Origin of the sequence: Paenibacillus algorifonticola (genome assembly GCF_000971975.1) — a bacterium.
In the GTDB taxonomy this organism is placed as follows: Bacteria; Bacillota; Bacilli; order Paenibacillales; family Paenibacillaceae; genus Pristimantibacillus; species Pristimantibacillus algorifonticola.
The window spans coordinates 57109-114779 of sequence record NZ_KQ040778.1 but is presented as its reverse complement, the minus strand read 5'-3'; the positions used below and the strand labels follow the sequence as shown (position 1 = coordinate 114779).

51 protein-coding genes and 2 pseudogenes (1 of these 53 running past the window's edge) are annotated in these 57671 nt (G+C 48.6%); 7 read left to right on the top strand and 46 right to left on the bottom strand.

What is annotated here, in order from left to right; translation table 11 throughout:
* Positions 1 to 1133: the 5' portion of an aminotransferase-like domain-containing protein gene (locus tag WH37_RS00550; protein ID WP_046228614.1), read on the bottom strand. 88 nt of this gene lie to the left of the window's left edge; the window shows 1133 of its 1221 coding nt (coding positions 1-1133); the start codon lies at positions 1131 to 1133; the stop codon falls past the left edge of the window.
* Positions 1134 to 1353: 220 nt separating this feature from the next.
* On the opposite strand from WH37_RS00550, the gene WH37_RS00545 reads away from it, so the two are divergent.
* On the top strand, positions 1354 to 2244 hold the full coding sequence (locus WH37_RS00545; RefSeq protein ID WP_046228613.1) for a LysR family transcriptional regulator: 891 nt from the start codon (positions 1354 to 1356) through the stop codon (positions 2242 to 2244).
* Positions 2245 to 2379: 135 nt separating this feature from the next.
* On the opposite strand, the gene fabF is transcribed toward WH37_RS00545, so the two are convergent.
* Positions 2380 to 3624 (bottom strand): beta-ketoacyl-ACP synthase II, encoded by a 1245-nt coding sequence (gene fabF, locus WH37_RS00540; RefSeq protein WP_046228779.1) that lies wholly within the window; start codon positions 3622 to 3624, stop codon positions 2380 to 2382.
* A gap of 149 nt (positions 3625 to 3773) precedes the next feature.
* On the opposite strand from fabF, the gene WH37_RS00535 reads away from it, so the two are divergent.
* Positions 3774 to 4622: a helix-turn-helix transcriptional regulator gene (locus WH37_RS00535; protein ID WP_046228612.1), complete on the top strand. Its 849-nt coding sequence runs from the start codon at positions 3774 to 3776 to the stop codon at positions 4620 to 4622.
* Between the two features lie 83 nt (positions 4623 to 4705).
* Here the strand turns inward: WH37_RS00535 and WH37_RS00530 are convergent, their stop codons facing one another.
* The 3 genes from WH37_RS00530 to WH37_RS00520 form a co-directional block, all read right to left on the bottom strand.
* Entirely contained in the window at positions 4706 to 5824 is a 1119-nt protein-coding gene (locus WH37_RS00530) for a response regulator (RefSeq protein WP_414811795.1), read from the bottom strand.
* Between the two features lie 88 nt (positions 5825 to 5912).
* Positions 5913 to 8978: an ATP-binding protein gene (locus WH37_RS00525; protein WP_331458006.1), complete on the bottom strand. Its 3066-nt coding sequence runs from the start codon at positions 8976 to 8978 to the stop codon at positions 5913 to 5915.
* Between the two features lie 169 nt (positions 8979 to 9147).
* Entirely contained in the window at positions 9148 to 9636 is a 489-nt protein-coding gene (locus WH37_RS00520) for a hypothetical protein (RefSeq protein WP_046228609.1), read from the bottom strand.
* Between the two features lie 577 nt (positions 9637 to 10213).
* On the opposite strand from WH37_RS00520, the pseudogene WH37_RS00515 reads away from it, so the two are divergent.
* Positions 10214 to 11472, top strand: a pseudogene (locus tag WH37_RS00515) (IS256 family transposase).
* A gap of 263 nt (positions 11473 to 11735) precedes the next feature.
* On the opposite strand, the gene WH37_RS00510 reads toward WH37_RS00515, so the two are convergent.
* The 38 genes and pseudogenes from WH37_RS00510 to WH37_RS00335 form a co-directional block, all read right to left on the bottom strand.
* On the bottom strand, positions 11736 to 12542 hold the full coding sequence (locus tag WH37_RS00510; protein ID WP_046228608.1) for an SMI1/KNR4 family protein: 807 nt from the start codon (positions 12540 to 12542) through the stop codon (positions 11736 to 11738).
* Positions 12520 to 12972 carry a hypothetical protein gene (locus tag WH37_RS00505; RefSeq protein ID WP_046228607.1) on the bottom strand — a complete coding sequence of 151 codons (453 nt, stop codon included), beginning with the start codon at positions 12970 to 12972 and terminating at the stop codon, positions 12520 to 12522. The genes WH37_RS00510 and WH37_RS00505 overlap by 23 nt, the downstream gene beginning before the upstream one ends.
* 159 nt (positions 12973 to 13131) lie before the next feature.
* A complete protein-coding gene (locus WH37_RS00500; protein WP_046228606.1) occupies positions 13132 to 14100 on the bottom strand; it encodes a suppressor of fused domain protein in 969 nt (322 codons plus the stop codon).
* Between the two features lie 53 nt (positions 14101 to 14153).
* Complete coding sequence (locus WH37_RS33205; RefSeq protein WP_052736727.1) at positions 14154 to 14648, bottom strand: RNA-binding protein; 495 nt, start codon at positions 14646 to 14648, stop codon at positions 14154 to 14156.
* Positions 14617 to 16434 carry a contractile injection system protein, VgrG/Pvc8 family gene (locus WH37_RS00495; RefSeq protein ID WP_052736726.1) on the bottom strand — a complete coding sequence of 606 codons (1818 nt, stop codon included), beginning with the start codon at positions 16432 to 16434 and terminating at the stop codon, positions 14617 to 14619. The genes WH37_RS33205 and WH37_RS00495 overlap by 32 nt, the downstream gene beginning before the upstream one ends.
* 33 nt (positions 16435 to 16467) lie before the next feature.
* A complete protein-coding gene (locus WH37_RS00490; protein ID WP_046228605.1) occupies positions 16468 to 16863 on the bottom strand; it encodes a DUF4280 domain-containing protein in 396 nt (131 codons plus the stop codon).
* A gap of 27 nt (positions 16864 to 16890) precedes the next feature.
* Entirely contained in the window at positions 16891 to 17415 is a 525-nt protein-coding gene (locus tag WH37_RS00485; protein ID WP_046228604.1) for a hypothetical protein, read from the bottom strand.
* Positions 17415 to 18113, bottom strand: a complete 699-nt coding sequence (locus WH37_RS00480) for a hypothetical protein (protein WP_052736724.1) — start codon at positions 18111 to 18113, stop codon at positions 17415 to 17417. Before WH37_RS00480 ends, WH37_RS00485 begins: the two co-directional genes overlap by 1 nt.
* Positions 18110 to 19480, bottom strand: a complete 1371-nt coding sequence (locus tag WH37_RS00475) for a contractile injection system protein, VgrG/Pvc8 family (RefSeq protein ID WP_046228603.1) — start codon at positions 19478 to 19480, stop codon at positions 18110 to 18112. The genes WH37_RS00480 and WH37_RS00475 overlap by 4 nt, the downstream gene beginning before the upstream one ends.
* Before the next feature lie 126 nt (positions 19481 to 19606).
* Positions 19607 to 20068 carry an SUKH-3 domain-containing protein gene (locus WH37_RS33200; protein WP_052736723.1) on the bottom strand — a complete coding sequence of 154 codons (462 nt, stop codon included), beginning with the start codon at positions 20066 to 20068 and terminating at the stop codon, positions 19607 to 19609.
* A gap of 37 nt (positions 20069 to 20105) precedes the next feature.
* Complete coding sequence (locus WH37_RS00465; protein WP_046228602.1) at positions 20106 to 20495, bottom strand: hypothetical protein; 390 nt, start codon at positions 20493 to 20495, stop codon at positions 20106 to 20108.
* Between the two features lie 416 nt (positions 20496 to 20911).
* Positions 20912 to 21376, bottom strand: coding sequence for an SMI1/KNR4 family protein (locus WH37_RS00460; RefSeq protein WP_046228601.1), 465 nt, complete (start codon positions 21374 to 21376; stop codon positions 20912 to 20914).
* 1 nt (position 21377) lies between these two features.
* Positions 21378 to 21587: a deaminase domain-containing protein gene (locus WH37_RS36920; RefSeq protein ID WP_074904714.1), complete on the bottom strand. Its 210-nt coding sequence runs from the start codon at positions 21585 to 21587 to the stop codon at positions 21378 to 21380.
* A gap of 313 nt (positions 21588 to 21900) precedes the next feature.
* A pseudogene (locus WH37_RS00455) lies at positions 21901 to 22326 on the bottom strand (transposase); the annotation flags it as partial.
* Complete coding sequence (locus WH37_RS36915) at positions 22292 to 22591, bottom strand: helix-turn-helix domain-containing protein (protein ID WP_269431254.1); 300 nt, start codon at positions 22589 to 22591, stop codon at positions 22292 to 22294. The pseudogene WH37_RS00455 and the gene WH37_RS36915, both read right to left, overlap by 35 nt.
* Before the next feature lie 716 nt (positions 22592 to 23307).
* The gene (locus tag WH37_RS00445; protein WP_046228599.1) at positions 23308 to 23751 is read right to left on the bottom strand and encodes an SMI1/KNR4 family protein; all 444 of its coding nucleotides are present in this window, start codon (positions 23749 to 23751) and stop codon (positions 23308 to 23310) included.
* Positions 23752 to 23774: 23 nt separating this feature from the next.
* Positions 23775 to 26534 carry a deaminase domain-containing protein gene (locus WH37_RS00440; protein ID WP_046228598.1) on the bottom strand — a complete coding sequence of 920 codons (2760 nt, stop codon included), beginning with the start codon at positions 26532 to 26534 and terminating at the stop codon, positions 23775 to 23777.
* A gap of 33 nt (positions 26535 to 26567) precedes the next feature.
* On the bottom strand, positions 26568 to 26963 hold the full coding sequence (locus tag WH37_RS00435) for a DUF4280 domain-containing protein (protein ID WP_046228597.1): 396 nt from the start codon (positions 26961 to 26963) through the stop codon (positions 26568 to 26570).
* Between the two features lie 124 nt (positions 26964 to 27087).
* Positions 27088 to 27564, bottom strand: a complete 477-nt coding sequence (locus WH37_RS00430) for a hypothetical protein (protein ID WP_046228596.1) — start codon at positions 27562 to 27564, stop codon at positions 27088 to 27090.
* Positions 27565 to 27740: 176 nt separating this feature from the next.
* Positions 27741 to 28535, bottom strand: a complete 795-nt coding sequence (gene imm47 / locus WH37_RS00425) for an Imm47 family immunity protein (RefSeq protein WP_046228595.1) — start codon at positions 28533 to 28535, stop codon at positions 27741 to 27743.
* 25 nt (positions 28536 to 28560) lie between these two features.
* Positions 28561 to 31335 (bottom strand): contractile injection system protein, VgrG/Pvc8 family, encoded by a 2775-nt coding sequence (locus WH37_RS00420; RefSeq protein ID WP_052736721.1) that lies wholly within the window; start codon positions 31333 to 31335, stop codon positions 28561 to 28563.
* A gap of 33 nt (positions 31336 to 31368) precedes the next feature.
* Entirely contained in the window at positions 31369 to 31764 is a 396-nt protein-coding gene (locus tag WH37_RS00415) for a DUF4280 domain-containing protein (RefSeq protein ID WP_046228594.1), read from the bottom strand.
* 124 nt (positions 31765 to 31888) lie between these two features.
* A complete protein-coding gene (locus WH37_RS00410; protein ID WP_046228593.1) occupies positions 31889 to 32413 on the bottom strand; it encodes a hypothetical protein in 525 nt (174 codons plus the stop codon).
* Positions 32413 to 33111 (bottom strand): hypothetical protein, encoded by a 699-nt coding sequence (locus tag WH37_RS00405; protein ID WP_052736719.1) that lies wholly within the window; start codon positions 33109 to 33111, stop codon positions 32413 to 32415. Before WH37_RS00405 ends, WH37_RS00410 begins: the two co-directional genes overlap by 1 nt.
* Complete coding sequence (locus tag WH37_RS00400; RefSeq protein ID WP_231594071.1) at positions 33108 to 35045, bottom strand: contractile injection system protein, VgrG/Pvc8 family; 1938 nt, start codon at positions 35043 to 35045, stop codon at positions 33108 to 33110. The genes WH37_RS00405 and WH37_RS00400 overlap by 4 nt, the downstream gene beginning before the upstream one ends.
* Positions 35042 to 35641, bottom strand: a complete 600-nt coding sequence (locus tag WH37_RS00395) for a hypothetical protein (protein WP_052736718.1) — start codon at positions 35639 to 35641, stop codon at positions 35042 to 35044. Before WH37_RS00395 ends, WH37_RS00400 begins: the two co-directional genes overlap by 4 nt.
* A gap of 104 nt (positions 35642 to 35745) precedes the next feature.
* Positions 35746 to 36327: an RDD family protein gene (locus tag WH37_RS00390; RefSeq protein WP_052736717.1), complete on the bottom strand. Its 582-nt coding sequence runs from the start codon at positions 36325 to 36327 to the stop codon at positions 35746 to 35748.
* A gap of 40 nt (positions 36328 to 36367) precedes the next feature.
* Positions 36368 to 37258 (bottom strand): hypothetical protein, encoded by an 891-nt coding sequence (locus tag WH37_RS00385; RefSeq protein ID WP_046228591.1) that lies wholly within the window; start codon positions 37256 to 37258, stop codon positions 36368 to 36370.
* Positions 37259 to 37331: 73 nt separating this feature from the next.
* Entirely contained in the window at positions 37332 to 40088 is a 2757-nt protein-coding gene (locus WH37_RS00380; RefSeq protein ID WP_046228771.1) for a molecular chaperone, read from the bottom strand.
* A gap of 765 nt (positions 40089 to 40853) precedes the next feature.
* Positions 40854 to 41549, bottom strand: coding sequence for a hypothetical protein (locus WH37_RS00375; RefSeq protein WP_046228590.1), 696 nt, complete (start codon positions 41547 to 41549; stop codon positions 40854 to 40856).
* Positions 41540 to 42832, bottom strand: coding sequence for a hypothetical protein (locus WH37_RS00370; protein ID WP_046228589.1), 1293 nt, complete (start codon positions 42830 to 42832; stop codon positions 41540 to 41542). The genes WH37_RS00375 and WH37_RS00370 overlap by 10 nt, the downstream gene beginning before the upstream one ends.
* A 49-nt stretch (positions 42833 to 42881) precedes the next feature.
* Entirely contained in the window at positions 42882 to 44759 is a 1878-nt protein-coding gene (locus WH37_RS00365) for a PP2C family protein-serine/threonine phosphatase (RefSeq protein ID WP_063837986.1), read from the bottom strand.
* Positions 44760 to 44792: 33 nt separating this feature from the next.
* The gene (locus WH37_RS00360) at positions 44793 to 45653 is read right to left on the bottom strand and encodes a PP2C family protein-serine/threonine phosphatase (protein WP_414811797.1); all 861 of its coding nucleotides are present in this window, start codon (positions 45651 to 45653) and stop codon (positions 44793 to 44795) included.
* A gap of 13 nt (positions 45654 to 45666) precedes the next feature.
* Positions 45667 to 46194 (bottom strand): FHA domain-containing protein, encoded by a 528-nt coding sequence (locus tag WH37_RS00355; RefSeq protein WP_046228588.1) that lies wholly within the window; start codon positions 46192 to 46194, stop codon positions 45667 to 45669.
* Positions 46195 to 46308: 114 nt separating this feature from the next.
* A complete protein-coding gene (locus WH37_RS00350) occupies positions 46309 to 46881 on the bottom strand; it encodes an FHA domain-containing protein (RefSeq protein WP_046228587.1) in 573 nt (190 codons plus the stop codon).
* A 39-nt stretch (positions 46882 to 46920) separates the two neighbouring features.
* Positions 46921 to 47382 (bottom strand): J domain-containing protein, encoded by a 462-nt coding sequence (locus WH37_RS00345; protein ID WP_046228586.1) that lies wholly within the window; start codon positions 47380 to 47382, stop codon positions 46921 to 46923.
* Between the two features lie 134 nt (positions 47383 to 47516).
* Positions 47517 to 47942, bottom strand: coding sequence for a hypothetical protein (locus tag WH37_RS00340; protein ID WP_046228585.1), 426 nt, complete (start codon positions 47940 to 47942; stop codon positions 47517 to 47519).
* 130 nt (positions 47943 to 48072) lie between these two features.
* Positions 48073 to 50241: a hypothetical protein gene (locus tag WH37_RS00335; RefSeq protein ID WP_046228584.1), complete on the bottom strand. Its 2169-nt coding sequence runs from the start codon at positions 50239 to 50241 to the stop codon at positions 48073 to 48075.
* Positions 50242 to 50684: 443 nt separating this feature from the next.
* Here WH37_RS00335 and WH37_RS00330 point away from each other — a divergent pair, with 443 nt between their 5' ends.
* Entirely contained in the window at positions 50685 to 52727 is a 2043-nt protein-coding gene (locus WH37_RS00330; protein WP_046228583.1) for a vWA domain-containing protein, read from the top strand.
* Between the two features lie 156 nt (positions 52728 to 52883).
* Here the strand turns inward: WH37_RS00330 and WH37_RS00325 are convergent, their stop codons facing one another.
* Together WH37_RS00325 and WH37_RS00320 are read right to left on the bottom strand one after the other, a co-directional pair.
* Positions 52884 to 53798 (bottom strand): serine/threonine protein kinase, encoded by a 915-nt coding sequence (locus tag WH37_RS00325; protein ID WP_046228582.1) that lies wholly within the window; start codon positions 53796 to 53798, stop codon positions 52884 to 52886.
* 197 nt (positions 53799 to 53995) lie between these two features.
* Positions 53996 to 54358, bottom strand: coding sequence for a HesB/IscA family protein (locus WH37_RS00320; RefSeq protein WP_046228581.1), 363 nt, complete (start codon positions 54356 to 54358; stop codon positions 53996 to 53998).
* Positions 54359 to 54703: 345 nt separating this feature from the next.
* Here WH37_RS00320 and mqnE point away from each other — a divergent pair, with 345 nt between their 5' ends.
* Together mqnE and WH37_RS00310 are read left to right on the top strand one after the other, a co-directional pair.
* Positions 54704 to 55807, top strand: coding sequence for an aminofutalosine synthase MqnE (mqnE, locus tag WH37_RS00315; protein ID WP_046228580.1), 1104 nt, complete (start codon positions 54704 to 54706; stop codon positions 55805 to 55807).
* Between the two features lie 125 nt (positions 55808 to 55932).
* Complete coding sequence (locus WH37_RS00310; RefSeq protein WP_046228579.1) at positions 55933 to 57000, top strand: NAD(P)/FAD-dependent oxidoreductase; 1068 nt, start codon at positions 55933 to 55935, stop codon at positions 56998 to 57000.
* On the opposite strand, the gene WH37_RS00305 is transcribed toward WH37_RS00310, so the two are convergent.
* Complete coding sequence (locus WH37_RS00305) at positions 56997 to 57269, bottom strand: YuzB family protein (RefSeq protein ID WP_046228578.1); 273 nt, start codon at positions 57267 to 57269, stop codon at positions 56997 to 56999. The genes WH37_RS00310 and WH37_RS00305 overlap by 4 nt on opposite strands.
* 85 nt (positions 57270 to 57354) lie before the next feature.
* Here WH37_RS00305 and WH37_RS00300 point away from each other — a divergent pair, with 85 nt between their 5' ends.
* Positions 57355 to 57600 (top strand): NifU family protein, encoded by a 246-nt coding sequence (locus WH37_RS00300; protein ID WP_046228577.1) that lies wholly within the window; start codon positions 57355 to 57357, stop codon positions 57598 to 57600.
* The last annotated feature ends 71 nt before the right edge of the window (positions 57601 to 57671 follow it).

Sequence of the window (57671 nt, the reverse complement as noted above, 5' to 3'; positions counted from 1 at the left end):
CAGTAGCTGAAGGATAATCTGGCGTAACGCTTCCCATCCTCCGGCGATAAATAAAACTGCTGGCCCTCAATAAAGCTCACCCCGTGCCCGGAGGCATACTTTACGAGCTCCCCGGTGTCTACCTCTTCCTTAAAGCGAAGCCAGACGAAAAAGCCGCCCTCGGGAACCGCATATTCCACTGCTCCTTGTAAATGCTTGTCCAGTGCTTTCAACATGCTGTCACGCTGCTCCCGGTAACGGCTAATGAGCTGCCCGATATGCGTTTCCAGCGAGTAGCTGCTCAATAAATTCCCGATAATCTGCTGGGTAAATGCGCTAGCCCGGCTTCCATGAAAGAAGGAGCCCAGCTTGACTGCGGTGTCCTGCGACGCGATTGCCCAGCCCAACCTTATGCTTGGAGCAATCGTCTTAGAGAACGTGCCCAAGTAAATCGTTCTTTGCGGGGCAAAGCTATAAATAGCAGGCAAATAGGCGGCTCCAAAATTCAGCTCCGAGTAGGCATCATCCTCCAGAATGAAGAAATCATAGGCCAGTGCCAGCTCGGCAAGCCGCTTACGGCGGAAGACGGATAAGCTGATTCCGCCCGGATTATGATAATTCGGGATGCAGTACAGCAGCTTCGGCAGCGGCAAATTTTCACGGACCGCATGCTCAAGCGCTTCCTCCACCAAATCGACTCTGAGGCCCTGCTCATCAATAGGAAACGAGGCAAGCACCGCTTCGCTGGTGCGAAATGTATTCAGAGCGCCGAAGAAGGTCGGGGCTTCTACCCAGACGTGATCCCCCGGCTCCAAAATAGCGCGGCAAGCAAAATCGATCGCCTGCCCTGAGCCGTAGGTGACGAGCACCTCCTGCGGAGTGACATGAATTCCCCGCAAGGCGGAGCGCTCGGCAATCCATTGTCGAACGACAGCCGGACCATCCGCACCCGAATATTGCAGCGCAGCGTGGCCTTGCGTCAGAATGGCATCGGATGCCGCCTGCTGGAGCGCATCATAGGGAAATGATGCCGATGCCGGAGAACCGTAGGATAACGGAACGACATCGGTTCGATTGGATGCTTGCGCCGCCCCCATCGGCGCCTGCTGCGGCACTCTTTTGGCAAAACGGAAAGGAGCTAGTTTGTCTCCCATAACTATTTTTCACAACCTCTCTAATGAAAGTCATGCTGCTGAATGGCTGCCAGTCTTGCGTTTTTCTGTTAACAGTTTTATACCTTATCGTAATTTTGTAATTTCCGATTGGATTGCAAGGATTTATTAATTGAAATGTTACACATTCCAAATTACAATGTAAAATATATAAAAACAATGTATCCATAACCTGAGCTTATGGCAGAAGAGGTGATCTGATATGCGTATTGAACAATTGAGATATTTAGTCGAGGTAGCGCATAGCAGTTCCATCACTTTAGCTGCGGAGAAGCTCCACTTGTCGCAGCCCAATATTAGCAACTCGATAGCCGCCTTGGAAAATGAGATCGGACTAGCGATTTTCACCCGTACCCGCTCTGGTACACGCCCGACTGCCGTCGGCAATAATCTGATCCAGATGGCTGAGGATATTTTATCGCGCTGGGATAACTTCACAGAGACGGCCAAGCTGAACAGCTCGCTTCTGAACGTTCGGCTTGTCATCGGGGCGACCTTCGGGGCTTGCACCAGCTTTTTGCCCAAGCTGCTGACCCATTACTCGGAGAAATATCCGCTTGTTGAACTGGAAATTACTGAAAGCCATCCGAGCGAAATAGAAGAGCGGCTTTTGAGCGGAGATTGGGATGTGGGACTTATTGGAACGCCGGAGGAAATGTCCTTTAAAAATCTGGTCGCCGAGAAGTTTTTAACCTGCAAAATTATGGCATGCGTTGGTGGCAAGTCGCCCTTGGCCTACAAAGAGAGCCTTTCCATGGAGGAAATTGGGAAGCATTCAATTATCAGCACCTCGGAGCGTATGAAGGAGGAGCTTCAGGCGTATGGCACGAGCCGGGAAATTTTTCATTCCAAGCATTCCGAGGTTTCTAAACGGGTCATCAGCGAAGGACTGGGCATCGGCTTTTATTTGGATATTTCCTTGAAAAATGACCCCTACGTCATGACCGGGCATATCGTTCCGATCCCGCTTCAGGTCGAGCATCCCGTCGATTTTTACTGGTTGCATGCCAAGAAGAAGCAGTCGCTCGCTTGCGAAGCTTTTATTAAAGAGCTGAATGTGCTTATCCCCCAATTTATGCGGATGAATGCTTGAAGCTGCAAAGAGCCCCTTAGGAGCAGCCGTTGATTCGACTGCTGCTTCTAAGGGGCAAAATATCATTTTAGGGCTCGGATAGACGTATCTCTGCAGCTGTTAACTCTAAATACTCCTCTTCCTGATTATTTATGGTTACTCCTCAAATTTGCGCATCGCAATGACTGCATTATGCCCGCCAAAGCCGAAGGAGTTCGTGAGGCCAACCTTTATATTCGCGCGGCGCGCTTCGCCCGCTACGATGTCCAAATCTCCGCAAGCCGGGTCCGGCTGCTCATAGTTGATCGTCGGCGTAATGACGCCTTCCTGCAAGCCTTTGGCGAGGGCAATCGCCTGAGCGCCTCCCGATGCGCCGAGCATATGTCCCAGCATCGACTTCGTCGCCGTCACAGCTGGCGTCTGCTGGCCATCTGCTGCAAACAAGCGTCGAATCGCCGAAGCCTCAGAGGAATCGCCAACCTCGGTGCTTGTGGCATGTGCGCTAATGACATCCACATCCGCAGGGGCTAGTCCCGCTTCCTGCAGCGCAAGCTTCATCGCCCGGTATGCTCCATCTCCATCAGGCGGCGTCGCTACGATATGGTACGCATCTGAGGTCGCTCCATAGCCTACAACCTCCGCATAAATGCGTGCTCCTCTGCTTTGCGCATGCTCAAGCGATTCCAGCACCATAATGCCCGCTCCCTCTGACATGACGAAGCCATCCCGGCCGCTGTCAAAAGGACGGCTCGCCCGCTGCGGCTCCTCGTTGCGGGTCGAAATCGCGGTCGCATTGCCAAAGCCCGCGAGTGCAATATCCGTTACGGCTGCCTCTGAGCCTCCGGCAAACACGACGTCCGCCCAGCCGCCACGAATGAGCCGGAACGCTTCGCCAATGGCGGTATTGCCTACCGAGCAGGCAGTAACTGGCGCAAGCGTCGGGCCGAGCGAGCCGAGTCTGATGCTGATTTGCGCAGCTGCCATATTGGCAATCATCATTGGCACGAGCAGCGGGCTCACCCGGCCTGGCCCGCGCTGACGCAGCTGCCCTTCGTTATCCTGCAGCGTTTGCAGGCCGCCAATGCCCGAGCCGACATATACCGCCAGCCGCTCGCGGTCCAGCTGCTCCAGCTGCAAGCCCGAATCGGCAAGCGCCTCTTCCGCTGCCGCGAGGCCGAACTGGGTGAAGCGGTCCATTTTGCGGGCTTCTTTTTTCCCAAACTGCTCCTCCGGATTAAAATCCCGCACCAGACCGGCAAAATGCGTCTTATGCTTCGTTGCATCGAATGTATCTATAGGGCCAATGCCTGATTTGCCCGCAAGCATCCCTTCCCAAAACGTCTCTACCCCTATTCCTAATGGCGATACGACACCAAGCCCTGTCACAACGACTCTGTTCATCATTTATTCCCCGCTTTCCATTAATAAACTGCTTATCTCGATTGATTGTATTATGGCAAACGAATTATCCTATTACAAGTTGTCGTTTATCCTAGTATTAGCTATACTACAATAACAAATAACAGCGTAATGGGAAGGGTTTGAGAGTTTTGTCTGATCGTATTCGGCTGGAAGCGCTAGCGTCTTTTCTGAAGGCGAAGCGCGCTGGAATTAAGCCGCAGGCGGTAGGCTTGCCGGCCGGCATTCGGCGGCGGACGCCGGGACTGCGCAGGGAGGAAGTGGCGCAGCTCGCGAACGTCAGCGCAACCTGGTATACGTGGCTGGAGCAGGGGCGGGACATTCATGTATCCGCCCAAGTGCTGGAGTCGATTGCCGGCGCACTGCTGCTGACAGCGGATGAACGCGACTATATTTTTGGACTTGCGTTTGGCCATCATGCGGGGACGGGTGGGGGCGGCTTGAAGCTGGAAGAGGAGGAGCTTAAGCTTAGCCCTTCATTGCAGCGGATACTAGTGGAGCTGCGTTATTGTCCAACAATTATTTCCGATCGGCATTGCCATATCGTTGGCTGGAACGAGGCGGCTGCGCATGTATTTGTCGATTTCAAATCCATTCCCTATGCCGAGCGGAACCTTATTCGCCTCCTGTTTACCCGCAAGGAGCTGCGCAGTCTAGCGGTCAATTGGGAAACGTTCGTGGAAGGCTACCTCGCGATCTTCCGCACCTATTACGGCCAATATGTGGGCGATGAATGGTATGATCATTTTATCGAGGAAATGTCACGGCTCCATCCCGAATTTGAAGCGTTATGGCAGCGCAGCCAGGTCAGCCGCTCACCGGAGGTCACGATCGAATTTCGCCACTCCAAAACAAGCAAAATGCTGTTCGCGCTGACCTCTTTTCAAGTGCTCGGCAGCGTAGACCTGCGGTGCACCGTCTATACCCCGGTGGAGGGATCAGGAACGGAGGAGAAGCTGCGGCGATTATTGGGTACTTAAACCGAATGAACTCATCGTCATCAACAAATAACCAGCTTGCCAAAGCACTTTTCTTCTTTTGTCCAAGCTTTTGTCCAAGTTCGTTAGCCCACACGGGCCTTCATCCATTTTTCCATTTCACTGGGTGGCTCTATGCCCATTTCCAGTTGATAAGCTTTTTTGAACTGGGCATAGTGCTTGATCACCAGCTCTTCTTTTCCACCATTTTCATAAACCTGCAGCAGAAGCAGATTCATTTCCTCATCGAGAGCATAGACCGATAAGTAATTTTCCAGTCTGCGCTCGGCCTTCTCCCAATGCTGGGCCGCCATATCGCGCTCGATGAGTGCTCGCATCATCAAAACATATTTTTTACTGTAGCTTTCCTCGATCGGCGCTTTCCACACATAATCTTTGCGATCCAGCAAAGGCCCTTTGTAGAGGGAAACCAAGTGCTCCTCCTGCGCGGCAGCCTTTGTGCTTCCTGACTTGGATTCAAAATGATTTTCAAACTCCAGCACATCATAAACAAGCTCGCCTGGATCAAGCATATATCCATCATTTACTCTGCGAATATCTACGCCGATGCCCTGCTCCTTCAATATCTTCTTCAGCAAATAGACCGCGTTATGCAGATTATGCGAGCTGCGAACCTCATCCAGATCGGGCCAAAGCAAATTAGCCAAGTACCACTTGCTAATATCCATGCCCGGATGGCACAGAAAATAAGCACACAGCTCCTCCGTCTTGCGTGTCGGCCAATGGACGGACAAGCCTTTCGAATTGCGTACATCCAGCCCCCCGAAGCAGCGAATCGATGATCGTTTCACTCGCTGTTCGGACAGTACGGCTGGATTATACTGCTTATGCAGGCGGCTTGCGATCCGCTCAATCGCATCTCTCGTTACCGGCTTCATAATATAATCGAAGGCTTGTACATGAAAGGCCTCCAAGGCATATTCCTTATAAGCGGTTGTAAAAATAATTTTAGTCTGATCCGTGATTTCATTAATACGCTGCGCCAGCTCAAGCCCATTCATCTTCGGCATCTCCACATCAATAAATATGGCATCCGGCTGCAGCTTCGATAAAGAAGCGAGTGCCTCCAGCGGATTCGTAAAGGCGCCCAAGATCATATAATCCGGACTTTGGCCAATCAAAAATTTCATTAAATCGAGAATGGGCTTCTCATCCTCCACAATGATGACTTTATACAATTCCATCGCTCCCAATAACTAGCCGATTAAAATACCTTTTCATTCATTGTATATGGAGGTTCTCACAAAAATCTCAAAAATGAGCTCTACTCTACTAATGCGACAGCGGCCAAAAAATCGTCACCGACGTCCCAATGCCCTGCTCGGAATGAATGCTCATCGTAGCCCCAGGTATCGAATCGATTCGTTTGCGAACGTTACGGATGCCAATTCCCCCGCTCTCCCGCTCGTCATTGGACATTTGATCAAGCAGCTCGGCTGGAATGCCGACGCCATCATCCTCAATTTTTACTTTTAAATAGCCGTCCTCTTCATATACCTTCAACGAAACGAGGCCATGCCCCTCCTTCTCAAATAACCCGTGGCGAATCGCGTTTTCCACAAAGGGCTGGATTGATAAGGAGGAAATTTCGATGTCCCGAACCCGCTCCTCAATCTCGCAGACAAAATCAAACCGCTCGCCGAAGCGCGCCTTTTCAATTTCCACATAAGCATGAATGAGCTCCATTTCCCGGTGCAGGGGCACGAATAGCGTCTTGCGATCCATATCCAAAATATAGCGAAGATAATGGCTCAGCATCGTTAATAAATAAGCCGCTTTTTCACCATCGGTATAGCAAAAAGAAATGACGCCGCTGAGCGCATTGTATAAAAAATGTGGCTTAATTTGGGCTTGATGAAAGGCCAGCTCGCTATGCATCGCGTCCTTGATCGCATTTTTCATCGCAATGAGCGTCTGAACTCTGGCAATTAACGTGTCCGCATCAAAGGGCTTCGTAATAAAATCATTCGCTCCCGCCCGAAATCCCAGTGCAATATCCTGCGGCGTATCCTTAATCGTCGCGAACAAAATCGGAAGGTCGAGGATCGTGTACTCGCTGCGCAGCATGCGGCACAGCTCAATGCCTGAAATTCTTGGCATCATCACATCCAAGATGGCCAAATCCACATGGGGAACGTTTTTCAGCTTTTCCAGCGCTTCATCTGCCGAAAACGCCGTTATGACATTATATTGATGCCGTTTTAAAATACTGGATAAAATGTGGATATTCGAAGCCTCATCATCTACAATCAAAATCGTATAATCATGCTGCCCAGAATAGTCCTGCGGCTCAGCCTCATGGCCATCACGCAGCTGATTCATATAGGTGCTGGCTGTTTCAAGATAAGCCTGCGTATGGGCTGCAGCTGGCAAAGTAAAGGCGATGCGAGTGCCAACGCCGGGCTCTGACCACTGCACACCGATTTCCCCGCCCATTCGTTCCGTCAGCTTGCGGCTAATATATAGTCCTACACCTAAGCTCGTATAACCGTCCTCAGACAGCGGCCGGCCCAACTGCTCGAAATATTCGAAAATAGCTTCATGCTGCTCACTAGCAATTCCGCTCCCCGTATCCTCTACCGAAATATGCACGTTCTCTCCTATAACCTTGGCAGCTACGTTAATCGTCCCTTTTTCGGTATGCTTGATCGCATTTTGGACGAGATTGTACATAATTTGCCGCAGGCGATTTTCGTCGGCCATGACCCAGACATCGGGCTCGATGAGATTTTGCAGCTGCACCGCTTTGCCGATCAGCTCAAATTCCAGCACATCCAGCACCATTTGGGTCACCACCTTCAAATCCACGACAGTCGGGTGCAGCAGCAGCTCACCGTGCTTAAGGCGGGTGACATCGATTAAATCATGAATCAATATTGACAGCTTGAGCGAAATATCCTTGATCAGCCACAGGTTCTGCTTCTGCTTCGCAGATAAATGATATTCCTCATCCTCAAGCAAGTGTGAGGTAATATTCATAATCCCGTGCAGGGGCGTTTTCAATTCATGGGACGTATTGGTCAAAAATTCATCCTTCAGCTGATTGGCGAGCAAGAGCTGATTCGTAAGTAGCTCCGTCTTTTCATAGGCGTTAGTAAACCTCGTCGCGAGCAGCAGATTCATAAAGCAAATGAACCCGACCACGCCCATTTTCCCTATCAGATCGGTTTGAACCGCGTTTTCCGTATAGAGAATGCCGAAAATCAAGTATATGCCTAGCGACAGAATGGCGCCGCTGAACATGATTAATTCCTTGCGGCTGGACGCATCCCGCGCCTTATCCATGTACAAATAGAGCATTCTACCGAGCAAATACAGTACAACCAAAACGAGGTACATAAAAAAGTAGCCCTTCATTTCGCTGTGCACAGCATAAGGAAGCAGCGCGACCATCGCCATATAAAGCACAATCGGCGAGATCAGCAGCGTCATATTCCTTTTAGACAGCAGGCGGGTGTCGATGGAATAGAAAAACAAAATAATAATACCCGCGCTAAGAAACATGCTGAAATCAAGCAGCTTGTAGGCAAAGTTGAACGGAATGCCGGGCATTACTCTGAGCGCGATTTTCTCGCCCATGAACAGCTGCACGACGGATAGGGTCAGCAAATAGAGACCGCTGAACAAATAAGCCTTTTCCCGCCTGCGCACAAAATAAAAGCCCAGATGGTAGCCGCCAAACATGCCCATCGTCAAAATCACCGCCAGATCGGTGCCAACCTGCAGAGCATTTAATGTGTTCATATCCCCCGCCAAGCCAAACGGCATCGTATTGACGATGCCGCCTGATATATACACATAATTGGCAGCCTGAATAATGATTTCAATGTTATGTCCATTGGGCTGGAAAAAGGTACTGTACGGGGTGTTCCCCGGCCGATGCTGCGCTTCATCCGCTGCCGGGCGTCCGGCCTCGCCCTCCAGCTGACCGTTGATATATAAACGGTGGGACATGCGGATGCTATGTATTTTGATGCCATAGATTTGCTTCTCGTCCTGTACCTTTACATGAAGGCGATAGGTTCCAAAGCCTTTGCTGTCGATGCCTTGATCCTCTTTTTTCCCTGACCAAATGCTCGGCACTTCGATATAAGCAGCTTTCCCATGCGTCCCATTAAGGAAATCCGCCGGCTCCAGCAGCTCCCCCTCATAAAACTCCCATTCACCATTCAAATTGGCTAATTTCTGCGCAGCAAAATCCCAGCCCGACATATCCAGCACACCCTGCCTCGCAGTCGGCGTATGCGGATTCGGCTTCGTCAGCGAATAAATGCCTATAAACAGCGCAATCGACAATGCGAAAATTAAAATAATGCCAGCAAGCTTGCTATAGTTCACTCTGTTCAATGTGTCATCCTCGTTTACTGGATCTAATAGGGGTAGGTGCAGCTCTATTATAGCAGCTGCTCCTCACAGAAAACTCATAGGATCGGGGATGAGGATGGGCTTTGTAAATAAACTTCCTAATCATAAAGAACTGATACTAATAAGCTAAAATAATAAAATACTAAAATACTAATAACTGGCCTTCTGGCCATTTTCCTTTCCAGCCACACGGAATATGTCCTGATTGATACACTTTTAACAGTTCCGTATAAAATCCAGGCTCGATATAAGGGCTATAGGCATATTCCATCATAGCCGTCAGCAAGTCCCACTCCACACTTTCATATACCGATTCGTTTAGATTATTATTTTTTGCGAACAATGAGATATCATTTAAGGCTCCATTTTTTAATAGCTTTTTTGCTTCGATCGTTATGCTATTCCATTGTCTATATGCTTCAAGATATTCCTTATGTAGAGATACGGTTAGACCGTTTCTAATTTCTAATTTGAAGTTATCCCATCTAGAATTAAGGCTCTTCTCTGCCTCTTTCCAGTTATTCACAAAAGAAAAATCATAATGGAGGGTAAGATCCGTCTCTTCCCCACACTTGCTAAACCAAGCTATTTCAGCTATTTGTTCATTGTAGAACTCTGTTACTGTTTTCATAAATTCTCCTTTGATTTCGATTTTATTTTTCTAGGGTGTGTATGCAAACCGGACCCGGCCTGCTGCTCCTTGCTTAGCGCTTATTTGAGGCCAATCTCATCTGACGGCTCAAGGCTGAGGAACCGCAGCATGCGATTGTTGCTGAGACCGCACAGCTCGGGACGCACACTCCTTTTTTGAAGGACTGAGGTTCCGCTATTCTGGCTTTTGATGCGATTTCAGACCGCACGCGGACAGGAAATCCGTTATCGCCCTAATAATCCCGTCAAATTGGCAATGGACAGCGTATTAGCGGCTCCTGAGTCCGCAGCCTGCGCCTTAACCCGTGATCCTGTTGAAATAACGGCTGCTGTGTCCACCAAGTCTATCTTTGTGCAGGGAGTAACCCGTAACCCTCTGAAACGAAGAGCACGAAGCTGTCTTTCGTTACGTATGTCCACATTCATGAGGGGTGACATTCCCAGTAGTAGAAGGAATACGTTTGATGCTGGCTTCTATCAGGATGAGTCTGTAAAATATATTGTGTAAACTCTCAAACCCATTAAAATGGAAGTAAGAGAAAGGTTGGGGAGAGCACATGGGACTTTGGTCAAAGGAGCAACTTCGGGAATTTATTAAGGAGAACAACTTAGTCACTGCACAAGATGCACAGAATGCCTTAAAAGACCTATTTGCAGAGACGATCCAGGAGATGCTGGAAGCTGAAATGAATACCCATTTAGGCTATGGAAAGCATGAGGTGAAGGCGAAACTCACCCCAAACAGTCGCAACGGAAAGAGCCGCAAAACGGTAATGAGTGAGTACGGTGAACAGGAGATTGCCATCCCCTCGGGACCGCCTAGGCGAGTTTGAGCCTTTGGTTGTTAAGAAGCATCAATCGAACGTAACCGGCATCGAAGAGCAAATCATCGCTCTGTATGCCAAAGGGATCAGCACCAGGGGAATCCAGGATCATTTGGGGCAGATGTACGGCATTGAGGTTTCCCCTACGCTCATTTCTAATGTCACGAACAAGATTGTGCCTCTCATTAAAGAATGGCAGAATCGGCCTCTGCAAGGCGTTTATGCGGTCGTCTATCTGGATGCGATCCACTTAAAGGTCAAGCAAGACGGGGCTATTATCAACAAGGCTGCTTACATGGTGATTGATATCGATCTGGACGGAAACAAGGACGTCTTGGGCATGTGGATCGGTGAGAATGAATCCTCTAAGTTCTGGCTTAGCGTGCTGAATGAGCTTAAGAATCGTGGGATTCAAGACATTCTCATTATCTGTGTGGATAACTTGTCCGGGTTCTCCCAAGCGATTGCAGCTTGCTATCCCCAAACCGAAATCCAAAAGTGTGTCATTCACCAAATCCGCAGCTACACCCGGTACGTTTCGTACAAGGATATTAAGAAAGTAACGGCCGACTTAAAGCCCATTTACAAGGCAGCTACCGAGGAAGGTGCTTTACTTGAACTCGACCGTTTCGAGGAAGTCTGGGGGGGGGGCCAAATATCCCCTAATTATCCGTTCATGGCGGACGAATGGGGAGGAACTCGCTACCTTTTTTTAGTACCCGCCCGAGATCCGCAAACTCATCTACACCACCAATAGGATTGAGAGTTACCACCGTCAGCTTCGTAAAGTGACGAAAGGAAAGAGCATCTTTCCTACCGATGAAGCCCTACTTAAAATGCTCTATCTGGCCACCGTAGATGTCACTCGAAAATGGACAGGACGTGTCCAAAACTGGGGGCAAATGTTGCTCCAGCTTTCGGTCTTTTTCCCTGATCGAGTCGGTCAACACTTGCGTAAATCGCAAATCCCCCTCTGGGGAATCTATGCTTAAAAGAGTTTACACAAAATTATTGATAGACCCTGTTCCACGGCCTGATCCAATTCCTTCGCATTCGAATAATGATGATGATGAATCAGTTCATGTTTCAATGTGTTTAACGCTCCATAGGCGCATTGTGTTGCGTTTACCGCTTACTGTTATACAGAACGGTTGCCTACTTCAAGTATATTAGTATTTTTCAAGAAATCCATTTCATAATCAGTGTTGACTCGCCAACATTAGTGTGAAACCTTGCATATACGCACGGTGAAAGCTTAATTATATTTATCAACACATAATTCAGTTAATAAGGTTTCACTAATATTGTCGATTTGTTTATCTAAATCACCTACAATAAACCCACACAAAGCATTATTCCTACTTTCGATGTAAAAGCTAATGCCGTCTTTAAAACCTATGTGATGGGTCAGGTCACTAAACCATGCTCTTTGAAAATCATATGTTTTCGAAAATTTATCAATTATGCTAAGAACATCCGATTCATTGTGCCTCTGTATTGCTTCTTTAAGCATGTTAGGTGATCCAGTAAACATTATACACTTATCATAATTTAAACTTTCATATTTACTAAATGCACATTGAAATAACAATTTTTCAAAGTTATCTGCAAAATAGCTTACAAACTGGCTGTCCTCATTAGTCATAACAATCTGAGGATTATCAGTTTGGGTAAAATCAAATGATAGTTGACCATCAAATAATTCTTTTTGGAAAAAATGTACATATTTATCACTTAAAGTATCCGGTTCTTCCTCATGTATCGCTTCATAAGAATCAATTATCTCAGAAATTGAAGCATATCCTGGAAGTTGAGTTTTAAGTAAACCCTTATCATCCTGCCCCATATAATTTAAATAAATCTCATATTCTTTAGGATAATGATAGTTATATTTATTAATTTGTGTTAGATTTTTTAGCGTATCTATGCTCTCTTTTTTTGCTGGTTCTATTTCATTTACCCAGTTCTCATCAAATCTTGATATATATTTTGATAATCGTTCAAAAAGATTTGTATAATCTCCTGTGGATGGGATGTGATTACTTTTTATTGGCATTTGCATATTTCATGTACTCCTCTATATTTATATTATGACTACACGTTAAACATGGATTCATTTGGTTTGAATTTCCTGCATATGGATACGGATTTTCTTTTTTAGATGAGCGCCAAACAGTATCCATACCTGTTATTTTACTTGGGTTATCATGTGCAGCATTTACTACTTTTGATTCTGCACAAGTACCTTCAGTATTACCACCCTCTATTGTATCTAGGTTTTCTGTTGGCACCGGTTCAGACTTTACAGTGTATTTATCTCCATATTTTTTATTTATCGCATTTTGTAATTGTCTTGCTGTTTCAATATTTTTAGGACTTGCTTCACCTGAGATCCAAACTGAAACCGTTCCATCTTCGTGCGTTATTACATAAACGGCTGGATTTGGGGCTCTTTTACCATCTCCAAGTATGTTATTAAGCTCATCTACCACATTTTGTGCTTCTGCAGATAAGTCTTCTATTTTGTATCGAGCATTTATCAAAGTTTACAAAATTTAATCACTTACCTAAACCATATTTAAAACCCACTTACCTTACAAACTAGAACCTAGTTATTTAGAAGAAACATACATTAATTATATTGAATAAATTTAAATTACAGATTCTCTTTTTGATGGAGTATAATTAATATAATCTTGATTAAAAAATTCATCAGCTATTGTATATACATCTTCTTGTTTAACTATAGCCAGTTCCTTTGAAGTAACTCCTATAAGCACGTTCAAACGTGCGTACCCATCACTTACTGGAATGAATTCTGGAAAATCAATTGGAGGCACAATAATAAACCCACTAATATCAGTTTGAGGAATATTCCCTTCTTTATACTCCAAATACTGTCCCGGATATATATGTCCATTACCGTTATCAACATACTGAGCCCAACTAATTAGTTCTTTTTTTAATACTTCTTCGTCAGGTTTTGCAAAAATGATTAACTCATAGCCATAACCTGAAATTTTTAAATCTGTTGACTTAATTTGAGATGAAGGGAGATTAGGATTGCTGAACCCCGAGGTAATAAATGCATCCAACCCCTTATACGCACGTGGATATTTAAAAACAAATAAATCGCTTTGTTTATTTCCCCAAATGACGCTTGGCTCTATAAATCCAAATAAGCCGCCATATACCAATTCTACTCGATCTTCTAATGGATACTTATTTGGACTCAATGGCATAAAAATTCTTTGCAATATTTTTTCTACAGAAGGATGCAATACTTCTCCCTTATTTGATGAAGCAAAACTTAATTTAGTTACAGATTGACCATTTATTGAAAGGCTAATAAGTTCTTGTTCATCTAAGCGCACCCAAATTTCAGCCTCTACCTTTTCAGAGGATTCAAAGGTTTGAATGTCTACAATACCATGATTATATTTTGAAAGGCCTAAAGCAGCAGCAAGGTGATTTTCCTCTTCATTGATTCTCCCGGTTAATAAAACTAGTTCGCATCCATTTTCAAACTCAAATCCAATTTCTGATGCATTCTTATATAAAAACTGAAAGTAAGGTGATCCTTCTAATACTTTTTCTAATACATCTGCTCTTGTACTCATATGATATATAACCTCCATTCAAAAATTAAGACATAAACAAGATATATCCGTTTTTAATGATATGTTCCATTTTTCAAATACCAATTAGAGCGCCAATTTGTTGAAAGAGTTGAAATCGGATTGTAAATTACATCAATATTTTTCCCAGGCACTCTAACTCTTACATATCCCGGAGGATTATCTAACATATCTGTTATAACTTTTTCTCCTTGACAGGAATCCACTCTATATTTTTCGAAACTCTTAATTCTTGGATCATTTATATGAGGGGTTTGAGGTATGATATTTATCGGGCTATCGTCCACAGCGTTATCAAGTGCACCTTCATTTACTGCTTTAATGTGACCTCTTTCATTACCACTTCCTACGTTTGCTCTACTATATCCTGAGCCTCTTAATCCTTTCTGCCCAACAGTCCAGATCATGCTCACTGTATTTCCAAATTCATCAGGCAAAACAGTTGAAGTAGGAATGCCTTTAGAATCTAGAGCCTCAATCATCTTACGAATGACACTCTCAAACCCATTCTGCACCGCTCCAAATACCATTCGCCCGCCCAGACTCTCCATCGAACCAAACGGGCCAAACACCGCCCCAGATATCGCCCCGATGAACGTCTCTCGAAAGGCAGTTGAAATAATACGTGCCCATATCACTAACCTCGCCGCGGGCGATATCGGACACCGCTTGGCTTACTACTGCGGCGGTTCCCGCAATGGCAGCTCCAGCTAGCACTGCACCTACCACAACCGCTCCTGCTCCCAGCGTGGCTACCGTAAACGCCGCTGCTACCGCCGCGACAACAGCGAATCCCGCCAGCACATTCCTCGCTAGTTTTCCCCAGCTGAATGGTGGTTTTTCCGGCGGTGGCGGCGCTGGCTCACCTTCTACTGGCGCATCGTCATACGGTGCGTAGCTCGTTCGATCCTTCCCTTCCGTTCGGATCTGCGCCCCCATCAGGTTGTACTCACCTTCCAGCGTAATTCCGCTTGGTGCACTCGTCTTCTTCGCCACCAGCAGCGCTTGCGCGCCAATCACTACTCGCTTTGGCGTGAACAGCGAAATCTCTTCCTTCGCTGTCAGCGTCAGCTTGCGCGGACTGCTCAAGATAATGCCCACTGCATCGTCGAGCTTCAAAAACAGCGGCTCCTTGCTTCCGCCTGTAAACTCGACTCCCGTCGGGGACAGCTTCATTTCACTGCCATGCTCCGTGCCAAAATAACGGTTATTCGGATCGGCCGTCTTCTCCGCACTCGCCCCGTTTGTTCGCACACCGCCTGTGACAATGGCTTCTTGACCACCTGCATCTGCCAGGTACAGATTCGCCTTCGTCCCCACCTGCGGCATACTGTACATCGCGCTTCCCGTCTCTGGGGCATAACGGTACCAGTGCGCTGTTCCCTTGTCCTGCTTATCATCGATCACCAGATGCACTTGCACCTGTTCCCCTTTCACCGCCAGAATTTCTCCTTGCAGTGTTAGGCCGGACAGCCTCCTATTCACTATCCGTTGCTCTCGTATCCCGGCTTCCCGCGACAGCCGATAATGGTAGATCAACTGTCCTTTTTCCAATCGCGCCGTCATCGACGATACGATTAGCTCAATATATCCTCGAATCTTAAAGCGATCACCCAAACGATAGAACTTCTTGGATTGTATTTCATAGCCGAAAAAATCCGTATCATGCAGGCCCGCTGCTTCTCCGCCTGCTTTTTGAAATGCCGCCAAATCCTTGCTCACCGTGTATGAGGCTCCATCAGGCAGCTGATGCTCTTTCCCCTCTGGCATCCCAATAAACAGCTTCGGCGTTTCTTCCAATATATCACAGACGACAACCGACTGGAACTGGCTAGCTAGACGTTTCGTCAGCTCCCAATCCGTTTCCTCATATTGAAGGACAGGCTCAGTTGGCTTTTCCTTCTCTCCCTGTTGAAGCAGCACATCCCCACCTGAATACGCACGCAGCACGGTAGTCATAATGGCCCCATATGTCTGGCTCGTATCCTGAAAAGATCGCTTTCGCTTCTTCAGATCGCTATAGATGCTTCCCGATACCGCCTCGATCTCGACCGTGTACACCCCATTGCGATGCACCGTCTGCACGGATGTGACGACTCCCTTAAACAGTGGCTTCCGCGCGCCTTCTTCTTCGTCGTACAAGGTGATTTTATCCTGCCATACCGCTTCCAGCGTGGCATTCGTTCGCAGCTCTTCCTCGACCATTCCGCTAATCCGCAGCGTCCCATGCTCGCCCGGCTTCCAGCTCATCGCCACATCCGTGATATGCTTCAGCTTGCAGGGGCCTTCTACCCGCAATCGATCATAACCGATCATCTGCATCCCTCCTCCCCGTTGTCCTTGCCTCGCTTAATCCGAGTCGTGCTGACCGTCCGAGAGAAAAAAGACTTCCCCTTCAATCGAGCACTTTAAAAACGAATCCGTCGTCAGAGCAGGCTTATTGTCCACCTTCGCATTTTCCTTTGGAAGCAGCCATTTCCCCATAAAATCGGGCATGCACGGCGGGCCCCCGATGTTGTTGCCCTCCTCGTCAATCAAATAGACAATTTGTCCGGCGGCCATTTTCGGACTGATGCATATGCCGAAATACGGCACATTTTCTGATCCATTATCGTCCTCGTTCATCATGGGCTTGCCATTGACATACGACCCATGACTCTCTGGCAAGTTGATCCGGCGCTTGTGCGTTCCACATGTACAGGCCATCGTCGCCCCTCGCACCACATAGGCAGGTTGGTCTCCCATTCTCTTCTCCTCCTTCGCTCGTTCCGCTTAAGCCAACTCCACCCGTTCCAAACGAATGCCCACAGGCTCCCGCCGCAGCAAACTCTCCGCGACATCCAGCCGAACGACAATTAGCGGCATTTCGCTTTCGCTCACACGCACGATTTTCTTCCCTTGCAGACGCTCCCGATCCAGCACCAGCCGCTTAATCGTTCGCTGATCCTGATGCAGCTCGGCATACGGACTTAAACACGGCAACTCCTCAAAAAAGGGCAAGTAATACGTTTTCTGGCGACGCGTCAACATATGCATTAAAATGACCATCTTGTATACCGCTCTCGGCTCGTACAGCTCCACTAACCGCTTCAATCCATCCGATAGCAAAAAGAGCTGCCGATCCAGCACATCCGTAAACACGCTGTCTTTCTCTCCCTTGACTTGGAACAGCAGCTTGTCTGGTATCCGGTACGATGTCGCCGCATACAAATCCCGCATGTCCAGCTTTTCCCGCAGCCCTTCCAGCATCGGTGTACTCGTATAGCGGCTATCTTGCTTCAGTACAAAATAGTCCATCAGGACGCACCGTCCTTTCCATCCTGCTGCTCTTGACGCTGTTCTTGAAGCTCTTCTTCCGCGTTTTCGCTTTCGCCAGGCTCATCCAGTGCGCGTACGCCATGACCATCCTCCGCCAATATTTCCGTCTGATCGCGGTACTCCCCCATTGCAATCGCCCAGCCTTCCGCCTTCGCAAGCGTGGTGAAGGCCTCAAGCTCGATCAGCTTTTCCATCTGTCCCCGCACGTATTCCACCGTTAACGTGTGGCATTTCTCTGCTTCCAGCTGGCGAATGTCGTCGATATCCATAATCGTGACCTTCCGTGCATATGCAACTCGCTCTGGCTCTAGCTGCTTAACTCGTTCAAACATCGGCTCGAACAGAAACGCAGGCTCCCAGTTCACCGCACAACCTGACTCATCCATCAGCCAGCGTTCATCATACGCATCCATCCGGTACGTGCAATGGCCTTCCATGATGCTAGTCCGTAAATAAGAGATATAGATATATTTCAGCTTCCCTTGTTTTTCCGCTGCTTGAAGTTCAGCCGCTTTCTCACAAAGCGCCTCAAAGGCTCTCGCCAGCTCCACATCGATCTCCACCTGATGTTCCTCGTAAATGTCATTCACGAGCAGCACATCATCCTGCCACCGATCAAACACATGCCGTTCCAAAAAATCTGCCAGCGCCACTTCCCGCGTCATCACCTGACTCATACGATGTTGACCTTTCCGCCGCTCAGCGTCACTTCATCCTGCACCGTCAGCATCGCGTCACCCTGCTTCAAATCGATGCCCGTCTCTCCTTGGATCAAAATGTTCGCTTCGCTCGTAATTTCAATATCTTCCACAGCCGACAGCATAATTTTCTTATCGCTGTTGATCTCGATTCCGCCGTCATCGGTCAAGCGCATCAGCATCTGACCGCCCCCGATAATCTCCACCGCACCCGGTTGGAACACAATCTGCTTGCCATATTTCGTGCTGATGCTTTTCACCGACGGATCGCTGCGTTTCGTCGTATCCGAAGATGCGACATCGACTGAGCTCGCCGCAAACGCATTTTTCTCCTCCGCATCCGGAAAATACAGCCTTGCCTCATCGCCTATCTCCGGCATGCAGTACCAGCCGCTGCCGTCTGGCGACGAATACACCGTCGAATAAGGGAACCACGTATCTGCTCCACCGCCGTCAATTTTCAGCTTCAGCTTTACCTTGTCTTTCTCCACGCCAGCAATGGTGCCGAATAGCGAAATACCCGTAATCTCCTCCAGATAACGGGTGCCGCAGCGAAATCCTTCCCGCTCTCGAAGATCGTAATGGTAGACGAGCAGTCCTTGCTCCGTGCGTGCTTCCACCCGGTATACGAACAAGGAGCGACGCTGAAATTGAACGGCGCTGCCCAGTTCAATGGCAGTATGGCTCGTCACTTCATAAATCATCCGGCCCTGCTCGGTAAAGCTCGCTTTGCTATTTTCAGCCAATTGCTTATAGACACCCATTTCCTTGCGGATCGAATAGTTTGTCTCCGTCAGCACGACCTCGCCGCCCGCCTCCGGCACGCCCGCATAAAAACGGATGCCCGGCATCGCGCTGATTGCCAGCAGCGGCATATTAAAATGCGACGCCAGCCGCTTCGCAAATGCCCAGTCGGTTTCTAAATATTGCATCACGAGACCGCCTATTGCCTTGCCTTGCGACGCTTCATCCACAACATTCGCATTCGGGTAATCCGACGCCAGCTGGTTCAAAATCTGCTCATACGTCTGCTGCCCATTTTGATAGGAGCGCTTTTCCTTTTTGAGATCCATCAGAAACGTGCGACTATGGGCTTCAATCGTCAGCGTTCGCACGTTTTGCACCACTTGGATACGGGCGTTCGTAATGATGCCATGAAAAAGCGTCCGCTTGCCGCTTTCCTCCGTCTGCGTATATACCTCAATCGGCTCATTGTCCGAGATCCGCTCGATATAGACATCCAGCTTGCTCTCCGGCACAATGCCGCTCAGCGTCAGCTGGATATGCTCATTCACTTCTTTTACAATCGTCAGGGCAGTGATTTGCTCATAGGGGCTTTCGGTCATATAGATATCTGCGAGGGTGTAGATCGGGTGGGCTGTTTGGCTGCTTGCACTCTCGCTTCGTTTAGCGATGGCTAAGTTATAAATAAAAAAGAATCAAAAAATACCACCAGTTCTTACGAACAAAAATTAGGGTAAACTTGGATTTTTTATTTCCTCTATAGGCTTAGGTTGGCAGAGCGCTTCTAAGGCTTCATAAATATTTTCACCAAATTTGAATAATTGATATCCTCCGTATTCACCATAAACTTTCCCGCTTTCTGACATAAACATATTCATGTTGCGACGATAGGCTTCGCCAATTACAACTAACGGTTCGTTAAACCAATACTCAAATTCTGAATAATCTTCTCTTTCCATTATGTCTCCCAATACAAGCTTGGGTTTAAAATGAAAAGATTCAACTTTCCCATCCAATTTTAAGTAAGAATATTCTAATTCACCAAACTCTCGAAGTAATTGTTCAACACATGGAAATACGTCGAAACCTCTTGTTTTCAACATTTTATTTGTTTCGCTAATATCAATTTCCCTACCTATAAACCATCCAGACTGAGTAAGCACCTTTAATGTTTGTTCTAAAAACACCATTATGTCACCTTTTCTTAAAATTACTTAAAAAAATCTATTAAAAATTCTCAAATATCTTTGAACAATTATTACACAGATCTATTAATGTACCATCCGATCCATGAACTGTACGTATAATTATGTTTTCGATTTTAACACCAGCATGCAATTCCTGATTAACAGCTTGTATTTCAGCACAGTTATCGACATCCCAAGTTTCATAACTGCTATTATCAAGGTAAATATTATCTGGATCATTTTTCGCTCTGTTTTTATTAATTAAATTTTGCAAATCGTCATGCATCTCTTTTATACTTGGATTGTGTTGCCCTTCTCTTCTTCCATTATATCCAATTTTTATTATGCTGAGATGGATCGAAAGGCTTAGGATCAGGATTATCATGATGTTTAACATAGAGAAAGCGAACATAACAAAAAACAGATCCATTATGGTGGTATCTGGCCATAATCGACCTTTTCAATGTAACGAAGTAGCGTTATTTGGGTTATAAAATTAAAGCATTTGATGTGCGTACAACCGAAATGAAGAAATCTTTATACGGGTATTACATGGGTTATATGTGTTATTGTTTGAGTGATGGATTTATTCGGCACTGGTAGTGGCTTTTTAAACAGCCGCCACTCATACTCTTTCATTGAGTGGTTATTAGCGTTACTTGTGATACAGTAACGGATGAAAAAAGAAACCGCAACGCGAGCGGCTAACTAGCATTGCGGTATTATTAGTTGTATTGAACGATCTTGTTGTTGGGTTTGTAAAATTATATTATTTATGAGCGGCGTTTAGCAAGCTGTTTACACTAAAGTCGACAGACCTCTGACTTATTCCAAGTTTTCTTTTCATTAATCCTTCTTTTTGAATACATCTTTATCTTTTGTATACATTGCTAATAAGAAATCAGTAAATGTATCTGCAATTTTGTAAAAGTCATCCTGATCCGTACTCTCAGAATAGAAATAAATTGGAGGATTATCTCCTTCATCTAATTTAAAGAAACAAAACATACATCCTTGACTCATCCAAAAAACAAAATCATTTTCAGTTAGTTTCTTGGAAAACTCGTTTTCCTCCAGTAATTCCTGCCCACCTTCTTTTAGAATTAAAAGTTCATCCATAAAGCAAGAGTGGCCTCGTAAAAAAGTATGTTCTGTACCTCTACCCATTATTTTTAGAAATTCAATATATGCTTCTGGTAATTCGTTATCACCGATCGCCTCTTTCACCTGAGCCAAATCCTCATTTGTGCAAGGATTCATTGGTATTCTATCATTATTCAATAAACCAATAATTCCACTTAAATAACTCATTCTATTTTCCTCCCTTTGGTAACACCTCTACGCGAATTACTGTAATATTAGGGAAATCACTTTGAAATTGATCAACTAAATCTATACAGTTATCACAGTATGGTCTCTCGGATATAATTTCAATTTGGCCTTTGATATTAGGATTATCTTTATACTTATTCCTTAAATATTCTACTATTTTTTGCTCCGTATGGTTAGTATACTCTGGTATTGGGCCTTGGTATTTATATTCATCAGGTTGTGGAGGCTTAAAGTTCCCCTTGTTAAAATGATCTTTATCAGTAAATTTCCCACTAACACTTTCTAGATCTATTATGTCGTCCCCAATTTTCCCCTTTGCTGCTGCAACATTTCTTGTTTTACCCGCCGTATATTTAGATCTTAATTGATCAATTAATTCTCTATCCGCTTAAGTTGCTGTTCTAAATTCTCTATTTATAACAACTTTACCCGTCCCCTAAGTTGTAATCTTAAACTTGGGAATAAAAAAGGTGGCAACTGACTTTCCAATTACAACCATTATATCAACTTGCTTGGCGTTCTGTCAGCATTGCCACCCTGTACTCTGTCTTGTGCTTCATCATGCTGTAGATGATGTTTACAAGCCTTCTCATGACGCATATCAGGGCTTGCTTCTTGGTCTTGCCTTCTGCTAGCTTCCGTTGGTAAAACTCGTACATGAGCGGATTACGCTGTCTCTTGTTCTTCCCTTTAGCTACTTGAATTTGCTGAACGGCTAGGTTATGGAAGATCGCATTCAGTACACGATTGCCTTGTCCACTGGCATGGTCTTTTCCCTTGCCACCCGAACTAAAGCGGACAGGAGCGATTCCGGCAAAACGGGCTAACTTGTCGGCATTGGAGAAGCGACGAATATCTCCGATTTCAGTAATCAGTTCCGCCGCTGTAACGGTGCTAATTCCATCCATCGACTCTAGCCTGTATATTGTTCTTGCTCTGACTCACCAGAATCAGCTTTTTCTCTGCCAGTATTGCAATATGTCGCTCTACGGACTTGGAACTGCATCCTAGATTTCGGGCAAACATTTCAATGGTCGGATAGCACTGGCTCTGGTCGCTCATATACGCGACAATATCGACGAGAATCAGCTTCTCATACGGACTTAAACCGTAACACCGATGGATTTTATGCGGCAGGATGGTATACCCCTTGTGATGCCCTGTAAAGTTGCTCTCCTTGGCAACTTCGTCCATGTACGCATTAGCGGCTTTATTATTCTTAACGAACCAGAAGTCGCTGTACTTCGTTTTCATCTGCAATCCCTTCCTTCTTGTGCTGTTATGCCGCTATCGGGCGGCTATGGAGTAGGAAAGGCGGCTAGCCCGAAACGTCTCCTTACCTGTCTATGTCAACTGCTCGTCACCAGATTTGTTTATTCACGATAACCATCGCGGCAAGTAGCTCATTCGTTGTGGACAATATGCAGATAAGTCCTGACAATATTAATGGTCGGGCTATCCATCCTAGAAGGTGCGATGGTTTAGACAGTTTATCTATCGGGGCGGCGTATTCTACAGTTGCGAGTAAATTTGAAAAAAACGCAAGAAAACGAAGATAACAAAAAACAGGTCAATCATGGTGACATCTGACCATAATCAACCTGTTTGATGTATCGGATTAGCGTTATTTAGGTTATAAAATTAAAGCATCTTATGTGCGTACACCCGTGTTGACGAAATCTTTGTACGGGTATTACATGGGTTAGATGTGTTATTGGTTGAATGACGGGTTCATTCGGCACTGGGTGGGGTGTTTTTGAAAAGCCGCCACTTGTATAAATGTATTATTTAGTATATAGCGGCGAATAAAAAAACCACAACACGGCAGCTAGTTCGCATTGTAGCGGTGGATAGATTATTCGTGAAAAGCAATTAAAAAATATTAATTGAAAATAATTACTCAATTCTCTTTAGTCGTATAATGAAATTAAATATTCAGAAAGAGTATCGCTGACTTTCTTAAACTCCGTTAGATAAAGACTTTCATCGTAAAGATATACTGAAGGATTATCACCCTCATCCAAATTGAAAAACCAAAACATATATCCTTGGTGCATCATAAACACAAACTGATTATCTGTGAGTTTTTTTGAGAAACTATTTTCCTCTAAAAGTTCAACAGCCCATTCTTTTAACTCTAATATATACTTCATAGTATAATGTGTACCAGTCAAAAACTCTGCACCATTCCCAAACTTACTCATAAAATCTAAATAATTCGAGGGCAGCGTTTTTGTTGGAGAAAAATGTTTTAATTTTGTTAGCTCATCTTCACTACAAGGCTTCATTGGGTATGATTTTTTTTCTAATGTTAATAAGAATTCCTTTAAATCACCCTTATTTGAAATATCCATGTTAAATCTCCTCCATATTCTACTCAATTCAAGTCATCCAAGATTTGAACTCTCGTGACTTTGATATTCGAAAAATCAATTTGAAATTGATCAATAATATCATTACAACTTTTACAAATAGGGTTATGTGAAATAATTTCAATACTGCCTTCAACATCAGGATTATTTTTGAACCTTTCTCTCAGATATTCTATCATCTTTTGCTCTGTATCTTGCAACCTTCCTTTATTATCTGACCCACTATATTTATAGTGATTTTCAGGTGGTCTAGGATAGTTATCCTTATGATTTGGATTATTTGGATCATACCCACTCATTGATTCAAGATTTATTGATTCACCATCTATTTCCCCCTTAGTTAATGCGACATTTTTAGTTTTTCCTGCGTTAAACCTCTTCCTCACATCATCTATCAATTTCTTATCTTCTTCGGTCGCTTCCCTAAAAACACTGTTGACAGAACCAGCTTTTCCCGTCCCCTCAGCCTCATTCTTCAAACGATCCGCCAATTCCTTCTTACCCGCTTCGGATTCGCTAAAGAAATCCTTATGATGCTGTGACGGACTTGAAGGTATCGAATCAGGACTTTCATGAAGTTTAACATTTCCTTCAGGACCTACCGGAACAAGACTGTCACCCATTTTCTTATTCGTCAAAGCATTCTGAAGCTTCTTCCAGCCTGTAGTTGCTGCATCCTTGATATCCAATGCATCACGTATCAGTTTCGCTTTAACCGCATCTGCCGCATTCCCAATCCAGCCCGTCATTTTATTCAGCGAATCACCAAATGCGTTGCCCAAGGATTTAACAATTTTCGCATTTGCAATTTTGCTACCAATCGCCTTCGTGAGCCGCGAATCCATTATACCACCGGTTAAACCGCCGATTCCCATATCCAGCGCCAGTGTGCCAAAACTAAACCCTTTGCCTTCCATCGTCTGGCGAATGACACTCTCAAAACCATTCTGCACTGCACCAAACGCCATACGTCCACCTAGGTTCGCCATCGGACCGAACGGGCCAAACACTGCCCCAGATATCGCCCCGATAACTGATTCTCGAAAGGCTGTTGACACATACGTGCCCATATCGCTGACCTCGCCGCGCGCGATATCCGATACCGCTTGGCTCACGACTGCGGCAGTTCCCGCAATGGCTGCTCCAGCCAATACTGCACCGACAACGACCGCTCCTGCTCCTAGTGTCGCTACCGTAAACGCCGCTGCTACCGCAACTACTGCGACGACAGCCAATCCTGCCAGCACATTTCTCGCTAGTTTTCCCCAGCTGAATGGCGGTTTTTCCGGTGGTGGCGGTGGAGGAGGCGGCTCACCTTCTACTGGCGCATCGTCATACGGCGCATAGCCAGTCCGATCCTTCCCCTCCGTTCGGATCTGCGCCCCCATCAGGTTATACTCGCCTTCCAGCGTGATTCCGCTTGGTGCACTCGTCTTCTTCGCTACGAGTAGCGCTTGCGCACCAATAACTACACGCTTCGGTGTGAACAGCGAAATCTCTTCCTTCGCTGTCAGCGTCAGTTTGCGCGGGCTGCTCAAGATAATGCCTACGGCATCGTCCAGCTTCAAAAACAGCGGCTCCTTGCTTCCGCCTGTAAACTCGACCCCCGTAGGGGACAGCTTCATTTCACTGCCATGCTCCGTCCCAAAATAACGGTTGTTCGGATCTGCCGTCTTTTCTGCACTCGCCCCATTGGTTCGCACGCCGCCAGTGACAATGGCTTCTTGACCGCCTGCATCGGCTAGATATAAATTCGCTTTTGTTCCTACCTGCGGCATACTGTACATCGCGCTTCCCGTCTCCGGAGCATAACGATACCAGTGCGCCGTTCCCTTGTCCTGCTTGTCATCAATCGCCAGATGCACCTGCACCTGTTCCCCTTTTACCGCTAGAATTTCTCCTTGCAGTGTCAGGCCTGACAACCTGCGGTTCATCATGGGCTGCTCTCGTATCCCCGCTTCCCGCGACAGACGGTAGTGGTAGATGAGCTGCCCTTTTTCCAAACGCGCCGTCATCGACGATACGATCAGTTCAATATAGCCTCGAATTTTAAAGCGATCACCCAAACGATAGAACGTTTTGGATTGTATTTCATAACCGAAAAAATCCGTATCATGCAGGCCCGCTTCCTGTCCGCCTGCCTTCTGAAACGCTGCTAAATCCTTACTCACCGTATACGATGCTCCATCAGGCAGCTTATGCTCTTTCCCCTCCGGCATCCCAATAAACAACTTCGGCGTTTCTTCCAATATATCACAGACGACGACCGACTGGAACTGGCTCGCTAGACGTTTCGTCAGCTCCCAATCCGTCTCCTCATATTGAATGACAGGCTCAGATGGTTTCTCCTTCTCTCCCTTTTGGAGCAAAACATCTCCACCTGGATACGCACGCAGTACGGTAGTTATGATCTTCTCGTACGTCTGGCTCGTATCCTGAAAAGATCGCTTCCGCTTCTTCAGATCGCTATAAATGCTTCCCGATACCGCCTCGATCTCAACTGTATATACCCCATTGCGATGCACCGTCTGCACAGATGTGACGACTCCCTTAAATAGAGGTTTCCGTTTACCTTCTTCTTCGTCATACAAGGCGATTTTATCCTGCCATACCGCTTCCAGCGTGGCATTCGTTCGCAGCTCTTCCTCGACCATTCCGCTAATCCGCAGCGTCCCATGCTCGCCCGGCTTCCAGCTCATCGCCACATCCGTGATATGCTTCAGCTTGCAGGGGCCTTCTACCCGCAATCGATCATAACCGATCATCTGCATCCCTCCTCCCCGTTGTCCTTCGTCTACCTAATCTGAATCGTGTTGACCGTCCGAGAGAAAATAGATTTGACCATCCATGGCACACGTAAGAAACGATTGGGTCGTCAGCGCTGGTTTGTTATCTACCTTCGCATTTTCCTTTGGCAGCACCCACTTATTAAAAATCTCTGGCATACAGGGTGGGCCACCCTCGGTAATGCCTTGCTCATTAATCAAGTACACGACTTCCCCGGCTGCCATTTTAGGACTGCGGCATATGCCAAAATACGGCACGTTCTCCGGGCTGTAATCGTCCTCATTCATCATCGGCTTGCCATTCACATACGACCCATGGCTCTCTGGCAAGTTGATTCGGCGTGAATGCGTGCCGCATGTACATCTCATGGTTGCCCCTCGCACCACATATGCGGGTTCATTCCCCATTCTCTTCTCCTCCTTTTCAATCACCGTTTCCTATTCTATTTCTTGTTAAAAGCTAAAACTGGTTGCGAATCGTTTGGTCTAAGCTCTCAAACTGTTTGAATAATCGCGACTCCAATCGTTTGGTCTAAACCAGCTCCACCCGTTCCAAACGAATGCCCACAGGCTCCCGCCGCAGCAGGCTTTCCGCAACATCCAGCCGCACGATGATTAGCGGCATTTCGCTTTCGCTCACCCGCACAATTTTCTTCCCTTGCAGACGCTCCCGATCCAGCACCAAATGCTTAATCGTCCGCTGATCCTGATGCAGCTCGGCATACGGACTTAAACATGGCAGCTCCTCAAAAAAGGGCAAGTAATACGTTTGCTGGCGGCGAGTCAGCATATGCATCAAAATGACCATCTTGTATACCGCTCTCGGCTCGTACAGCTCTACTAACCGCTTCAATCCATCCGATAGCAAAAAGAGCTGCCGATCCAGCACATCCGTAAACACACTGTCTTTCTCTCCCTTGACTTGAAACAGGAGCTTGTCCGGTATCCGGTACGATGTCGCCGCATACATATCCCGCATATCCAGCTTCTCCCGCAGCCCTTCCAGCATCGGGGTACTCGTGTAACGGCTATCTTGCTTCAGTACAAGCTTGCACTCTCGCTTTGCATAGCGGTTATTTCAGGTCTAGAAAAAGAAAAAAGCCTATTCCAAATTATTTAACGGAATAAGCCTTTAAATTAAATTCTAAATTTATAAATATATTTTACATTTCCACAACTATAAAGCTAAATTTTATATCCATAAAAATACTTCTCACCTTTTTCCCACTCCTTGCTTGATAGTCCCTCTATATAAGAAATAAAATTTTTATAGTTATCTTTGTTTATAACCGTGTCATACTCAGCTGGCACTTTTATCCCTGTCCAAATAGATAATACAGATGGTATAAATTCCATTTTAAAAATGTCTTCATTGTTGACAGCTAGCATAACTCTTTCAAAAATCCTTTTTGCCAAATCTCCTGGAAAAGCTAGTTTTTGTCCAAAATAATACTTTTCTACTTCATGTTGCTGGGTGTAGTTCAAATAATATTCTCCAATGTCATCTACTGATGCCTCTTCTCCTAAGTCCTCCTCGTAGTTTATAAAAAAGTCGATTGAATCCCTTAAAACTACTGCTATATCATTAATATCACACCATTCTTCAAGCAAGCTTAATAAATATGGAATAGAATCAAGTGAAAGTGATGTAGGTGCAGCAGATGCAAAAGTTCTTATTGTATCTTCTGAGGCATTTTCTAAAAAACGCATACTATTTGAGTCACTTAAATCATCATGCGTACAGATTGAAAAATAAACCCTAATACATAGATTTAATACAGCATCATCATTTGTTTGATTCATTAGTTGAATCAACAGTGGTTTTTGAGTAAAATCACCTAGTTTGAACATTTCTAGTAAGTTAATTAAAACCTTTGCTTCTGTATCAGCCTTTAAAAGATTTTCTTTGATTTCTTGGTTAGAATACTCTACCTTTTCTCCAAACCACGAACTATTCATAAGGTTTTTAGATTTGTCCAATTTGCTTCACCAACCTGTATCAATTTTAACGTTTCTTATTCTCTCTCTGCCATTTCAATACTTTATTTTGGAATACAGTAACTTCAGTATGCTGAGGGTTATTTCCAAATACAATTATACCATTTTCATTTTCATATATCTTTAACACCTTGGCATTCTTTTTCCCATATCCCATTTGATTATAAAAATCCAATTCTAACTCATTAAGTTTTGTACGAGAAATCGTAGATTCACCAGTAATTTTTATATTAGAATCGACATTTTCTCCTCCGAATGCTAGGCCTTGGACATGATGACCTTTTTCAAGTTGTCCTCTTCTAACCATCGCTTCATACTCAGCACGAGCTTCTTTTAATTCATTCCCCTTTACGATTCTAGATTCATCTGGATTTGGATACCAATCAGGGTTAGATTCATATAGTTTTTTGGCTTCGTCATAATAAGGACCATATACTTCATTAACGGTATCCTCATTTACATTTATATCGTTTGCCTCATTCTTCATACGCTCCGCCAATTCCTTCTGACCCGCTTCAGATTCCTTAAAAAAATCCTTATGATGCTGTGATGGGCTTGGAATCTGTGGATCAGGTGAATGATTGAACCAATAATTTCCTTTTGGACCACCAGCTCCTACTGGAATGAGGCCACCATTCATATTATTTAGCGTAAACGTATCCTGAAGCTTTTTTAAACCTGTAGTTGCTGCATCCTTAATATCCAATGCATCACGTATCAATTTCGCTTTAACCGCATCTGCCGCATTTCCAACCCAGCCAGTCATTTTATTCAGCGAGTCGCCAAATGCGTTGCCCAAGGATTTAACAATTTTCGCATTTGCAATCTTGCTACCGATTGCCTTCGTAAGACGTGAATCCATTATACCACCGGTTAAACCGCCAATCCCCATATCCATTGCCATTGTAGCGATACTAAACCCTTTGCCTTCCATCGTCTGGCGAATGACACTCTCAAACCCATTCTGCACTGCACCAAACGCCATACGTCCACCTAGGTTCGCCATCGGACCAAACGGGCCAAACACCGCCCCAGATATCGCCCCGATGACCGTCTCTCGGAAGGCCGTTGAAACATACGTGCCCATATCGCTGACCTCGCCGCGGGCGATATCCGATACCGCTTGGCTCACTACCGCAGCAGTTCCCGCAATCGCCGCTCCAGCTAGTACCGCACCAACAACGACTGCCCCTGCTCCTAGCGTAGCTACCGTAAACGCCGCTGCTACAGCGACTACCGCGACGACGGCAAGTCCTGCCAGCACATTCCTTGCTAGTTTCCCCCAACTGAATGGTGGTTTTTCCGGCGGTGGCGGTGGGGGAGGTGGCTCGCCTTCTACTGGCGCATCATCATATGACGCGTAGCTCGTCCGATCCTTCCCTTCCGTTCGGATCTGCGCCCCCATCAGGTTATATTCTCCTTCCAGCGTGATCCCGCTTGGCGCACTGGTCTTCTTCGCTACCAGTAGCGCTTGCGCACCAATAACCACACGCTTCGGTGTGAACAGCGAAATCTCTTCCTTCGCTGTTAGCGTCAGCTTGCGCGGACTGCTCAAGATAATGCCTACGGCATCGTCCAGCTTCAAAAACAGCGGCTCCTTGCTTCCGCCTGTGAACTCGACTCCTGTCGGGGACAGCTTCATTTCACTGCCATGCTCCGTGCCAAAATAACGGTTGTTCGGATCGGCCGTCTTCTCCGCACTCGCTCCGTTTGTTCGCACGCCGCCAGTGACAATGGCTTCTTGACCACCTGCATCTGCGAGATACAGATTCGCCTTTGTCCCTACTTGCGGCATACTGTACATCGCGCTACCAGTCTCCGGGGCATAGCGATACCAGTGTGCCGTTCCCTTGTCCTGCTTGTCGTCGATCGCCAGATGCACCTGCACCTGTTCTCCTTTCACCGCCAGAATTTCTCCTTGCAGTGTCAGGCCGGACAGCCTGCGGTTCATCATGGGCAACTCTCGTATTCCGGCTTCCCGCGAAAGTCGATAGTTATAGATCAGCTGTCCCTTTTCCAAACGTGCTGTCATCGACGAAACAATTAGCTCAATATAGCCCCGAATTTTAAAGCGATCACCCAAACGATAAAACGTCTTGGATTGTATTTCATATCCAAAAAAGTCTGTATCATGCAGGCCTGCTGCTTCCCCGCCTGCTTTTTGAAAAGCCGCCAAATCCTTGCTCACCGTATACGATGCGCCATCAGGCAGCTTATGCTCTTTCCCCTCTGGCATCCCAATAAACAGCTTCGGCGTTTCTTCCAATATATCACAGACCACGACCGACTGGAACTGGCTGGCTAGCCTTTTGGTCAGCTCCCAATCCGTCTCCTCATATTGAATGACAGGCTCAGATGGCTTTTCCTTCTCTCCCTGTTGAAGCAGTATATCTCCGCCTGAGTACGCACGAAGCACGGTGGTCAAGATTGCCCCATACGTCTGGCTCGTATCCTGAAAAGATCGCTTTCGCTTCTTCAAATCGCTGTAGATGCTTCCCGATACCGCCTCGATCTCAACTGTATATACCCCATTGCGATGCACCGTCTGCACGGACGAGACTACACCCTTGAACAGGGGTTTCTTTGTGCCTTCTTCTTCGTCGTATAACGCGATTTTATCCTGCCATACCGCTTCCAGCGTTGCATTCGTCCGCAGCTCTTCCTCGACGATCCCGCTAATCCGCAGCGTCCCATGCTCGCCCGGCTTCCAGTTCATCGCCACATCCGTGATATGCTTCAGCTTGCAGGGGCCTTCTACCCGCAATCGATCATAACCGATCATCTGCATCCCTCCTCCCCGTTGTCCTTGCCTGGCTTAATCCGAGTCGTGCTGACCATCGGACACAAAAAAGATTTCCCCATCCATCGCGCACTTCAGAAACGATTGGGTCGTCAGCGCGGGTTTGTTGTCTACCTTCGCATTTTCTTTCGGCATCAGCCACTTATTGAATATCGTCGGCATACAAGGGGGGCCTCCGATGTTATTGCCTTGTTCGTCGATCAGATATATGATCTCTCCCCCTGCCATTTTCGGGCTGGCACATAGGCCGAAATACGGCACATTCTCCGGGCTGTAATCATCCTCGTTCATCATCGGCTTACCATTGACATACGACCCGTGACTTTCTGGCAAGTTGATCCGGCGCTTATGCGTTCCACATGTACAGGCCATTGTTGCCCCTCGCACGACATATGCAGGTTGATCTCCCATTCTATTCTCCTCCTTTTCAATCACCGTTCCCTATTCTATTTCTTGTAAAAAGCTATAACTGGTTGCAAATCGTTTTGTCTAAGCTCTCAAACCGTTAGAATAATCGCGACTCGACTAGTTTTGTCTAAGCCAGCTCCACCCGTTCCAAACGAATACCCACAGGCTCTCGCCGCAGCAGGCTCTCCGCTACATCGAGCCGTACGACAATCAGCGGCAACTCGCTTTCGCTCACCCGCACCATTTTCTTCCCTTGCAGACGTTCCCGATCCAGCACCAAATGCTTAATCGTTCGCTGATCCTGATGCAGCTCGGCATACGGACTTAAACACATTAGCTCCTCAAAAAAGGGCAAATAATACGTTTTCTGGCGACGAGTCGACATATGCATCAAAATGACCATCTTGTATACCGCTCTCGGCTCGTACAGCTCCACTAACCGCTTCAATCCATCCGATAGCAAAAAGAGCTGCCGATCCAGCACATCCGTAAACACGCTGTCTTTCTCTCCCTTGACTTGAAACAGCAGCTTGTCCGGTATCCGGTACGATGTCGCCGCATACATATCCCGCATGTCCAGCTTCTCCCGCAGCCCTTCCAGCATCGGCGTACTCGTGTAGCGGCTATCTTGCTTCAGTACAAAATAGTCCATCAGGATGCACCGCCCTTTCCATCCTGCTGCTCTTGAAGCTGATCTCCGTCCTCTTCTTCCGCACTTTCGCTATCGCTAGGCTCATCCAGTGCGCGTACTCCATGACCATCCTCCGCCAATATTTCCGTCTGATCGCGGTACTCGCCCATTGCAATCGCCCAGCCTTCCGCTTTCTCCAGCGCTGTGAAGGCCTCAAGCTCGATCAGCTTTTCCATCTGCCCTCGCACATATTCCACCGCCAGCGTATGGCATTTCTCTGCTTCCAACTGGCGAATGTCGTCGATATCCATAATCGTGACCTTTCGTGCGTAAGCGACTCGCTCCGGCTCCAGCTGCTTGACTCGCTCAAACATCGGAGCGAACAGAAACGCTGGCTCCCAACTCACCGCACAACCTGACGCATCCATCAGCCAGCGTTCATCATACGCATCCATCCGATACGTACAGTGCCCTTCCATGATGCTGGTGCGTAAATAAGAAATGTAGATATATTTCAGCTTCCCTTGTTTTTCCGCTGCTTGAAGTTCAGCCGCTTTCTCACACAGCGCCTCAAATGCTCTCGCCAGCTCCACATCGATCTCCACCTGATGTTCCTCGTAAATGTCATTCACCAGCAGCACATCTTCCTGCCAGCGATCAAACACATGCCGTTCCAAAAAATCAGCCAGCGCCTCTTCCCGCGTCATCACCTGACTCATACGATGTTGACCTTTCCGCCGCTCAGCGTCACTTCATCCTGCACTGTCAGCATCGCGTCGCCCTGCTTCAAATCGATGCCCGTCTCTCCTTGGATCAAAATGTTCGCTTCGCTTGTAATTTCAATATCTTCCACAGCTGTGAGCATAATTTTCTTATCGCTGTTGATCTCGATTCCACCATCATCGGTCAAGCGCATCAGCATCTGACCGCCCCCGATAATCTCTACCGCACCCGGCTGGAAGACAATCTGCTTGCCATATTTCGTGCTGATGCTTTTCACTGCCGGATCGCTGCGTTTCGTCGTATCCGAAGAAGCGACGTCGACCGAGCTCGCCGCAAACGCATTTTTCTCCTCCGAATCGGGAAAATACAGCCTTGCCTCATCGCCGATCTCCGGCATGCAGTACCAGCCGCTGCCGTCTGGCGACGAATACACCGTCGAATACGGGAACCATGTATCTGCCCCGCCGCCGTCAATTTTCAGCTTCAGCTTTACTTTGTCTTTCTCCACACCAGCAATGGTGCCGAATAGCGAAATACCCGTAATCTCCTCCAGATAACGGGTGCCGCAGCGAAAACCTTCCCGCTCTCGAAGATCGTAATGGTAGACGAGCAGTCCCTGCTCCGTGCGCGCTTCCACCCGGTACACGAATAACGAGCGGCGCTGAAATTGAACGGCGCTGCCCAGTTCAATGGCAGTATGGCTCGTCACTTCATAAATCATCCGGCCCTGCTCGGTGAAGCTCGCTTTGCTATTTTCAGCCAACTGCTTATAGACGCCCATTTCCTTACGGATCGAATAGTTTGTCTCCGTCAGCACGACCTCGCCGCCCGCCTCCGGCACCCCCGCATAAAAACGGATGCCCGGCATCGCGCTGATTGCCAGCAGCGGCATATTGAAATGCGACGCCAGCCGCTTCGCAAATGCCCAGTCGGTTTCTAAATATTGCATCACGAGACCGCCTATTGCCTTGCCTTGCGACGCTTCATCGACGACATTCGCATTCGGGTAATCCGACGCCAGCTGATTCAAAATCTGCTCATACGTTTGCTGTCCGTTTTGGTAGGAGCGCGTTTCTCTTTTGAGATCCATCAGGAACGTGCGGCTGTGTGCTTCGATCGTCAGCGTTCGCACGTTTTGCACCACTTGGATGCGGGCGTTCGTAATGATGCCATGAAAAAGCGTCCGTTTGCCGCTCTCCTCCGTCTGCGTGTACACCTCAATCGGCTCATTGTCCGAGATGCGCTCGATATATACATCCAGCTTGCTCTCTGGCACAATGCCGCTCAGCGTCAGCTGGATATGCTCATTCACTTCTTTTACGATCGTCAGGGCTGTGATTTGCTCATAGGGGCTTTCGGTCATGTGTATGTCTGCGAGGGTGTAGATCGGGTGGGCCGTTTGGCTACTTGCACTCTCGCTTCGTATAGCGGCTGCGGCTGGGTGAATCCTCATACTTTCCGGGCGCTCCGCTCGGCCTGCCGGTCTTTCTGCACGGACTTTCGCACGCTCCATTAGGCCTGACATACCGGATGCCATGCTTCCCATGCGCGCCATTGTACCTGCTGGGTGTGCTTCTTGTTTCTCTACTTGCTTGGCCTGACCCGACGGTCTTGCAGCACGACTCTCCGCACGCTCCATCTGACCTGCTGGTCTTGCCTCACGGTTGTCAAGACGCTCCGCTTGACCTGACGGCCTTGCCTCACGATGATCCGCGCTCCCCATTTGAGTTGATGGTTTAGCTTCATGCTTCTCCATCCCCTCAGCCTGTTTTGAGGGTCTATCCGCTCTTCCTTCCACTAATTCCTTGCGAGCCACTGGCCTTGCCGCAGCATGGCCTGCCATGAAATCCATGCCACCCGCTTCCGGTCTTGCGCCGCGAGCTTCCATACGCCCCACTCGCTCTGCCGGTCTTTCTGTACGTTCACTCATGCTTGCACCTCTTCCTCTGCTTCTTCGTATACCCGGATACTTTGCAGCATTTGGTAAGCAATCTCCCGCCAATCGGCATATAGGCTATATGGGCATGTGAAAGAGCCGATAACCGCCTGGCCGTCCAGCGCGAGGAAGAACATAATCGTATATAGATAGCCGTCGAGCGCCGAGCTTTTGAAATCGAAGAAACCAATGCGTTTCCCATTGATTTCCTCCACCTCTGTCGTATAAAAAACATTCGCCGGATTCGCCCGTTTAACCATTCCCTTCATGCCATTCGTCAGTTCGTCTACCCATGGGTCGCTCAGGTTTTCATCCACATATTTCAGTGTAAAAGCAATGCTTCCATCCGCATTTGCCTTAATAATCTCAGGGCGCTCCTCATACGGATATTTGGCTTTTCGAGATTGCTCATCCATATCCGTAAACTGGCTTGGCAGATGCACCGACAAACGCTCGTTGAAAAAGAAAACAGGCTCAAACACATAGTTTTCCACCCCGATCCGAATGCTCTCGGCATGAATCGTTTTGGGGTTCTCCAGTGTCTCCATCTCTTGCAGCAATTTCAGTATTTTCTCATCAGCATGTTCCAACTTGTCGTCCTCCTTCAAGTCATCTTGCATGTCCTTGGACCAACCTGCTTCTAAGTCTCTAATCTACTAATTTGTTAAAAAAGGAGCCTGTTATGAGCGCTCGCTCACTCTTTCCCAAACGGCATCAACGGCGGTTGAACTGGCTGATGCATAGGGGAATACGTCGGATACTGCACAAACGGCGGCTGATGCACATCCAATCCAAACTGCTTCGCCAGCAGCAGCACCTTCTTGTCCACCACATAGGTGCCTGCCATTTTGTCGTGAAGCCCCTGCTTTTTGCTTGTGAACGGAATAATAAGAAAACCGACATACAAAATCAGTCCAGATAAGATTCTTCCAAAAAATCTTCCCGTCGCACGGCCAAACGTTACGCGTTCAAAACGCTCATCGGTTACGATGATGCCAAGGGCCATTTTGCCCAGCGTCCCTTGAGCGGGCGACATTTCCATCAAGGTGAAATAGAGCCATCTCAACACAATGTAGAACAGGAAAATACTCGGCACTATCACTGAAAAAAAGCCATCGAACGATTGACTGTACAAAGAATCTGATCGAAGTGCCGCTATCGGCATGCTGAATAGTAGCATGATCATTAATAAGCCGATGTAGGTGAACAAATATAAAATAATGTCGTCGATAATGTACGCGAACAGCCTTTTCCAAAAACCTGCATAAACCAACATGTTGCCTCCTGTGTCTGATCTCTCATGTAATTGAACTTCCTTAATCCACCAACATCCGCCGCATGCCGCCTGGGCGAAGATCGCCTTTCGCCGCTCCGCCGCGATGCACGCTGCCGAGTATTCGGCGTAAATTTCCATACAGCTGGTCTCGATCCACTGGAGGCGGGTCGTCGAATTTCCCCGTATCGCCCATCCGTTCGCGGCCAGCCGCCGAATGAGCTCCAGCGCCTGAACCGCCTTTCGCTCCCATATGGAAGCCCCGCTGCACGCCTCGGCGCTCCAGCCCTAGCCTTGCGGCTACATAATGCTCAATGACGGGCATCGCCACCGTTCCCTCATTCAAGCAGAGCATCGCAAACGAGATATCATGCGGATCAGAGCAGCCGCGCATCAGCAGCTCTTCTCCGTACAGGCGCATGACGATCGGGTCCATCGTGCTGCGCCCGTAAGCGGCATGCTCCACATGAATGAGCTGCACCGTGTTGTACTCGGTGATCAAATCATGGAACCCCTCATAGCTTTGGCGCAGCCTCGCGCCCGGCTTGAGCTTGTACCGTCCCAACTCAAGCTCGTTCCCGCGCAGCTGGCCAGCAGGCTCCAGCACGATTTCCGTCTCATAGCTCGTAATGTCACTGCGTACACTCGGCTCCGAGGGGAAACGGATTTTAATCAGCGTCTCATTTCCCGTAGCCGAATAAGGCAGCTCATAATCCTGCTCCAGGCTGAACAACCGCCCGTCATGCTTGACTATGCCGCGCTTAATCATCAGCGTTTCCTCGCCCACCAGTACCTCGGCCCCGCAAATAATGCCATCTGAATAGCTGCTGTACTGGATGTCGAACATATGCCGCGGGTAATCCCGCAGATTGCTGAGCATCTCCGTCTTTAGAATTCGGCCCTTCTGAAAGCTGGGATAGCGGTCTGCAAACATGCACGCTCACTTCCTTCCTGTCTATTTCACCCTTTTAATCTCCTAATATTTCTCTATCCCTCTATTTCTCTATCTATTTCAGCCCGTCAAAGAAATCCAGCTCCGACAGATCATCCTCGAATGTGAACAGCCGCTTCTCGCCCAGCAAGAGCTGCTCCTGCGTCCGTGCGACCGGAACGATGTGGAAGCCCCATTGATTTTCGCCCGTCACGACGAAAAATTTTACTTCCCCGTTCACGATTAAATCCGTTTCCTCCTGCGGAATCTGTTCGCCGTACAAGGCGGCGATTTCTTCATATAACGCGGCATTGTACACACTGCGACTGTTGTCATACACATATTTGCGCTGCAGCTTGTCGTCCCCGCTCTTCAGATAAAAAGCGACCTCCGATACATGCATCGGCCGCGACACCGCGCCCCGCATCCGGCTGAGCTGCTCCATGCTGCTGATGAGCACTTTTTCGCCGCCTTGATGCGTATAGGCCGTCACCGTATACGGCACGACTGGCGCGCTCCGCGTCACCGTCGTCTGAATTTGGCCCAGCTTGCGCGCCGTCAAATACCGGATGGCCCCGCGCAGGCACGCCAGCTTCAACTCCGGCACCTTGCCCGCCTCATCGGCTTTCAGCCCAAACTCAATGCTGCGCCCCGGCACAAATTCCTTGAGCGCCTCGCGGAACGCCTCGATCCGGCACGATTGCCCGGTCAGCTTGATCATCGCGTACTGCTGCAAACGGCCATCCTCATAAAAATCCTCCAAAAACGCCCGCACAATATTATAAATATCCGCCCTCAGCAGCTTAGACATTTCATTGACCGTGAACACCGCATCCGGGCTGTCATGGCGATCGGTAAATCTGCCGCCTTCGTTCAGCGATAAGCACCAGCCGGCAATCGGCATCACCTCAAGGTCATTGTCCGCGCGATCCATTCGCCCCAAGCGAGCCGTCTGTTCCGCAATTTCGAACTTTCTGCGAAACGTGCTCGTCCTGCGGAAGAACGCAACCTTAAGCTCCTCTGCCAGCTCCCATAAAAAATAAAAATTGCGCCGCACCCGCCAATAATCGTCACGCGTCCGGTTCTCATACTGCTTGAAGCGCGTTGGGAGCACCCGCTCCGCTTCCCGATACCTTTGCTCCAGCGGCTCATATACCGCTGCAACGCCATATTCATCCACATGGCGGAATAAATCCGCGCCCGGAATGCCGATTAATTCATCGAGATCCGTCAAGACGCGGCCGCGGGAATAATAATCGGCAAAAACGATTTTGATATATTGCATCACCCGATAGGTGAGATTATTGCCGCCAAAATTCGTGTCTCCGTTCTCGTAGGCGGTGCGAATGTCGATGTTATACGAGATTCGCCCTTCCTCAATGCGGAAGCGGCATGAGGACAGGTCGGTCGTTCCCCCGCCGCAATCGATAACCAGCGCGTCGAACGTCTCGCCTTCCATGTAGCGGTCCTGCTCGATTTGGTCAGCTATCGTGTTGTACAGCACCGCCATGCCCTCATCCAGCGCATGCTCCGTTTCGATGACGTAATCATCTTGCAGCACTTCCTTGAACATCGCCATAAACGGCTCTTTCAGCTTCACCGGGCTTGTAAAATGCAAATGCTTGAAGCGGCATTTGAACTGATGCTCTGCCGTTTGAATGACATGCAGCAAATAAGCGCGTATCAGCTCGCTTCGTCTCAGCACAGCGGTATTGCCGCTGGCGTCGCTTACTTCCTCCATTTTGCCGATGCCATTCACCCAACGCTTCATCCCGAGAAAAACGCTCGTTCTCCCCGCATGCGCGTTATGCTTGAGCTGGCGCATCGCCTCATACCCATAGGTGTATTTGATATCGCCTATATCCGCACAATCGGCTACGCCAATCGCCGTCGGCAGCATTTCGATCCAGCCAGCCGTGGACGCAACGCCTATTCCACTGCCTCCAGAATGAATGAAGTCCCCGCCAGCCGCATCGCCTTTAGCCGTTTTGGCAAAGGACACATAATTAATCGTTCCCAGCCGCAGCTTGCCGTTTAAAATATCGTGGCTGCTCGGCTCGGCAATAAAGCCATAATCTAGAAAAGCGCCAGCCGTCGTATTTGACGTGCCGAAGTCAATGGCGAGCACCGCCTGCGTCTGCTCCACCTCGCGAATGTCCAGCTCTGACACCGGCATGCGCCAGTAATGCAAATTAGCAGGCGGCATCAGCCGATTGCTGTAATAGGCTTTGTATAAATATTCCGAATCCTGCTTGCGGAACAGCAGCAGGCTGTAATTGCGGTTCGCCGTCCGGCGGTACACCGTATTTTTATCTGCGCACAGCATAAAGACGCCTGGCTCTAATCCATCTTTTACCAGACGCAAAATTCCACACACTTCCTCCTGCTCATTGATAATAAGCACATTCGATTCGCACACGCTTGGCACATGAGGCGCACGCACCTGATAGCCATCCCGCCGATTGAGCGGCAGGCCGTTGTAGATCGTAATTTTCGCCGGAATGTGGATGCTTGCCGCATCGCGCAGCGGCGTATTTAAATAATGCTGCAAAGCATATTCCAGCCGCTCAAAGCCCTGCTCCTCATATTCGTCAATAAACAGGCTCTCATCCGCGCCCCGATATTTCAGCACAATACGAACAAGCTCCTCGCGGCTCTGCGCTTCGACAACACCTTTGACGATACGCTCCTGATGGCAAATGCTGCGCAGCTGATGCGTCGTCATTTGCTCCAGCTCGGCAAGCGAATAGCGTCTTGCTGCTGCACCACGGGCATTTTGCCCAGCTTGCGGGCCGAGACCTTTTGCTCCTGGCGGCGCATAATGCGTTCTCATGCCGGATGGCTGGCGCGCTGCTCCCGAAGGTCCCCGCATATCGTCTCTGCCGCCTGCGCCGTTACTCGAATAACGGGCATTACTACTCCCATTGCCATTGTTAGCAGCGTCCTCTTTATCCAAGTAGCCACCGCCGAGTTTTGCCGCTGGGCCATTCCCCACAGCCCTACCGTTGCCATTTCCATTCGTATTTCCGTTCGCATTGGCATTTCCATAGCCAGCATCATCCAAGCTGCCATTTCCATAACCGCCCGCTTGCCCGCGGCCATTGCCTGCACCGCCTAGATCACGGCCGCCATCTGCTACTCCACGGCCATAGCCATTTCCGCCTGCCGCCGCTTCATCCATATATCGATCGGGGTTCCCGCCGCGCCCGCCTTGGCCTTGGTTTTGACCTTGACCTTGATTTTGCCCGTATCCACCGTATCCGCCATTTCCACCACGGTTTCCAGCACCTTGCCCGTTACCATCCTGGTAACCTTGGCTTTGGCCTTGTCCATAACCATCGTTGTTCCCTGGATTATGTCCATACCCGCCTTGATCGCCTGGGGCTTGCCCTTGCCCTTGCCCGTAGCCTTTCGGGCCTCCTGCTCTTTTGTCTCCACCAGCCCTTGCGGCGCCTTCATCGTAGCTGTCCAAGGACTGCTCCGCTTCGCGGGTCGCCGCCACTTCATCCTGAGCCCGCGCTCCCGCATTATTTTCAGCACCGGGCTTCGTTAATTTATAGGTATAGCTGCGCATAATGACAGCCCTCCTCCTTCGTCTCTAATAGAGCGCAATGCGGTCGATTTGCATCGTCTCTTCCACATCAAGCAGGCCAAAATGATATTCCCAATAAATTTCGGTCACAAACCGTACAGGCAGAAACAGCCGCCGCACCAGCTCAATTCGCGCCTCGACTGCCTCCGTCCGCTTCTGCCCGACGTAAAACACCAGCTCGTCCTTCTCCTCGCAATTTACATATATCGTCGAGCGCTTGAACAGCTTGCGCATCGTATCCTTCAGTAGATAAACCGCCTCGCCCGTCTCATACAGCCGCAGCAGATTGGCCGCTATAACCTCCCGCTCGTTGCGGGTAAACAACGTCAGCCCATGCTTCACCTCATCGCCGAACAAGCCATCCTCAATATCTCGCAAAATAAACCGGATATAATATTCCCTCAGGTTCATCCCCTGCGATAAATCCACATCGGCTAGAAAATGCATCATAATATCGAACAGCGCCACTCTCAGCTCCGCGCATTCCTCATAATCCAGATCGAACATGCCGTCAAAAATATTCGTAAAACGGTAATCCGCATTAACCTCAATCTCCCGATCCACAAGCGTAGCGTTCAAATCGGGCAAGCTCAGCTCCATATATGGCGAATATACTTTGGCTGGCGTAAAATAAAGCCCTTTCCGCTCAAGCCCCTTCTGCTCGGTTTTAATGACTAAATCCCATACGTAATTCAAGCCCATTCTCCTTCACAGCTGTATTCCGGAAAATGCATTTGAATTTCAGATACCATAAAGCTCATCACATCATTCAGCACAAAATCGGCCCCAGCCTGCGCCGCTCCGCGCTTGCGGAAGGTCAGCTTCAGCCGCTTCTTGCCCGATTCCGAGCGAATATTATCGCTGATGAAAGGATTCATCCCATACGTCTGCCCGCTGCGGCCAAGCGGCTTGCCATCTACCTCGGCGCTTGCCAGCTCCAGCGCCTCCGCCGCCTCGAACGAATGCACAAGCCGCATCAGCTCGCTGACTGCGCGCACCGCCACCGAATGCTGGCGGGCATATTTGCCAATAAAGCCTTCGCGTTTGCGGTTGGAGAACAGCGGATAGTCAAGCTTGCCAACCTGCGACATAATGGGCTGGGTCAGCTTCCAGACACTCCATACGCCGGATGCCTCCTTCGGGCTGACGACAGTCAAATCCTCAGCGGAACGCTTGATGTAGCGGACATCCTGCTCATCGCCGTCTACGAGATAGCCGTGACCCGCTCCGGTTTTGCGCAGCGACAGCACATGCTCGTAATTGATGCGGTCAGCAGCCGGAACCGGAAAGCCGCTGTTGCGAATTTCCAGACGCTCAATGTTCCATAGCGGCACAATGTCCGGTTTTTTAAACCGCTCATACCGCTCCAGATCGACGCTAATTTCTAGAATCTCCTCGTCTTCCTCCGGAATGCGGTCGCTTCCGGTCAGCACGAGATCAATAAACTTATAGGCGTAAGGATGATTTAGCGTCTTCCACGCTATGCCATTTTTTTGAAAAACATCATACAGCCGCTCGATCTCACCCGTATAGGTCTGGCTCCGCTCCACGCGAGCGCTTATCGCATAGCTGCCCCGATTCGTTTCCATCTTCCCTTGAAAAATACGGCGCCGTGCCAGCAGCTCATTCAGCTCGGGATAGCTGCATTCCATAAACACCGTCAGCAGCTTGCACTCCTGCTTGCGGCTTAGGCCTGCAATAATGTCATGCAGCGGAATTTCCGGCTGCCTGGCGTCTCCTGGCAGCATCGGATACAAAAAATCATGGATCGGATCGATATCCTCCCGCGCGCAGACGGTGACGAAAATATCATTTTTATCGTCATTGTCTCCCAGTTCCCCAAAGATGCGCTGCTCCAGCTCGCGGTTCATCTTCTCCTGATAATCGACGACCCCGTTGAACATGCTGGTCATGAGCTGCTTTAATATTTTTCGCTGCTCCAAATCCTCCATCCGGCTGAGCCGATCCTGTATGATATCCTTCATCCCGTTCTCCCTCCCTGCTGGCTGCTGTGCCTTGGCCTAGCTTTTGCAGCTAGCCCGTTGTATTCGCCTGCGGTGTTGCCTCCTGATCGGGCGTCGGTGTAGGCGTTGCCGCCGGAGTAGCCTCCGTCGAGCCGCCGCTTGTTCCCGCCGCTCCGCTTCCGGCAGACGAACCAGCATCGGCGGTGCTATTCGCGGTACCGCCTGCCCCACTTGTTTCTGCGCCGCTGCCGCTTGCTCCGCCATTATTTCCTGCGCTGCTGTTCGTACCGCCGCTGCCCGCGCCACTTCCGCCAGCCTCACTATTCGCTTCGCTGCCGCTTCCCGAACCCGCACTGCTCGCGCCACCGTCGCTCCCCGTGCCTGCATCGCCGCCCGCCGCCGGGCTTGGCATCGGGTTCAGCTTATCCTCCGCCTTGCCGATGCTGCGCTCCAGCTTCAACACCGGCTCCAGCACCGCGATTTCCTGATAAATCGCCTGTGCCTGCGTATAAGCATCAATCGCCGCCTCATAATTGCCGGCGGCAAAGCTGCGGTCGCCGCGTTTCTCCAAATTCTCGGCCTTCAGCAGCTTCTGCTCCTTCACAAGCTCGGCAATTTTCGCCTCCGCTTCATCCAGCTTCGTCTTAATTTCCTTCTCGCCTTCGACAAACCCCACATTAAGCGCAGCCTTTCGCGCCTGCTTGTAGAGCAGCACCGCCGCAGAATAATCCTGCCCCTCAGCCTTCAAATCCGCCTCCTGCACAATCGCGGCAATACGGACATATTCATCGATCTGGCTTATTTTCTGATCCAGCTCCTGCTGGTCGTAGAGCCCGTCGTTTTTCGTCTCTTCCTTCGCCTTCTTGTATTGCGTCAGCGCCTTCTCGTAATCGCCGTCCTTCAGAAACCCGTCTCCGGCGACGATGAGATCGACCTTCTTGTATTTCACGCCATACAAGGCAATATGTACTTTATCCTTGAGCTTCTTCGCCTCGGCGCGGGCTTCGCTGTACGATTTCAGCGCCTGCGCATAATTGCGCTCCTCGACGTAGGTGTCGCCCGTCTGCTCATATTCGAGCATATTGGCAATGCCTTCCGCCACCCGCGCTGCGGTCCGGCTTTTATAATAAATAGCGAAGCCGGCCGCAATGATGACCGGAATCATCACCAGCGCAATCCGCTTCACCCATTTGCTCCATTTTTTCTTGTCTTCCTTGTACACTTTATCTACGTAGACAGCCGCCGCCGTATAATTGCCAATGACCGGCTGCTGCTTGCTGAGCAGCACTTCTTCGAGCGTATCGACGAGCGCGGTCGGGTCCTCCGTATCCTCCAGCGAATCCAGCATTTCAGGAACGTCCACGTTCTCCCACATGCCCGGCGTAACGAGCAGCAGCACATCGCCGTCATTGAGCGCCGTCTTTTTCGAAATAAATGGCTCCAAGCCTTCCGGCTTGCCGACGTATTGCAGCAAATTGTGGCGCTCCTCGTGACGATCCACCTTATAAGCGGAAATACTTTCGCGATCCGCCATCGCCTGCGCTAAAGACAAATCCTTGCTTTGCCCAAGCAGCCGTCCTCCGCGAAAATGATAAAGCCGCGCATTGCCGGCTACCGCCCAGACGATGCGGGTATAATCGGTTACGACCATAATCAGGCTCGCCTTCAGCCGCACGCGCCGGCTTTCGAGGCGAAGCCAATCCTGCGCCTCCTGCAAATAAGCCTCCAGCTTGCGCTTTGACATCGTCGGCTTATGCGTGAAGTTTTCAAGCAGGCATTGCACCGCCATTTCGGCGCTGCGGACCTCCACATCGTTATCGCAGCCATCCGCGACAATCCAGCAGGCTCTGTCATCCAGCTCGACGTAAGCAAAATAATCCCGATTTTCCATAAACGTCCCTGCCTCCGACAGGAAATCCGTTTTGAAGCTGCTGTTTTCCTTTCTCATCTGTACCTCCGCATCCTTGTCGCTTGCCGCCGATCACCAGACCTCCAGCACAATGACGGTGGCATTATCCTGATTGACCAAACGTTTTTTCTCGATCGCTTCAATCATGTATTCGGCTGCGTCATGGGGGCTCTGGCTTTTTTTCAGCGCCTCCTCCATTTCCACCTCCGACAAGGTATTGTATAGACCGTCGCTGCACAGCAGCACTTTATCGCCCTGCCTCAGCTCGAAAGGCTTCTCGCCGATTTCCATCTCCTGATAGCCCTCATAACCCAAATAGTTAATGAGCTGCTTGCGCTGAGGATTTGCGAGTGCTTCTTCCTTGGAAATTTCACCGGATAAATAACGTTCCTCTAGCAGTGTCGCATACGTGTGCTTCTGGTTAACCGGAATAAAGTCGCCATTTCGGTAGATCAGCAAAATACTATCGCCCACCGCGCCCCAATACAGCTTCAGGCCGCGCATTACCGCGACGACCAGCGTCGTCCCGCCGCTTGCACCGCCCAGCTGCCGCAAAATTTCACTATTGGCAAGCTTAGCTGCCTTAGAAATAAAAGGGACGATCTCCTTCTCAGCGGAGACATTCATAAATTGCCGCATAAAAGTTGTGACCGCCACCGTACTTGCCATCCGGCCGTTAGAAAGGCCACTTATCCCATCGGCCAGCACCGCTACAACCCCTTGCGGCGTCTCGGCACTGGCAAAATAATCATCCTGTTCATTTCTCGCGCCAATCGTCTGGCCGTTGCCGATCGGCAGCTCCTGCAGCGTTTGCACGGGCGCCGATTCCGCTGGACTGTTTGCAAGCAGGCGCCGCCGAATGAGCAGCAGCGCTGCTATAACAGCCAGAAAAGCCAGCAATATAATGACCGGAGGAATATCCATCAGCCTCATCATAATCATCGGCCTAACCTGAACTGTCTTCCCATTCAAAATGGGCGCCGCACAGCGGAATGAAAATAAATTTACTATGTCCAAGCTGGATGACATCGTAGGAGGTCAGCTCGACAGGGGAATAAACCGCTTCATTGTTGTGGTAGGCAAGACCGGAGGCATCGCCTGGAAGCAAATAAAAATTGCGTTTTTTCGGGTCGTAGACGATAACGGCATGATTGCGGCGGGAGACGGTGTTATCCCCAATAATGCGAATATGCATCTCTTCCGAGCGGCCGATAAAATTCTTTTCCGCCATAATGCGGTAATCCTGGCCAAGCTGCGGACCTTCGATGCAGACAAGCCAGCCCGTTACCGGATGAATTCCCTTCGTCTCGCCCAAATAAGGCATCGTCTTGTCATCCGTCTCCGGCTGCTGGGCTGCCTTGCGGTCGCCGCCCTTGGCTGCCGCAGGCTCGACGCTAATACTGCAATAAGGGCATAAATTGCCATGCTTTCTGGTGCTGAACATGTGGCCGTTCGGGCATCTTGTCAAACTCATCTAAGCTCTTCCCCCGTCTATTTAATCGTAAACGCACGCTTCCGCACCGTTGTTCCACAGCTGCTTGCGCGCGCGTCTCGCGGTATGTTCTTCGTTATGTACAGCTGCCTCTCGTTATTTAACGAGCAGCCTCGTATTTGCAATGACAATCAGATCGCCGCTATCAATGCGGTATGACTGCTCATTGTCAATTCTCGTAATGACGCTATTGTTGTACTTGCGCAATCCCACGCCGTTCGTCGAATCCAGATCCTCCAAATACCAAATGCCTTTAGAGTGATTCAGCACCGCATGCTGCAGGCTGATGATCGACGCATATTCAGCGTCAGAGAGGTCTACATCCACATCGCTGCGGCTTGAGCTTTTGCCGATCAGCAGCGAGGTTTCTCCATCTATGTACCATTCCTTCAAACGCTCACCCTCCTCGTCTATCATGACGAGCCGAGTAATAACAGCTGCTTTGCTTGCACTTTTCCACCGCGGCCTCCATTTGAAAGCCAGCCATACAACGATTAAAAGTCCTGCGATTACGCCGGTTGCCCCTTGCAGCATTTTGTCTTCATTGATGAAGAAGGCATAATATAAAGCTTCAATAGCCAGAATGGCGATAATGATATCCAGGGCTATAATGCCTGCCGATCTGCCGCTCGGGTTACGACCTGATACAGCCGTCGCCTTCACCGTCATTCCTCCGTTCTCCCGCTTCCTTGAACACTTGACACCGCTTTATTTTTTGCCGAAAAAGCGATTGAATAAATCCGTCGTATCCAGCGGATTGCTTGGTTTGCCGCCAGGCTTCTCCGTCATGCCTTCCTTGCCCTGCGGCTTAAAGCCGAAAAACTGCTCGAACTGCTTCGACAGCGGTGTTCCATCGCCGCCCCCGCCTGCCATTCCAGCCATGCCTGCTGCTCCGCCATACCTGCCCGCATTTGCGCCCATACCCGCAGCGTGGCCTTTCGCTCCGCCTGCATGTCCTCTGCCGGAAAGCGACTCATCGTAGCTGCTCCGTTTATCCGGATCACCCAGCGTTTCGTAGGCTGTCTGAACTTCCTTAAACTTGCGTTCCGCTTCTGCACTTCCGCCATTCGTATCAGGATGATAACGCTTGGCTAGCTTGCGATAAGCCTGCTTGATTGCTGCTGCGTCTGCCTCTTTCGGGACGCCTAAAACGTCATAAAAGTTGTTCATTCGGCTCCCTCTTCACTTTTCAAAATATGGGAAATACCCCTTTAATCAAATTCAAGAGGCATATATGCCTCTTGAATTTGCTAGCCTGCTCTATAGGAAACTTGTCCCGCGAGCGGGCAATACCGACTTCAACCTTATAGCGGGTAACCGCCGTCGATTGTTGTCAATTCGGTTTTGTCTTTCTTTTGCTTGATGTAAAGCTGGAATGTACCTACGCCTTCTGTGTCGCCGTAAGCTTCGGTGTAATCTACAACGAATGCGTTAGGGAAGTGGATTTTGCGAACCACTTGGTCAGCAGAAATCACTTCCAGTGTTACTTTGCGGTAGCTGTCTGCTTTTTCAGCAGGAACGAGCGACCAGTTAGCAAGCTTGAGCGTGTCGTCAAAAGCGTCGCCGTCTGTTGCTGTAATGATTTTGCCGCTAATGCGAAGCGTAGCGCCTACATCAGTGGAGCGTGCATTGGAATCATCCGGTGTATCTGTGTCATACTTTACGGTTTGGATGTTGTCCAAGCCCAGCTCGATTTTTTCTGCGCCTTCAATCGTCAACTTAAATCCCATATTAAAATTCCTCCTTGAAATGGTGTACCCGCAGGTGCTAGCGCCTGACGAGTTCTATATATGTTGAAAGGGGAGCGCCCGAAGGCGTTCTCCTTTAACACCCGATTGGGGACTTGCCTAAGCGGAAGCGTTACGCCTTAACCGGCGTCGTTCCTTTTGTAATCATCACTTCAAGGTTCTTCACATTGCCGTTGAACACGAGATCAATGTGGCAAAGATTGCTCTTCTCATCAATGATGAAGCTCATATCATCGCCGTCGTGAATAATCGAGTTCGTATAGCCGCGCGAGCCAAGCCATTTGCTTTTTTGGCTGCTTGGGTTGTTGCTGAAGAACTTCACGATATTTTCATGCTTGAAGTCGCCCGTCTGGAAACGGAGAATACGCTCAACATAAGTGCTGACAAGCGTCTTATAGATGGAGTCGAATCCGTCCTCCGAAGTGGCAAGGCTTCTCGCTTTGTATACCGTAATGCGTCTGATGTCCTTCGCTTGCAGCTGCGCGTTCTCCGAGGAGAAAATAAAGCCGAAGTTTTTGCGATTAATCGCATCCTTGATGTTGTTGGTGAAGCCGGAAATTTCCTTCGCCATCGTCGTCGGAACGCGAAGCGCATTGTCGCCTGATTCAATGTCGAAGCGAACGCCTGGATATTCGCGGCTGACCGTTTTGTACTGGTCGCGCAAATATTCCGGACACTGATAAGCGGAAACAAGGCCGGCGGCAACATAAGCTGCGCCTACATAAACGCCTTCAATCCACAGGCGCAAAATGTCTTCCTTCTCCTGCGACAGTTGAACGCCATATTCGGTTTGCAGCATGCGGCTGTCAATGACAACGCCTGACTTGTCTTTCGGAATAATGGTGAAGTTCGGTACGGTAGGAATAGCGAATTCGCTGTAGGATTTGCGGGTCAGCACGTTGCATTTGTCCAAATACTTGTCGATGCCCGCAGTGGCAATGTTGCTGAAGGTTGTCTCTTCGCCAGTCTCAAAGCTGAAGAAGACTTGAATTTTGTATTCGCCCAACACTTGCAGCAAAGAAGAAAGCGACTCCATGCTGTTGCCATCCTGCTTCACTACCTGCTCATTACCTTTGAAGCGCTCACGCGATACTTTTACTTTTCCGGCTGTTTCCAGCTCTACAGATGGCACGATGCCGAACCAAATCGTATCGGAAAAATCATTTTTCGCATTAACGGTGTTGAGGTAAGTCTCCAGCCTAGTGATGCTGCTGCTTTTTACCGTCATGTCGAGCTTATTGTTCGTAATAAGCAGGGACGGCGCCATGCCTTTGTTTTTGCTTGTGTATTGGTCGAAAAACATTTTTACGCCCAAAATTTTCTCCACAAGCGGCTTAACCGTTTTGACGAAATCATCCTTCGCCGTTTTGTAAAATTCCAGATACGTGTTGTAGTTTCTCACTTCTGTCGCTGTATCCACATCTGCTTGAACAGCTGGCAGCGGCGAGAACGTACGCACGACCAGATCCTTTACATAGGCCGACGGCGAATCCGTCACCGAGCCGTAATCATCCGCGAACACTTCGGACAATGCGCTGCCGCTGCTCTCATCAAGCAGCATCAGCTCCTGGCTGTCGCTTTTCGGCGCTTCGATGATTTTCAGCTCGCCGCTTTCGCCGATCGTAAGCAAACCGATTTGCACCGCTTCGCTTGCATTTTCTTCCTGCGAGCCGCCAAGGAGCAGCCGCGTCTTAATATCCTCGATTGCGAGCGGAAGCATCGCCATCACGTTGTTATAGTTTTTGCTTGCTTCCTCGAAGAGCACATTGAGCTTGTCGCCCATATCCAGCTGCTTCGGATCGCCATCGTCCAGCTTCTCATACTGGCTGTACAAGTAATGGATTTCCTTACGCACTTGGCGAATATCGTCCATCACCTTCTTCGGAGAAATCATGTCGAGCAAATGCTCGAATTTGAAATCCACGTTGGAGATGCCTTGGCTGCGCTTCGCATCAATGAGCGTGAACAGCATTTTCAGAAAATCGTTGTGCTGGTCGATCTTGATTTCTGAAATTTGATCCTCGGCAAGCCCCTCCGGCTTTTTCAAGGAATAAACGACCTTCTGGTTCGCTGCGTTGAAAAAGGAATAGACGCTAGGCGAAAACTTGTCCAAAAACTCATCGAAGCTGCGAACGAGCAGGTTCGTATTCAGTTCCTTTACCTTGTCGTCGCTTAGGCTATCAATGCCCTTCACGTCGCCTACCAGCGTTATCAAGTCCAGTTTTTCGGGATTAATTTCCTCAAAAAGAATAGTTCGGTTCGTCTGATTAATAATGTCCATTAGGCATGGCGCTTAAGTTTAGGCTGAAACAAGCAAATGCTTGTATTTCTAGCAAAATCAGTGATGATTCTACCTTTTTCAGCAAAAATAGCGCCCCTCCTTCCTGCAATAGGCTCGATCTTCATACATATTATTACAAAGTTAGACTTTACACCAATAATACTAAACACTCCAATCCTTGTTTGTCAATAAATACAATTTAGGACTTTTAGACTTATTTATATTAATAAATAGAACTAAAGTCGCTATTTTTCATGTTCTATTACTAAATTATAGATGAATTCCGATAACATTCTTAGGGTAATGCCCAGACAATGTAAATCACTTCGTTTTTCGGATAAGCCGCCCGCCCTATAATCGCCTCCGTGCCGCCCTGTACTTCCATATTCGATCAATTATTCAACCCATAAATAACTATAAAGAAAGGGATTATACATACAATTATGATAAAAAAACCATTTATACGTTCTTTATTATTTTTATGCATATGCAGCCTATCGCTAAGTCTCTCTGTTCCCATCCCGCCTGCCGCAGCCGCGGAAGCTGCTCTACCTACCAACCAATTTGATGCGATGTTTGTTCTTGATACGAGCTACTCCATGACGGAGACTGACCCTGGCAATACGTCTGCTGAAGTTATTCATATGCTGATGGATATGAGCGAGGCCGAGCGTACGCGTATCGGATACGTCGCCTACAACCATTCGATTGTCGATAGCCAGCCGCTGACGGATATGTCGGTCAAGGAGAAGCGCACTCGCTTGAAAAGCTCGATCGAGTCGCTGAAGCGCAAAGGTTATACGGATATTGGACTTGGCCTGCTCAAGGGAACAAATATGCTCGCCGAGCAGCGTAAAGAAGATAGCCAAGCCTATGTTGTCCTTTTGTCAGACGGGGCTACGGATCTCGGCATCTACTCCAGCAACCGCACGGTGCAGGATTCAGGGGAAGATGTGACAGCAGCAATCAATCTTGCGAAAAAGAATGGCTTTCCGGTCTATACCATTGGGCTGAATCATGACGGCACGGTCAATAAAGCGGAGCTTGCCCGCATTGCAAAAGAAACGGGCGGCAAATCGTTTATGACGAGCAGCGCCGAGGATTTGCCGGAAATTTTCAACCAGATTTATGCCGATCAGGTGCAGTCGATTTTGCTCCCGGTTGCCGCCTTGACAGCTAAAGGCAGCTTGCAGGAAGTTCCGGTCACCATTGCGAACGGAAGCATGAGCGAGGCCAACATTATTCTCATTTCGGAGAAACCGATCAATGAGACGCAGCTCTTTTATCAATCGAGCAATATTCGGATGTACAATTCGAGCAAATATACGATTTTGAAAATTACGTCGCCGCTCAAAGGCACCTTTAACTTGAAATTCCGGGGCGTCTCAGGCGATTTGGTTAAAATTTATGTTTTGGCCAACTATGAGCTGAATGGTGAGGCAAAGCTTTCGGGGGATCAGGCGATTGTGAAGGGCCAGCCCACACCGTTCGAAACACAGCTGTTCCATCCAGACGGCTCGCCGCTGGCGGATGCCGATTTCTATGCGACCGTCAAAGCGGTGCTTACGATTACAAACAAGGATACGAAAAAATCAGAGGAAATCCCGATGACTTTGACTGAAGATAAGCTGGAGGCTGGCTATAGCTTCCCGATCTCGGGCAATTACAGCTGGCGCGTGCGAATGGAAGGGCCCGATTTTTACCGCGTGATGCCTGGCGGCCCGCTGACCGTTAATAATTTGCCTCCTGTTGAAGCAGGCGATGGCCGTATCAAGCTCAGCAAGGAAGATGGCGGCTCAGACATTGCGCTAAGCACCTTGTTCACTGATCCGAACAATGATCCGTTAACCTTCACGCTTGCGTCTTCTACAGCTTCGAACCGTTATGACGCTGCCATAACTGCAGATGGCATTTTACAGTTGGAGCCGCTCAAAACCGGAACGTCCGACCTGGTCATTGAAGCGACAGACACCGAAGGTGGTACGCTGACGCGGACGATTAAAGTGGAGATAACGTCCGTCTGGACGCTGTACCTTCAGATTGCGGTTAGCGTGCTGATTTTGGCAATTATCGGAACGGTGCTTTATTTCGTCTTGCGTCCGAAGCCGCCTTTTGCCGGCAGACTGGAGGGCTTCTTCCTGAACACGGCGAGCGGCAATGAAATTCCCGTGACTTATTGGCCGCTGACCTCTTTCCCGCAGCACTCCATTACGCTGCAGCAGCTGTTCCACTCGCTTGATATTAATGAGCCGCTGCCAGAAGCAGCCGCGATTACCTTTTATGCAGGGAAAAAAGGAACGTTGTTCGTGAAGCATACGTCGCGCTGTACACTCGTACGCGGCAAAACTGCGCTCCGCAAGGACCGCAAAGAGCCGCTGCAATATGGCGACAAGCTGTATATTACGTTCGAGGATGGCATTACGGAGATCGAGCTGCGCTATAAGCCGATTAAGGCGAATACGAATATTTTTACGCGGCCGGATTGAGCAAGAGAATGAGGCTTGTATATTGAAGTTTATAATCAGGCTTATATGATATAACGATGCTTAACGAAGAAGCGCCTAAGACAATAGGTTGTCTTAGACGCTTCTTCGTGCTGCTGCTTTACTATTTATAATAGAAGAAACGCTTCTTTTTGCCCGCTAAAGCTGCCTATCCCGCTTCTTGCCAGCTGTCAATAGGCTTTCCCAGCGAAGCGCCATGGCGAACCAGCCGAGAGAGCGGCATCTTTTCTCCGGCGACATCGCCAGTCCCCAGTGGATCAGCTTATCGAAGGGCGCGCTAATGCGGCGATGGTTATACGATCTTACCGCAGCGAGATTATCCTCGAACAGGCGCTGTCTGACATCAAGCGGAGCTTTCCCCGCAAAAATGTAATAAAGCGTAGCCGCTAGACTATAAATATCGGATACGGGCTCCTGCCGCGACGTTTCCGAATAAAACTCCAACGGCGAATAGCCGCTTGAAGTAAAAATAAGCTGCTTTCCAGGATTCCCATAAGGAATCGCTGAGCCAAAATCAATCAGCTTCACTCCGCCACCTTCGTCAATCATAATATTGCCCGGCTTCACATCGCGGTGAATGATGCCCTGATCATGCACATATTTCAGTGCGCCTACAACCCCTCCAGCAATTGACAGCAGCTCTGGCTGTGAGGGGGAGACGTCCTCCTGCTGCAAATAATGCTCCAGCGTGAGGCCGCGACAAAACTCCGTAACTAAATACGCCGTGCCATTTGCTTCTATATAATCCGTGTAGGTTACAATTTGCGGATGGCTCAGCTGCTTCAAAATAATCGCTTCCTGCGCAAAGACGCAAAGCAGCTCGCGAAATTTCTCAGCAAAGGCCGACCCGCAGCCTACCGTTAAATGATCCGCCTTTCGCCTCGCCAGCTGCTGGGGGAAAAACTCCTTAATAAGCTTCAGCTCTCCCGTCTCCGTCTGCCGCGCTTTATAGACAATGGAAAGCTCGCTTTGATGAATAACCTGCTTCACCTGATAAACGTCGCCGATTCGCGTATTGCGAATTAACGCCTCCGTTGTTTTTTCCTGCTCCATAACCTCGTCCCCATCTTACAAAAGTTTTATTTCATCTCATATATATGTTATCGGCTGCGCATACAGATATTGTCACAAGGTGGAGAAAATATTTTTAAGCAAAAAAAGAGCAACCGTTTAGCTGCTCCCTGTTTATTGCAATATAAGTTGGCCTACTCCACTTTTATGAAGCTTTTATCAAGCTTTTGAAAAATGGTTTAGCACTCGCCAGCTTCAGCAGGCTTGCCCGCGTCCGCCGCTGTGCGGAAGCTGCTTCCACAGCCGCATGTAGCGCTCGCATTCGGGTTTTCGATCGTGAACCCTCCGCCCATAGCGGATTCCTTCCAATCGATCTCCAGGCCGTTCAGATAGCGCAGGCTGCTTTGGTCAACGACGACTCTCAGACCCGTCATATCCATTTCCTGATCATCCACGGACTGCTCATCATCAAAACCCATGCTGTAGGAAAAGCCGCTGCAGCCGCCTTCCTTCACACCGATGCGCAGGAACATTTCCGGAGTTCCCTCCGATTCCAGCATTTCTTTTATTTTATCAGTTGCCGATTCACTGATTGTAATCATCATTCATTACCTCCCTGCAAAATACGAATCTAATGCATGCTTATACATCTAGTATACTCCTCTTTATGAAACAGCTCAAGAGTGCTTTGCCCGCTTCCATATATGGCAAAGCTATGACTTAATAGTTGCCGCTGCAACCATAGAGGTTTATAATAATGTCATCTCAAGGTCTTATATTTCAAACAAAATCGGATCAGCAAGTTATTTTTTTCACAATTAGCCCAATCAGTACCGACAGTGATGTCCTTATCTGAGGTTGACCCGATTGAGCTGACGATTGCATTCGCCGGCCTTTATGTCTTTTTAATAGCAATACCACTCGGAAAATTGGAGGAGGATGCCGATATGTTTATCGCGGTACCTACAGAACAGAAGCGCATGCAGGAAATTATTGACAAGGTTCGAAATGGGCAACGACTGACGCTGGAGGATGGCGTATTTCTCTATGAGTCAGATGATTTGCTGACGATTGGCCAACTCGCAAACGAAGCGAATTTGCGCAAAAATGGCAATAAGGTTTATTTTATCGAAAATATGAGCCTTTATTTCACGAATGTATGTGAAGCGCACTGCGCATTTTGCAACTTCCGCAAAGATGAAGGCGAGGCTGGCTCCTATACGCTGACCGGGGAGCAAATGATTGAATACGTCGAGCAGCATATTCACCCAGGCGTACGCGAATTCCACATTGTTGGCGGCCACAACCAGCATGTGCCGTTCCAATATTATGTCGATTCCCTAAAAGCTTTGCATAAGCAATATCCCGATGTCACGCTGAAAGCTTATACAGCGGCAGAAATTGATTTTTTCTCGCGGATTAGCGGTTTGACGTATAAAGAAGTGCTGCAAGAACTGATGAATGCAGGTCTGAAATCCCTGACAGGCGGCGGTGCCGAAATTTTGTCCGACCAATACCGCAAAAAAATGCGCGTAACGAAAGCCGATGTGTCGCAGTATCTTGATGTTCACCGTACAGCGCACAACCTTGGCTTAAAAACACATACAACGATGCTGTACGGCTCTATTGAGAGCAAAGAGGACCGCGTAAGGCATATGATTCAAATTCGTGAGCTGCAGGATGAAACAAATGGCTTCCTGGTATTCATTCCTTTGTCGATGCAGCCGATAAATCCTAAAGCGGGTATTAGACGCCGCAACTCCGCTTTCGAGGATTTGAAAACGATCGCGATTAGCCGTCTCATGCTCGATAACTTCCAGCATATCAAAGCTTATTTCATTAATATTGGCACACAGCTGACGCAAGTCGCCCTGACGATGGGAGCTTCCGATGCTCACGGCACGATTGTGAAGGAGCGCATTAGCCACGCCGCAGGCGCACTTACACCAGAAGGCATTACCCGTGAAGATTTGATTTGGCTTATTAAAGGCGCAGGACGTGTTCCGGTTGAACGCGATACGTTCTACAACGAAGTTAAGATCTATGAGTAATCATCTGACCAGACACATATATTAAGGCGTGTATGCATAGTACAGGACTTTGCTTCCGGTTTACATGCACATCCTTGCAGCATCCATGACTGATCAGATTAATAATAATGCGGGGTTGAGGCGGAATGAGAAAATTAGTAATTTTAGGAGGCGGCTACGGCGGCCTGGCGATTGTTGAGGAACTGATCGAGAAGCATATTCCACTTGATGTATCCATCATTCTAATTGACCGCATGCCGTTCCAAGGCCTGAAGACAGAATATTATGCTCTCGCTGCCGGCACCGTGTCCGACCTTGAGCTGCGCGTCAAGTTCCCGACGGACTCGCGCGTCAGTACGGTTTATGGCGAAGTCGACAATCTTGATCTCGATAATAGGCTGGTCTATCTGGAGCAGCAAGACCCGATCTCCTACGACTGGCTCGTCATTGGCCTTGGCTGTACGGACAAATACCATGGCATTGAAGGGGCAGAGACGTTCTCTACGAGCATTCAAACGTTCTCTGCTGCACGTAAAACGTATCAACAGCTCAATGACGTCAAGCCTTATGGACAAGTATCGATCGTAGGCGGCGGACTCAGCGGCGTTGAAGTGGCTGCCGAGCTGCGTGAAAGCCGTCCGGATTTAAACATTCGCATTCTTGACCGCGGAGCAGGCGTCATGTCTGCGTTCCCAGGCAAGCTGCAATTGTTCGTCGCGGAATGGTTTAAAGGCCACGAGGTTGAAATGCTCGGCAATGTGTCCCTTTGCAAGCTCGAGCAAGGCGTTCTGCACGATCACAATGCCAGCAAGCCGCTGCTGAGCGATGTAACGGTATGGACGGCGGGCATTCAGCCAGTGCCAATCGTACAGCGTCTGGATTTGCCGAAGGATAATCAAGGAAGGCTGATTATTGATGAGCATCATCAGCTCCCTTCCCACAGCGGCGTATTCATTGTCGGAGATTGTGCTTCGCTGCCCTTCTCCCCAAGCGGACAGGCCGCTGGCGCGCAAGGCAAACAAATTGCTGAAGTGATGCAGGCGATTTGGCATGACAAAACGCCCCGGCTCGGCAAAATCAAGCTCAAGGGCGTTCTCGGTTCGCTCGGCAAAAAGAGCGGCTTTGGCATTATGGGCGGGACACCGCTCATGGGCCGTGTACCACGCCTCGTAAAAAGCGGCATTTTATGGCGGTCCAAGCGACACTTCGGTTAAAGATCGTCCAGCAGCTTGTCAAGCAGCTCACGATCTGTCTCTTGGCGAATAATAGCTTCATGAATTTTGCCATATAATTCATCAATGGAATCGACGGCGACAATTTCCCCCTCAACGAGGGCAAACGGCTTTAAGTAGCATTCGCCGCAGTTGCCGAGGCATCCATATTCTGTAATTTCATAGCGATCCTCTTGCTCGAATTTCTGCATAATGTCCACTGTTCCATGGTGGGCATTGCTCGTACAATATTCAATCATTGTCTTAAACATAAGCTTTACACCTTACCTTGTTGTAGGTATCCATTTTCAATTGCATGACTTTGTACTATAATAAGACAGAAAGGAGATGATTGCAATGAGTGAACAAGCACAAAGCACAATGTACGATGAAGTATTGGACGTACTAGATAAATTGCGTCCGTTCCTGCAGCGCGACGGAGGAGACGTCGAGCTCGTAGACGTTGAGGACGGTATCATTAAGCTTCGCCTGATGGGAGCATGCGGCAGCTGCCCGAGCTCCACAATCACGCTGAAAGCTGGTATTGAGCGCGCACTGCTTGAAGAGGTTGAGGGCGTAGTCGAAGTCGTTCAAGTATTTTAAGTGTACGCTAGCAAGCTATAACGAAAGCCCGGTGTCCTAAAGGACAACCGGGCTTTCGTTCTTTGCATGTT

What these genes read in the sequence shown, in the direction of transcription:
- WH37_RS00545 (WP_046228613.1), top strand. Translation starts at nt 1,354, where the DNA reads ATGCGTATTGAACAATTGAGATATTTAGTCGAGGTAGCGCATAGCAGT.
- fabF (WP_046228779.1), bottom strand. Translation starts at nt 3,624, where the DNA reads ATGAACAGAGTCGTTGTGACAGGGCTTGGTGTCGTATCGCCATTAGGA.
- WH37_RS00530 (WP_414811795.1), bottom strand. Translation starts at nt 5,824, where the DNA reads ATGGAATTGTATAAAGTCATCATTGTGGAGGATGAGAAGCCCATTCTC.
- WH37_RS00520 (WP_046228609.1), bottom strand. Translation starts at nt 9,636, where the DNA reads ATGAAAACAGTAACAGAGTTCTACAATGAACAAATAGCTGAAATAGCT.
- WH37_RS00510 (WP_046228608.1), bottom strand. Translation starts at nt 12,542, where the DNA reads ATGCAAATGCCAATAAAAAGTAATCACATCCCATCCACAGGAGATTAT.
- WH37_RS00500 (WP_046228606.1), bottom strand. Translation starts at nt 14,100, where the DNA reads ATGAGTACAAGAGCAGATGTATTAGAAAAAGTATTAGAAGGATCACCT.
- WH37_RS33205 (WP_052736727.1), bottom strand. Translation starts at nt 14,648, where the DNA reads ATGGTATTTGGAGCGGTGCAGAATGGGTTTGAGAGTGTCATTCGTAAG.
- WH37_RS00495 (WP_052736726.1), bottom strand. Translation starts at nt 16,434, where the DNA reads ATGATCGGTTATGATCGATTGCGGGTAGAAGGCCCCTGCAAGCTGAAG.
- WH37_RS00490 (WP_046228605.1), bottom strand. Translation starts at nt 16,863, where the DNA reads ATGGGAGACCAACCTGCCTATGTGGTGCGAGGGGCGACGATGGCCTGT.
- WH37_RS00485 (WP_046228604.1), bottom strand. Translation starts at nt 17,415, where the DNA reads ATGGACTATTTTGTACTGAAGCAAGATAGCCGCTATACGAGTACACCG.
- WH37_RS00480 (WP_052736724.1), bottom strand. Translation starts at nt 18,113, where the DNA reads ATGAGTCAGGTGATGACGCGGGAAGTGGCGCTGGCAGATTTTTTGGAA.
- WH37_RS00475 (WP_046228603.1), bottom strand. Translation starts at nt 19,480, where the DNA reads ATGACCGAAAGCCCCTATGAGCAAATCACTGCCCTGACGATTGTAAAA.
- WH37_RS33200 (WP_052736723.1), bottom strand. Translation starts at nt 20,068, where the DNA reads ATGGTGTTTTTAGAACAAACATTAAAGGTGCTTACTCAGTCTGGATGG.
- WH37_RS00465 (WP_046228602.1), bottom strand. Translation starts at nt 20,495, where the DNA reads ATGGATCTGTTTTTTGTTATGTTCGCTTTCTCTATGTTAAACATCATG.
- WH37_RS00460 (WP_046228601.1), bottom strand. Translation starts at nt 21,376, where the DNA reads ATGAGTTATTTAAGTGGAATTATTGGTTTATTGAATAATGATAGAATA.
- WH37_RS36915 (WP_269431254.1), bottom strand. Translation starts at nt 22,591, where the DNA reads ATGGACGAAGTTGCCAAGGAGAGCAACTTTACAGGGCATCACAAGGGG.
- WH37_RS00445 (WP_046228599.1), bottom strand. Translation starts at nt 23,751, where the DNA reads ATGGATATTTCAAATAAGGGTGATTTAAAGGAATTCTTATTAACATTA.
- WH37_RS00440 (WP_046228598.1), bottom strand. Translation starts at nt 26,534, where the DNA reads ATGATCGGTTATGATCGATTGCGGGTAGAAGGCCCCTGCAAGCTGAAG.
- WH37_RS00435 (WP_046228597.1), bottom strand. Translation starts at nt 26,963, where the DNA reads ATGGGGAATGAACCCGCATATGTGGTGCGAGGGGCAACCATGAGATGT.
- WH37_RS00430 (WP_046228596.1), bottom strand. Translation starts at nt 27,564, where the DNA reads ATGCTGGAAGGGCTGCGGGAGAAGCTGGATATGCGGGATATGTATGCG.
- WH37_RS00420 (WP_052736721.1), bottom strand. Translation starts at nt 31,335, where the DNA reads ATGATCGGTTATGATCGATTGCGGGTAGAAGGCCCCTGCAAGCTGAAG.
- WH37_RS00415 (WP_046228594.1), bottom strand. Translation starts at nt 31,764, where the DNA reads ATGGGAGATCAACCTGCATATGTCGTGCGAGGGGCAACAATGGCCTGT.
- WH37_RS00410 (WP_046228593.1), bottom strand. Translation starts at nt 32,413, where the DNA reads ATGGACTATTTTGTACTGAAGCAAGATAGCCGCTACACGAGTACGCCG.
- WH37_RS00405 (WP_052736719.1), bottom strand. Translation starts at nt 33,111, where the DNA reads ATGAGTCAGGTGATGACGCGGGAAGAGGCGCTGGCTGATTTTTTGGAA.
- WH37_RS00400 (WP_231594071.1), bottom strand. Translation starts at nt 35,045, where the DNA reads ATGAGTGAACGTACAGAAAGACCGGCAGAGCGAGTGGGGCGTATGGAA.
- WH37_RS00390 (WP_052736717.1), bottom strand. Translation starts at nt 36,327, where the DNA reads ATGTTGGTTTATGCAGGTTTTTGGAAAAGGCTGTTCGCGTACATTATC.
- WH37_RS00385 (WP_046228591.1), bottom strand. Translation starts at nt 37,258, where the DNA reads ATGTTTGCAGACCGCTATCCCAGCTTTCAGAAGGGCCGAATTCTAAAG.
- WH37_RS00380 (WP_046228771.1), bottom strand. Translation starts at nt 40,088, where the DNA reads ATGAGAACGCATTATGCGCCGCCAGGAGCAAAAGGTCTCGGCCCGCAA.
- WH37_RS00375 (WP_046228590.1), bottom strand. Translation starts at nt 41,549, where the DNA reads ATGGGCTTGAATTACGTATGGGATTTAGTCATTAAAACCGAGCAGAAG.
- WH37_RS00370 (WP_046228589.1), bottom strand. Translation starts at nt 42,832, where the DNA reads ATGAAGGATATCATACAGGATCGGCTCAGCCGGATGGAGGATTTGGAG.
- WH37_RS00365 (WP_063837986.1), bottom strand. Translation starts at nt 44,759, where the DNA reads ATGAGAAAGGAAAACAGCAGCTTCAAAACGGATTTCCTGTCGGAGGCA.
- WH37_RS00360 (WP_414811797.1), bottom strand. Translation starts at nt 45,653, where the DNA reads ATGAGGCTGATGGATATTCCTCCGGTCATTATATTGCTGGCTTTTCTG.
- WH37_RS00355 (WP_046228588.1), bottom strand. Translation starts at nt 46,194, where the DNA reads ATGAGTTTGACAAGATGCCCGAACGGCCACATGTTCAGCACCAGAAAG.
- WH37_RS00350 (WP_046228587.1), bottom strand. Translation starts at nt 46,881, where the DNA reads ATGACGGTGAAGGCGACGGCTGTATCAGGTCGTAACCCGAGCGGCAGA.
- WH37_RS00345 (WP_046228586.1), bottom strand. Translation starts at nt 47,382, where the DNA reads ATGAACAACTTTTATGACGTTTTAGGCGTCCCGAAAGAGGCAGACGCA.
- WH37_RS00340 (WP_046228585.1), bottom strand. Translation starts at nt 47,942, where the DNA reads ATGGGATTTAAGTTGACGATTGAAGGCGCAGAAAAAATCGAGCTGGGC.
- WH37_RS00335 (WP_046228584.1), bottom strand. Translation starts at nt 50,241, where the DNA reads ATGGACATTATTAATCAGACGAACCGAACTATTCTTTTTGAGGAAATT.
- WH37_RS00330 (WP_046228583.1), top strand. Translation starts at nt 50,685, where the DNA reads ATGATAAAAAAACCATTTATACGTTCTTTATTATTTTTATGCATATGC.
- WH37_RS00325 (WP_046228582.1), bottom strand. Translation starts at nt 53,798, where the DNA reads ATGGAGCAGGAAAAAACAACGGAGGCGTTAATTCGCAATACGCGAATC.
- WH37_RS00320 (WP_046228581.1), bottom strand. Translation starts at nt 54,358, where the DNA reads ATGATTACAATCAGTGAATCGGCAACTGATAAAATAAAAGAAATGCTG.
- mqnE (WP_046228580.1), top strand. Translation starts at nt 54,704, where the DNA reads ATGTTTATCGCGGTACCTACAGAACAGAAGCGCATGCAGGAAATTATT.
- WH37_RS00310 (WP_046228579.1), top strand. Translation starts at nt 55,933, where the DNA reads ATGAGAAAATTAGTAATTTTAGGAGGCGGCTACGGCGGCCTGGCGATT.
- WH37_RS00305 (WP_046228578.1), bottom strand. Translation starts at nt 57,269, where the DNA reads ATGTTTAAGACAATGATTGAATATTGTACGAGCAATGCCCACCATGGA.
- WH37_RS00300 (WP_046228577.1), top strand. Translation starts at nt 57,355, where the DNA reads ATGAGTGAACAAGCACAAAGCACAATGTACGATGAAGTATTGGACGTA.